General features: G+C 64.3%; 50 protein-coding genes and 1 riboswitch (2 of these 51 only partly in view). Of the genes, 20 read left to right on the forward strand and 30 right to left on the reverse strand.

The genetic code is table 11. The features are described from left to right. Together ACFSNN_RS33635 and ACFSNN_RS33640 are read left to right on the forward strand one after the other, a co-directional pair. A protein-coding gene (locus tag ACFSNN_RS33635) for an aminotransferase-like domain-containing protein (protein ID WP_134464435.1) crosses the window boundary here: on the forward strand, positions 1-743 show its 3' portion. It extends 667 nt beyond the left edge of the window; only the last 743 of its 1,410 coding nucleotides appear in the window; the start codon falls outside the window, past its left edge; the stop codon is at positions 741-743. A 121-nt stretch (positions 744-864) separates the two neighbouring features. Next, positions 865-1,950: a TIGR03118 family protein gene (locus ACFSNN_RS33640; protein WP_134464433.1), complete on the forward strand. Its 1,086-nt coding sequence runs from the start codon at positions 865-867 to the stop codon at positions 1,948-1,950. 61 nt (positions 1,951-2,011) lie between these two features. Here the strand turns inward: ACFSNN_RS33640 and ACFSNN_RS33645 are convergent, their stop codons facing one another. The 3 genes from ACFSNN_RS33645 to ACFSNN_RS33655 form a co-directional block, all read right to left on the reverse strand. Continuing rightward, positions 2,012-2,971, reverse strand: a complete 960-nt coding sequence (locus ACFSNN_RS33645; protein WP_134464431.1) for a hypothetical protein — start codon at positions 2,969-2,971, stop codon at positions 2,012-2,014. 438 nt (positions 2,972-3,409) lie between these two features. Continuing rightward, positions 3,410-4,774 (reverse strand): sigma-54 dependent transcriptional regulator, encoded by a 1,365-nt coding sequence (locus ACFSNN_RS33650; RefSeq protein WP_134464429.1) that lies wholly within the window; start codon positions 4,772-4,774, stop codon positions 3,410-3,412. 270 nt (positions 4,775-5,044) lie between these two features. Further along, entirely contained in the window at positions 5,045-6,217 is a 1,173-nt protein-coding gene (locus ACFSNN_RS33655) for an epoxide hydrolase family protein (protein ID WP_134464427.1), read from the reverse strand. Between the two features lie 146 nt (positions 6,218-6,363). Here ACFSNN_RS33655 and ACFSNN_RS33660 point away from each other — a divergent pair, with 146 nt between their 5' ends. The 3 genes from ACFSNN_RS33660 (at position 6,364) to surE (ending at position 8,498) form a co-directional block, all read left to right on the forward strand. Then, positions 6,364-6,735, forward strand: coding sequence for a CidA/LrgA family protein (locus ACFSNN_RS33660; RefSeq protein ID WP_134464425.1), 372 nt, complete (start codon positions 6,364-6,366; stop codon positions 6,733-6,735). Beyond that, on the forward strand, positions 6,732-7,472 hold the full coding sequence (locus ACFSNN_RS33665; protein ID WP_134464423.1) for an LrgB family protein: 741 nt from the start codon (positions 6,732-6,734) through the stop codon (positions 7,470-7,472). Before ACFSNN_RS33660 ends, ACFSNN_RS33665 begins: the two co-directional genes overlap by 4 nt. 246 nt (positions 7,473-7,718) lie before the next feature. After that, complete coding sequence (surE, locus tag ACFSNN_RS33670; protein WP_134464421.1) at positions 7,719-8,498, forward strand: 5'/3'-nucleotidase SurE; 780 nt, start codon at positions 7,719-7,721, stop codon at positions 8,496-8,498. A 46-nt stretch (positions 8,499-8,544) separates the two neighbouring features. Here the strand turns inward: surE and ACFSNN_RS33675 are convergent, their stop codons facing one another. Next, positions 8,545-9,516 (reverse strand): DUF4148 domain-containing protein, encoded by a 972-nt coding sequence (locus tag ACFSNN_RS33675; RefSeq protein ID WP_134464419.1) that lies wholly within the window; start codon positions 9,514-9,516, stop codon positions 8,545-8,547. A 323-nt stretch (positions 9,517-9,839) separates the two neighbouring features. Further along, positions 9,840-10,739 (reverse strand): DMT family transporter, encoded by a 900-nt coding sequence (locus tag ACFSNN_RS33680; protein ID WP_134464417.1) that lies wholly within the window; start codon positions 10,737-10,739, stop codon positions 9,840-9,842. A 501-nt stretch (positions 10,740-11,240) separates the two neighbouring features. On the opposite strand from ACFSNN_RS33680, the gene treA reads away from it, so the two are divergent. Next, positions 11,241-12,914, forward strand: coding sequence for an alpha,alpha-trehalase TreA (gene treA, locus ACFSNN_RS33685; protein ID WP_134464415.1), 1,674 nt, complete (start codon positions 11,241-11,243; stop codon positions 12,912-12,914). Positions 12,915-13,039: 125 nt separating this feature from the next. Further along, positions 13,040-13,621, forward strand: coding sequence for an alpha-ketoglutarate-dependent dioxygenase AlkB family protein (locus tag ACFSNN_RS33690; protein WP_134464413.1), 582 nt, complete (start codon positions 13,040-13,042; stop codon positions 13,619-13,621). 93 nt (positions 13,622-13,714) lie between these two features. On the opposite strand, the gene ACFSNN_RS33695 is transcribed toward ACFSNN_RS33690, so the two are convergent. The 5 genes from ACFSNN_RS33695 to ACFSNN_RS33715 form a co-directional block, all read right to left on the reverse strand. Continuing rightward, complete coding sequence (locus ACFSNN_RS33695) at positions 13,715-14,443, reverse strand: carbonic anhydrase (protein WP_134464411.1); 729 nt, start codon at positions 14,441-14,443, stop codon at positions 13,715-13,717. A 118-nt stretch (positions 14,444-14,561) separates the two neighbouring features. Next, positions 14,562-15,197 carry a carbonic anhydrase gene (locus ACFSNN_RS33700; protein ID WP_134464409.1) on the reverse strand — a complete coding sequence of 212 codons (636 nt, stop codon included), beginning with the start codon at positions 15,195-15,197 and terminating at the stop codon, positions 14,562-14,564. 316 nt (positions 15,198-15,513) lie between these two features. Then, a complete protein-coding gene (locus ACFSNN_RS33705; protein ID WP_134464407.1) occupies positions 15,514-15,822 on the reverse strand; it encodes a DUF4148 domain-containing protein in 309 nt (102 codons plus the stop codon). 145 nt (positions 15,823-15,967) lie between these two features. After that, positions 15,968-17,119: a porin gene (locus ACFSNN_RS33710; RefSeq protein WP_134464405.1), complete on the reverse strand. Its 1,152-nt coding sequence runs from the start codon at positions 17,117-17,119 to the stop codon at positions 15,968-15,970. Positions 17,120-17,421: 302 nt separating this feature from the next. After that, a complete protein-coding gene (locus ACFSNN_RS33715; protein WP_134464403.1) occupies positions 17,422-17,688 on the reverse strand; it encodes a DUF1488 family protein in 267 nt (88 codons plus the stop codon). 215 nt (positions 17,689-17,903) lie between these two features. On the opposite strand from ACFSNN_RS33715, the gene ACFSNN_RS33720 reads away from it, so the two are divergent. Beyond that, positions 17,904-19,397: an MDR family MFS transporter gene (locus ACFSNN_RS33720; protein WP_134464401.1), complete on the forward strand. Its 1,494-nt coding sequence runs from the start codon at positions 17,904-17,906 to the stop codon at positions 19,395-19,397. Positions 19,398-19,463: 66 nt separating this feature from the next. Here ACFSNN_RS33720 and ACFSNN_RS33725 read toward each other — a convergent pair whose 3' ends face one another. From ACFSNN_RS33725 to ACFSNN_RS33735, 3 genes are all read right to left on the reverse strand, one after another. Next, on the reverse strand, positions 19,464-20,588 hold the full coding sequence (locus ACFSNN_RS33725) for an alpha/beta hydrolase family protein (protein WP_134464399.1): 1,125 nt from the start codon (positions 20,586-20,588) through the stop codon (positions 19,464-19,466). Positions 20,589-20,590: 2 nt separating this feature from the next. Then, positions 20,591-21,484 carry an AraC family transcriptional regulator gene (locus tag ACFSNN_RS33730; protein ID WP_134465613.1) on the reverse strand — a complete coding sequence of 298 codons (894 nt, stop codon included), beginning with the start codon at positions 21,482-21,484 and terminating at the stop codon, positions 20,591-20,593. Between the two features lie 218 nt (positions 21,485-21,702). Then, the gene (locus ACFSNN_RS33735) at positions 21,703-22,596 is read right to left on the reverse strand and encodes a LysR substrate-binding domain-containing protein (RefSeq protein WP_134464397.1); all 894 of its coding nucleotides are present in this window, start codon (positions 22,594-22,596) and stop codon (positions 21,703-21,705) included. Between the two features lie 193 nt (positions 22,597-22,789). Here ACFSNN_RS33735 and speB point away from each other — a divergent pair, with 193 nt between their 5' ends. After that, positions 22,790-23,767 carry an agmatinase gene (gene speB / locus ACFSNN_RS33740; protein ID WP_134464395.1) on the forward strand — a complete coding sequence of 326 codons (978 nt, stop codon included), beginning with the start codon at positions 22,790-22,792 and terminating at the stop codon, positions 23,765-23,767. A 57-nt stretch (positions 23,768-23,824) separates the two neighbouring features. Beyond that, a complete protein-coding gene (locus ACFSNN_RS33745; RefSeq protein WP_377688722.1) occupies positions 23,825-24,910 on the forward strand; it encodes a polyamine ABC transporter substrate-binding protein in 1,086 nt (361 codons plus the stop codon). Positions 24,911-24,937: 27 nt separating this feature from the next. On the opposite strand, the gene ACFSNN_RS33750 is transcribed toward ACFSNN_RS33745, so the two are convergent. Next, a complete protein-coding gene (locus tag ACFSNN_RS33750; RefSeq protein WP_134464391.1) occupies positions 24,938-25,870 on the reverse strand; it encodes a LysR family transcriptional regulator in 933 nt (310 codons plus the stop codon). A gap of 135 nt (positions 25,871-26,005) precedes the next feature. Here ACFSNN_RS33750 and metE point away from each other — a divergent pair, with 135 nt between their 5' ends. Further along, the gene (gene metE, locus ACFSNN_RS33755; protein WP_134464389.1) at positions 26,006-28,300 is read left to right on the forward strand and encodes a 5-methyltetrahydropteroyltriglutamate--homocysteine S-methyltransferase; all 2,295 of its coding nucleotides are present in this window, start codon (positions 26,006-26,008) and stop codon (positions 28,298-28,300) included. A gap of 94 nt (positions 28,301-28,394) precedes the next feature. Here metE and cobM read toward each other — a convergent pair whose 3' ends face one another. The 4 genes from cobM to cbiE form a co-directional block, all read right to left on the reverse strand. After that, complete coding sequence (gene cobM / locus ACFSNN_RS33760; protein ID WP_134464387.1) at positions 28,395-29,120, reverse strand: precorrin-4 C(11)-methyltransferase; 726 nt, start codon at positions 29,118-29,120, stop codon at positions 28,395-28,397. Positions 29,121-29,182: 62 nt separating this feature from the next. Beyond that, positions 29,183-29,905, reverse strand: a complete 723-nt coding sequence (locus ACFSNN_RS33765) for a cobalt-precorrin-6A reductase (protein WP_208949622.1) — start codon at positions 29,903-29,905, stop codon at positions 29,183-29,185. Positions 29,906-29,907: 2 nt separating this feature from the next. Further along, positions 29,908-31,005, reverse strand: a complete 1,098-nt coding sequence (locus ACFSNN_RS33770) for a cobalt-precorrin-5B (C(1))-methyltransferase (RefSeq protein WP_134464383.1) — start codon at positions 31,003-31,005, stop codon at positions 29,908-29,910. A gap of 58 nt (positions 31,006-31,063) precedes the next feature. Further along, positions 31,064-32,281: a precorrin-6y C5,15-methyltransferase (decarboxylating) subunit CbiE gene (gene cbiE, locus ACFSNN_RS33775; RefSeq protein ID WP_134464381.1), complete on the reverse strand. Its 1,218-nt coding sequence runs from the start codon at positions 32,279-32,281 to the stop codon at positions 31,064-31,066. A gap of 84 nt (positions 32,282-32,365) precedes the next feature. Next, positions 32,366-32,544: riboswitch (cobalamin riboswitch) on the forward strand. Positions 32,545-32,628: 84 nt separating this feature from the next. Here cbiE and cobG point away from each other — a divergent pair. The 4 genes from cobG to cobJ are packed head-to-tail and all read left to right on the forward strand — an operon-like array spanning position 32,629 to position 37,413. Then, positions 32,629-34,362, forward strand: coding sequence for a precorrin-3B synthase (gene cobG, locus ACFSNN_RS33780; RefSeq protein ID WP_408901753.1), 1,734 nt, complete (start codon positions 32,629-32,631; stop codon positions 34,360-34,362). Then, positions 34,355-34,981 carry a precorrin-8X methylmutase gene (locus ACFSNN_RS33785; RefSeq protein WP_134464377.1) on the forward strand — a complete coding sequence of 209 codons (627 nt, stop codon included), beginning with the start codon at positions 34,355-34,357 and terminating at the stop codon, positions 34,979-34,981. Before cobG ends, ACFSNN_RS33785 begins: the two co-directional genes overlap by 8 nt. Continuing rightward, the gene (locus tag ACFSNN_RS33790) at positions 34,982-35,713 is read left to right on the forward strand and encodes a precorrin-2 C(20)-methyltransferase (RefSeq protein WP_134464375.1); all 732 of its coding nucleotides are present in this window, start codon (positions 34,982-34,984) and stop codon (positions 35,711-35,713) included. It abuts the gene before it with no gap. Continuing rightward, a complete protein-coding gene (cobJ, locus tag ACFSNN_RS33795) occupies positions 35,710-37,413 on the forward strand; it encodes a precorrin-3B C(17)-methyltransferase (RefSeq protein WP_134464373.1) in 1,704 nt (567 codons plus the stop codon). The genes ACFSNN_RS33790 and cobJ overlap by 4 nt, the downstream gene beginning before the upstream one ends. Positions 37,414-37,428: 15 nt before the next feature. Here the strand turns inward: cobJ and ACFSNN_RS33800 are convergent, their stop codons facing one another. The 6 genes from ACFSNN_RS33800 to ACFSNN_RS33825 all read right to left on the reverse strand — a co-directional run bounded on the left by ACFSNN_RS33800 (position 37,429) and on the right by ACFSNN_RS33825 (position 43,750). Continuing rightward, positions 37,429-38,040, reverse strand: a complete 612-nt coding sequence (locus ACFSNN_RS33800) for a hypothetical protein (protein WP_134464371.1) — start codon at positions 38,038-38,040, stop codon at positions 37,429-37,431. A gap of 72 nt (positions 38,041-38,112) precedes the next feature. Then, the gene (locus ACFSNN_RS33805) at positions 38,113-38,748 is read right to left on the reverse strand and encodes a hypothetical protein (RefSeq protein WP_134464369.1); all 636 of its coding nucleotides are present in this window, start codon (positions 38,746-38,748) and stop codon (positions 38,113-38,115) included. After that, on the reverse strand, positions 38,745-39,224 hold the full coding sequence (locus ACFSNN_RS33810) for a DUF2778 domain-containing protein (protein WP_134464367.1): 480 nt from the start codon (positions 39,222-39,224) through the stop codon (positions 38,745-38,747). Before ACFSNN_RS33810 ends, ACFSNN_RS33805 begins: the two co-directional genes overlap by 4 nt. Positions 39,225-39,243: 19 nt before the next feature. Next, complete coding sequence (locus ACFSNN_RS33815) at positions 39,244-39,720, reverse strand: Hcp family type VI secretion system effector (RefSeq protein ID WP_134464365.1); 477 nt, start codon at positions 39,718-39,720, stop codon at positions 39,244-39,246. Between the two features lie 266 nt (positions 39,721-39,986). Beyond that, positions 39,987-42,611, reverse strand: coding sequence for an AAA family ATPase (locus ACFSNN_RS33820; protein WP_134464363.1), 2,625 nt, complete (start codon positions 42,609-42,611; stop codon positions 39,987-39,989). Further along, a complete protein-coding gene (locus tag ACFSNN_RS33825) occupies positions 42,608-43,750 on the reverse strand; it encodes a metallophosphoesterase family protein (protein WP_134464361.1) in 1,143 nt (380 codons plus the stop codon). The genes ACFSNN_RS33820 and ACFSNN_RS33825 overlap by 4 nt, the downstream gene beginning before the upstream one ends. Before the next feature lie 225 nt (positions 43,751-43,975). On the opposite strand from ACFSNN_RS33825, the gene ACFSNN_RS33830 reads away from it, so the two are divergent. The 4 genes from ACFSNN_RS33830 (at position 43,976) to ACFSNN_RS33845 (ending at position 49,488) form a co-directional block, all read left to right on the forward strand. Further along, positions 43,976-45,265, forward strand: coding sequence for a DUF445 domain-containing protein (locus tag ACFSNN_RS33830; RefSeq protein WP_134464359.1), 1,290 nt, complete (start codon positions 43,976-43,978; stop codon positions 45,263-45,265). A gap of 136 nt (positions 45,266-45,401) precedes the next feature. After that, on the forward strand, positions 45,402-47,354 hold the full coding sequence (locus tag ACFSNN_RS33835) for an AI-2E family transporter (RefSeq protein ID WP_134464357.1): 1,953 nt from the start codon (positions 45,402-45,404) through the stop codon (positions 47,352-47,354). Positions 47,355-47,516: 162 nt separating this feature from the next. Then, positions 47,517-49,268 (forward strand): FAD-dependent oxidoreductase, encoded by a 1,752-nt coding sequence (locus tag ACFSNN_RS33840; protein ID WP_134464355.1) that lies wholly within the window; start codon positions 47,517-47,519, stop codon positions 49,266-49,268. Between the two features lie 28 nt (positions 49,269-49,296). After that, entirely contained in the window at positions 49,297-49,488 is a 192-nt protein-coding gene (locus ACFSNN_RS33845) for a hypothetical protein (protein WP_134464353.1), read from the forward strand. A gap of 57 nt (positions 49,489-49,545) precedes the next feature. On the opposite strand, the gene ACFSNN_RS33850 is transcribed toward ACFSNN_RS33845, so the two are convergent. From ACFSNN_RS33850 to ACFSNN_RS33860, 3 genes are read right to left on the reverse strand one after another with little or no spacing between them, the layout of a single operon-like run. Next, a complete protein-coding gene (locus ACFSNN_RS33850; RefSeq protein ID WP_134464351.1) occupies positions 49,546-50,529 on the reverse strand; it encodes a 2-dehydropantoate 2-reductase in 984 nt (327 codons plus the stop codon). Between the two features lie 4 nt (positions 50,530-50,533). Beyond that, positions 50,534-51,325 (reverse strand): class II aldolase/adducin family protein, encoded by a 792-nt coding sequence (locus ACFSNN_RS33855; RefSeq protein ID WP_012427250.1) that lies wholly within the window; start codon positions 51,323-51,325, stop codon positions 50,534-50,536. 53 nt (positions 51,326-51,378) lie between these two features. Continuing rightward, complete coding sequence (locus ACFSNN_RS33860) at positions 51,379-52,578, reverse strand: amino acid aminotransferase (protein WP_134464349.1); 1,200 nt, start codon at positions 52,576-52,578, stop codon at positions 51,379-51,381. A gap of 247 nt (positions 52,579-52,825) precedes the next feature. Between ACFSNN_RS33860 and ACFSNN_RS33865 the strand changes: the two genes are divergently transcribed. Continuing rightward, positions 52,826-53,767: a LysR family transcriptional regulator gene (locus ACFSNN_RS33865; protein WP_134464347.1), complete on the forward strand. Its 942-nt coding sequence runs from the start codon at positions 52,826-52,828 to the stop codon at positions 53,765-53,767. A gap of 104 nt (positions 53,768-53,871) precedes the next feature. Here ACFSNN_RS33865 and ACFSNN_RS33870 read toward each other — a convergent pair whose 3' ends face one another. From ACFSNN_RS33870 to ACFSNN_RS33880, 3 genes are all read right to left on the reverse strand, one after another. Next, positions 53,872-54,690 (reverse strand): helix-turn-helix transcriptional regulator, encoded by an 819-nt coding sequence (locus ACFSNN_RS33870; protein WP_134464345.1) that lies wholly within the window; start codon positions 54,688-54,690, stop codon positions 53,872-53,874. 193 nt (positions 54,691-54,883) lie between these two features. Then, the gene (locus ACFSNN_RS33875) at positions 54,884-56,011 is read right to left on the reverse strand and encodes a hybrid sensor histidine kinase/response regulator (RefSeq protein WP_134464343.1); all 1,128 of its coding nucleotides are present in this window, start codon (positions 56,009-56,011) and stop codon (positions 54,884-54,886) included. Positions 56,012-56,020: 9 nt separating this feature from the next. Then, on the reverse strand, positions 56,021-56,626 hold the 3' portion of the coding sequence (locus ACFSNN_RS33880; RefSeq protein WP_134464341.1) for a chemotaxis protein CheB. Its footprint extends 9 nt past the window's final position; 606 of the gene's 615 nt are visible here — the last part of the coding sequence; its start codon lies off the right edge, out of view; its stop codon occupies positions 56,021-56,023.

Below are 56,626 nucleotides of genomic sequence, written 5' to 3' on the forward strand. Positions count from 1 at the left end.
AAGGGCTGCTGACTGACGAAGTGGAGCGCGCCTGCCGGCGCATGCCGGTGAAAGCGATTTTCACCGTGCCGAATCTGCAGAACCCGACCGTCACGACCATGAGTCTCGAACGGCGCATGGCGCTCGTCGATATTGCGCGCCGGCACGGCGTGGCGATCATCGAGGACGATGTATATGGCCCGCTCGTCTCGCAACGCCTGCCGACGATCGCGAGCCTGTGCCCGGAACTCACCTTCCACCTCGCGGCTACGTCGAAGATCCTTGCCCCTGGTCTGCGGCTCGGCTATCTGCTGAGCCCGCCGGACAGCGCCGCGCTATGCGCGGAGGCCGTGCGCACGACGGCATGGATGCCCGCGCCGATGTCGATGCTGATCGCCTCGATCTGGATCGAGGACGGCACAGCGCGCCACATCATGGACGCGCAGCTCGCCGAGATTCGCGCACGCCAGGATCTCGCGCGCGAACTGCTGCCGCAGGAGTTGCTGCAGACCGATCCGGCATGCATGTTCGTGTGGCTGAAGCTGCCGCCGCCGTGGCGCGCCGACGACTTCGCGGCCAATGCGAAAGCGCGCGGCGTCGTGGTGATGCCGTCGTCGGCGTTCGCCGTCGACCGGTCCGAGATCGAGCATGGCGTGCGCATCAACCTCGCCTGCGCGACCAGCCGCGATCAGCTCGTGAGCGCGCTGCGGCTCCTGACCGGCACGCTCAAGGATCGTCCGCGCGCACTGTTCGGCACAATATGACGCACCGCCCGACTGGCCGCTTCACATCGATCAAAAAAACTTCTCTGCCCAAGGAATAAAGCCGCGACGCCGTGCGTTCAATAGGCGCAATGACCATCGGTCATGACAGAGAGGTGCGGCCATGAAATCTGTGCTTAAGGCATTGGGCGTCGTCGTGGGCGGCGCGGCATTGGTGAGTCTTGTCGCGTCGTGCGGCGGTTCCAATTCGGTCAACAACCAATCGTTTACGGCGACGGCACTCGTGTCGGACGGCGCCGTCGCGGCGGCGCACACGGACCCGAATCTGAAAAACGCATGGGGCGTTGCGTTCAATCCAAAAGGTTTCGTTTGGGTGGCCGACAACGCCACCTCGCTGGCAACGCTTTATGACGGCAACGGCACGCCACAATCGCTTGTCGTCAGCATTCCGAATGGAATCAACGGACCGGCGAATCCGACCGGCATCGTGTTCAACGGCACAACGGATTTTGTCGTGACTCAGGGCGGCAAATCCGGCGTGGGCGCCTTTATCTTTGCCGGCGAAGGCGGCACGATCACCGCGTGGGCGCCGGCGGTCGGGCCCACCAACGCCTTCGTCGTATTCGACAGCGGCAGCGCCGCCGCGGTCTACAAAGGCCTCGCGCTGGCCAGCAACGGCGGCGCCAACTTCCTTTACGCCGCCGACTTTCACAACAACAGAATCGACGTCTTCGACAAGAGCTTCGCGAAGGTCTCGACGCCCGGCAAGTTCCAGGACGCGTCGCTCCCGGCGGGCTTCGCGCCGTTTGGCATTCAGGCGCTCGGCGCAAAGCTCTTCGTGACCTATGCGAAGCAGGACGCGGCGGCGCACGACAACGTCGACGGCGCCGGCCTCGGCTTCGTGGATGTCTACGACACGGCGGGCAACCTGTTGCAGCGTTTCGCCTCGGGGGGCGTGCTGAATGCGCCCTGGGGCATCACGCAGGCGCCGGCCAATTTTGGACGCTTCAGTGGCGACGTGCTGATCGGCAATTTCGGTGACGGCACGATCAACGCCTTCGATCCGGCGAGCGGCCGGTCTCTCGGCGCCATCAACTTGCCCGACAACACGTCGTTCGTGCAGCACGGCCTGTGGGGAATCGCGTTCGGCAATGGGCTCAGCAATCAGCCGGTCAACACGCTGTTTTTCGCGGCCGGGCCGAATGACGAAGCGAACGGGGTCTATGGACGCATCGACGTAAGAATGTGACAGGCGAACGGGCGCTGCGGGCGCTTGCCGCCATCCGTAGGTGACTGGCGCGGCGGCCTCTTCACGCCGCGCAGCGCATTCGCGCCGCGAGCCGCGCCACGTTCAGCATCCTCACGATCCGCTTGAGCGCGTGACGCACGCGGCCGCGCAAATGCGCCGCGCGCATGGTGCGCCAGAAGCGGTCCGGCGCGAAGTCGTCGAAACGCGCTTCTTTTTCGAGCAGTGCCTTGCCGCCGGGCAAATGCACGAACGAACAGCAACGGAACCAGCGCAAATCCCGATAGTTGTTGCCAGCCCAATGGCGTCCCACAGCCTGATATGCCCCGACTTCGATCAGCACTTGTCCTTCGTCGCTGAGCGCATTGAGCGCGGCCGAGATGAACGCTTCGTCGCCGTGATGCCTCAGACGCCCGCTTTCGCTGAGATAACGCGCGTAACTGGCTCGCGCGCGCGGCACCAGCCGGCGCAACGCCGCGGGTGTCGCGATCAGAAATTCGCCGCCGTACCAACGCGGATTCATCAGGCGCCGCTCCGCGACGATTTCCAGATCCGCGACCACGTGTTCGCTGCCGTACGCCGGAAACACCTGATCCGAAATATCGAAGACACCGAGACCGGCTTGCGCGCATCGTTCGATCAGATCGGGATCGAGCGGCAGCAGCGCCACCATGTCGGCGTCGAGCAGCAACATCATCGTGTCGGCGGGCAAGCTCGCCGACACCTGGTCCATCAGGTCGAGTTTGAAATGCGCGGCGTAGAACGGCGTGTTCTTAGGCAACTCGATCGTCGCGGTAAGCAGCGTCACGGCCGGGCGATGCTCCGCCGGCATATTCGCGAGCCGGCGCGCGACCCGCTCCGGCGCGTTGGTCATGATCGTCAAGGTCGGCAAGCCTACGCGCCGCAAGCTGTTATTCAGGCAGATCGCCTGACTCACATACGAGAGTGGATCGCGATTCGTCGAGTTGGGACCCGGCTTCGCATCGACATCGACATAAACGAGAGTGCACGGAAAAAGATTCACGTTGCTCCCCAGCACGCGTGAGCGACGGATCGCCTTTTGAGCGATGCCGTGACTGTCGGAGGTTGATCCACATGTTCTTGCCTGGGGCGCGGTGGCACCCGCAAGGTGCGCGACATTGAAATCGCGAATCGTGCCGTCGCGGCATCACATTCGAGCCGGGCACGCTGATCTGCGGCGATGGAGTCGGATGAACCGGGGCGCAGGCATCAGGGTTGGCCTATCGTTTCACGTCCTTGCATTGCCTTTCCGCCAAAACGCAGAGAGATTGACGCGGCGCTGTCGCAGGCTCGTGCGAACCATCGGCATCGCGCAATAATTGCGGATTCGTTTAGGAGCGTCGCGAACAACTTACCCGTTGCAAGCTGTCGATGCGCTTGCGATTGGCAGCCACGTCATGTGCATGCCCGCGCGTTCGCTACTTTGGGACAGACGAAAGCGCTATTCCGCCGCGTCCGGTTCGTCTCCGTATCGCATGCCATGTGAAGTGAGCAGGCGATAAAGCGTGGTGCGCGAGATGCTGAGTTCGCGCGCGGCGTCGCCGGGGCGGCCGCGATGGCGTAGAAGTGCGAGTTCGATTGCCTGGCGTTCGGCGGTTTCGCGCGCCCGCGCGAGTGTGATGGGCACGGCCGTGACATAGCTCGACAGTTCGAGGTCGCCCGCGGTGATGGTGCGCGTCTCCGACATCACGATCGCGCGCCGAACCCGGTTGATCAGCTCCCGCACATTGCCCGGCCAGTCGTATCGGTGCATTGCCGTGATCGCGTCCGGCGCGAAGCCGTAGAGGCGGCGGCTCGCGTCCGTGCGGTAGCGCTCCAACGTGTAGAGCGCGAGCAGTTCGATGTCCTTGCCGCGCGCGCGCAGCGGCGGCTCGTCGATCCTCAGCACGCACAGGCGGTGGTACAGGTCTGCGCGAAAGCGGCCGTCTTCGATCGCGGCTTCCATATCGACGTGAGTCGCGGAGATGATGCGCACGTCCACATCGATCGAGCCGTCGCCACCTAGCCGACTGATCGTGCTTTCCTGCAAAAAGCGCAGCAGGCTCGATTGACTCTCGAACGGCAGATCGCCGATTTCGTCGAGAAACAGCGTGCCGCCGTTCGCCGCTTCGACGCGACCGACCCGGCGCTGATTCGCGCCGGTGAACGCACCGCGCTCGTAGCCGAACAATTCGGATTGCAGCAGTTGCGCGGGAATCGCGCCGCAATTGATGGCCACGAACGGCGCGTCGCGGCGAGGCGAACGCGCGTGAATCGCTGCCGCGGTCAGTTCCTTGCCGGTGCCGGATTCGCCGGAGATGAAAACGGGCGCATTGGTCGTCGCGACTTTGCGGACCGCGCGGAACAGCGCGTACATGGCATCGCACGTGCCGATCATCTGGCCTTCGGCGATGGACGTGTCGATACAGGCGGGCTCGCCGAGTGAAATCATGCCGCAGGCGTGGCCCACGGTGTCGACGATCCGCTCATTCGCAGCGGGCAGCGTCACGTAGTCGAAGCAGTAGTCGCGCACCAGCCGGCGCGGGATCGCGTCGTCGAGGTGCGTGGCGGCCGCCATCGCCACCCAGCCGATGTTCGGCATGGCGAGACAGGCTTCCAGCGCGGCGGCCTCGCCTGGCTCGAACACGCTGGACAGATCGACGAGACCGCCCGCCAGCGAGCCGCCGTGCGCGAATTGCCGGACCTCACGCACCGAGCCGACGACCTCGACGTCCCACTCGCGCTCCCGAAAGCTCGCCAGCAATCCTGGCGCGGGATCGCGTGTGAAGTAGATGACGCATCGCGTAATGGCCTTGGTTTTCTGCATCGTCGTTTCTTGTTTATCTCTCGGCACCTGCCGTGAACCATATTGCGAAGAGACGCCTCGCCACTGCGGTGTTCCGGTGAATCCGTGCGACCGTCAAATCATACGTGCTGGCGTGAAGAGGGCGGCGCAGTCTGACCAAATTTAATGGTTCAGGAGTAGCCGCTGTTTATACGATTTGTTGTCTAGACAAATCGGGGTATTCATACAGATGTCCGTATGGGGCGTCGGTTCTAACGCGGTCTGCCGCAGCAGCGCGGCCGCGTTTTTTGACTAACGCCGTTGCTGCCGCTGCTGCCGCAGCGGCCGGAAGAACTGGCGAATTTCCTCGGCGAGCAGATCGGGTTTTTCCATTGCAGCGAAATGTCCGCCGCCCGGCATGTCGGCCCATTGCACGACGTTGAACGTTCTTTCGAGCCAACTGCGCGGCGGATGATTGATCTCCTTCGGAAAGTGCGCGAAGCCGACCGGCGGCGCCACGCGTTGACCTTCGGCGAAACGCATCGGCTGCAAGCTGTTTTCCCAATACATTTGCATCGCCGGGCCGATGCACTGCGTGAACCAGTAGAGCGAGATGTTGGTCAGCAGACCGTCTTTCGAAAACACACGTTCCACGTCGCCTTCGCAATCGCTCCATGCGCGAAACTTCTCGCCGATCCATGCAGCCAGTCCCACCGGCGAATCGTTGAGCGACGCAGCCAGCGTTTGCGGCTTGGTGCTGTGCATGTGCGCATAGCCGCCCTCCTTCGCGGCCCACTCGTTCTTCTCCCGCAAGAAATTTTCTTCGGCCGGCGTAAGCGGTTTTTGCGCCGCGCCGATGGCCGGCTCATACGAGCTCGGCAGGAAGTTGAGATGAATGCCGTCGACGGCTTGCGGATGCCGCGCGGCGAGCGCTATCGACACGCCCGCGCCGAGATCGCCGCCTTGCGCGCCGAAGCGCTCATAGCCGAGGCCTCGCATCAGCGCGGCCCACAAATCGGCCACTTGCCACGCGGATGTGCCGGCTTGCGCGGGCGCCTGCGAAAACGCGAAGCCGGGCAGCGACGGCACGACGACATCGAAGGCATCGGCAGCATCGCCGCCGGACGCGGCCGGGTCGCATAAGCGGTCGAGCAGCGCATGAAACTCGAAGAACGAGCCGGGCCAGCCATGAGTGATCACGAGCGGATACGGCGCCGGCCCTGCACCGCGCCGATGGACGAAATGCACGCGCTGCCCTTGTACATCGGCGAGAAATTGCGGCTGCCGATTCAAGCCGCGCTCGGCCGCGCGCCAGTCGAAACGCTCGGCCCAGTACTCAGCCAGTTCGCGCAGCCATGTGGCATCGGCGCCCTGTTGCCAGGCCGGTGATGGCGTAGCCGGCGCCCAGCGGGTCGCGCGAATACGCCGGCGAAGATCGTCGATCTCGTGATCGTCGATTGCAATCTGAAATGCTTGTATCTGCATGGCAACTCGCCCGGGACGGTGTGTTGGTTGACGTGCGTATCTACCCAAACAGTAAAGGCCGCGCCTCGCTCAGGCAGCGAGCCTGCACGAGGCAATCCTCATGGTACACAATGGCGCATTTTCCGTTTCGCGTCCTGGAGACTGCCATGCTGCAAGCGCTCGCCGCCCTGCTCACTTTTCAGTGCCTGGGCGAAGGTGTGTCGTACGTGTTCCATTTGCCCGTGCCGGGTCCGGTGATCGGCATGCTGCTGTTGTTCGGCTTCCTCATGCTGCGCCCACAAACCGCCGATGCTATCGAGCCGACCGCGCTCGAATTGCTCCGCCATCTGTCCTTGCTATTCGTTCCAGCGGGCGTCGGCATTATGGTGTCGGCGAGCCGGATTCGCGGCGACGCCGTCGCGGTGATCATCTCCATTGCGCTCAGCACGACGCTCGCGATTGCGGTGGCCGCGCTCGTCACGCGCGCGTTGATGCGCCGCCAGCGCCGTGAGCCCTCCGCGACGGAGTCCGCATCATGACCGCCATTCCGAAGCTCGGCGCGATCTGGGTGTATCTCGCCGCGAGTCCCCTGCTCGGGTTGACGATCACGCTGATCGCCTACCTCATCGCGCAGACGATCTACGCCAAGGCGCACTTCAATCCGCTTGCCAATCCGGTGCTGATCGCGGTGGCGCTGCTGGTCGTGCTGCTCGAGATCACCGGCACGCCGTACGCGACGTACTTTGAAGGCGCTCAATTCGTCCACTTTCTGCTGGGCCCCGCGACCGTGGCGCTCGCGCTGCCGCTCTACCGGCAGTGGCCGAAGCTGCGCCGCTCCGCGTTGCCGCTGATCGGCGGGCTGGTGGCGGGATCGTTGACGGCCATCGTGTCGGCGGTCGGCGTGGCGGCGCTGTTCGGCGCATCGCATCAAACGCTCGCGTCGCTCGCCCCCAAATCCGCGACCACGCCGATCGCGATGGCGGTCGCTTCCGAGATTGGCGGCATTCCGTCCTTGACCGCCGTGCTCGTCATTTCGACCGGCGTATTCGGCGCCGTGTTCGCGCGTACGATTCTCAACGCGCTGCGCATCGCCGAACCCGAGGTGCGCGGTTTTGCGCTGGGCATTGCGTCACATGGCATCGGCACGGCGCGCGCTTTTCAGGTGAGCGAGGAAATGGGCGCGTTCGCCGGGCTCGGCATGGGCCTGAACGGCGTGTTCACCGCGTTCGTCGTACCGGTGTTGATGCCGCTCGCGGCGCGCTGGCTGACGGGCTGAGCGACGTCATCGCAGCAGTAGAAAGGCCCGCAATTTGCGGGCCTTTCTACTGCGTCCTGCTCGAACCGTCCGCCTGGAATTGCTCCAATCGCAATTAATTTTCTCATTCTAAAAGGCTTAAAAAATCGCGTCAGGCAAATTGTCCCGTTCGAAACTGCGCTGCGCGGATTGCATCGAGGCACGAGTTGACCGATGGCTTGATAATGACGCATCCCTTCCCCTACCCACCCAGAGGAGTTAGCCGCGATGCCCGCCTATGAATCCAAAGTGCCGCGAGTACTGTTGACGAACGACGACGGTATCGACGCGCCCGGCCTTGCCGTACTCGAAGCCGTGGCCGCCGAGCTCGCGCACGAAGTCTGGGTGGTCGCGCCCGAGCACGATCAGAGCGGCACGTCGCATTCGATCAGCCTGCATTCGCCGCTGCGCGTGAGCCGCCAGGGCGAGCGGCGTTTCGGCGTGGCCGGCACGCCTGGCGATTGCGTCGTGATGGGCGTGCGCCATCTGATGCGCGACACGCCGCCCACGCTGATTCTTTCCGGCATCAATCGCGGCGGCAATCTCGGTGTCGAAACGATGTTTTCGGGCACCGTCGGCGCTGCCATGACAGGCCTGCTGCTCGGCTTGCCGTCGTTCGCGCTGAGCCAGACCTTCAGCAATCGCGACAACGTGCGCTGGGACACCGCGCGCGCACTCGCGCCCGGCGTGATCCGTCAGCTGCTCGCAATCGAGCAGGCGGCGCGCACCTGCCTGAACATCAACTTTCCCGACGTCGACGCGGCGCTCGCCGGTCCGCTCACGCCGACTCGCCAGGGCGTTGGACTCGTCGAAGATATCGACGTGTTGCCGCAAGTCGATCCGCGCGGCATGGCGTATCACTGGTTGCGCTTTCAACGCGGCGCGCGCGCGAACGATCCCGATAGCGAAACGGCCGTGGTGGCGTCGGGGCGCGTGTCGGTCACGCCGCTCGCTTTCGATCGCACCGACGAGCCCACCTTCGCGCGGCTCGCGGCTTCGTTGAGTTAAACCCGTGGCCTGACCTTCCGCCAGGCGTCGTTCGGTTTGCGCGGCGTTACGGACGCGGCGCGCCGGTGAGGCTCGGCGCCCCGCCCGGCCCCGCGGGGTCGGGATTGCCGAACGCGGGAAGGCTGCCGTTTTCGCGGGCGCGGACGATTTCCGCGCGCACCTGCGAGCGCGTTTTCGGGCCGTCGTCCGATCTCGCCGCCGTGCCGCCGGAGGGCATGGACTGCACCAACGGCGGTGACGGTAACGTGGCTTGCGCGGTCAGGTCGGCTTGCGGCTCCGTCTGCACGGTTGGAACCGCCGGCGGTTTCTGCTGCACTTGCTCGACCAGCGGCGGCGTTACGACGCCCGGCGCGCTGCTCGTGCTCTGCATCGCTTTCAGCGCGGCCTGAATAGATAAGGGTTGCCTCGCCATAGCCGATCCACCGCTAACTGGCGTTCTCGCGCTCGGCGCACTATTGCTGTCGACGCGCGCTACCAGGTTGTCCAACGCCGCCTGACTCCGCGCGTAACTCGTCTCGCGGTTCGCCTGCTCGCGGCCCACAGCGCGGCTTTCACGCGACCGGCCATGCTTCGCCGACGAAGGCATCCGCACCGGCTTCGCAGCCGGTTGCCGCGTCCTGTCGACTCGCGCCGTGTCCACTGCGCGCTGCTCGTTATCCGCGCGCGCCTGCAATTCCTTTTGCAACGCGCGCACCTGATCGTCGTCCTGATAAGCGGAACGGACCGCGTCCAGTTGCGCCTTCGCGGCGGCAAGATCGTTGCGTTGCAGACTATTGCGCGCCGCCTGCAGGCTGCTGGCCGAAGCACCGCTCGAATCGTTGCGAGCAGTGACCGGACCGGAGATGACCGCGCCGCTGATCGTGTCGCCGCGCGTGCGGTAAGCCGGCGTATCGCCTCGCGCGGAACCGAATTCGTCCGTCGACTGCCAGGGCTTGCCGGCCTGCGACACATACGCAGCGATTGCAACAGCGCCGGCGACAAGACTTGCGAGAACGATCTTCCTGGGTTCGCTATACATGACGTCTCCCCCTTCCAGTCGTGTTACGTGCGCGTCCGCGGCCTCATAGACGTGCGCGGATTCATCAGAAGGTTAGCGGCGAATCAGGCTGTTCGACGCCGCTCCGATGACCGCGAGCTCGTGCCGATCAAGTCACGTACGGAGGCGCACGCGATCTGGATGCGCTTATTTTCTATTTATATTCTTCAGGCGTCGAATCGTCGGATTGTGCATAGCATGTTGGCCGAAAAAGCCAGTTCAACGCGCGTTTATTCCCGACGATGGTTGGAACTACCAGGCAATCCGGCAAGACCAGAGCGTGCTCGCCAATTCACCACACGTATCTATACGAGCGGCCCTTCTTCCTGCTTCCCACGCATCGCAACTGCAACCGAACTACTCACAATCAGTGCCATGCCGAGCAGCGACATGGCGCCGATCGTCTCGCCCCACGCCACATAACCGAACAGCGCCGCCCACACGATGCTCGTGTAGTTATACGGTGCGAGCGCGCCGGCGTCGGCCTGGCGAAACGCCATAGTCATCAGCAATTGCCCGGCCGTGGCGAAGCCGCCGAGCAAGGCCATCACCCCGAGCGCCTGGAGCGTGGGCGCGCGCCATGCGAAAAACAGCGAAACGCTAGTGACGATCGTGCCGATCACCGTGAAATACAGCACCGTCGTGCCCGAATCGTCCGAGGCGCGAATGCGCTTGATCTGAATGATCGAGAGCGCGCCGAAGAAGGCGCTCGACATCAGCAGGACAGGACCGAGCCAACTCGAATGCGAGCCGTCCGGCCGCACCACGAACAGCACGCCGACAAAGCCGACCGCTGCAGCCAGCGCATCGCGCGGCTTCAACGCCTCCTTCAGCAGCAGCGGCGCGAGCACGATCACCAGCAAGGTCTCCGAGTAGACGATCGCCACCGCCTCGCTAAGCGGCATGTACGGCAAACCGGCGAAGAAAAGCCCCGACGCGCCGAGCAACGTCAGCGCGCGAAGGGTCTGCCCGCGCACGTCCATGTGCCTGATCCGCTCGACGATCGGCTTGCCGCGCAGGCATACGGCGACGGCCGGCACCAGGCCGAACAGCATGCGAAAGAACGTTACTTCGTTGGCCGGATAAGCGAGCGCCACGGATTTGGCGAGCGCATCGACCAGTGCGAAACAGAACATCGACACGAGGATCAGCGCAACGCTGCGCAGGGGCACGGCGCTCGTGCGGACGGCGGCGATGGGCGGCATGGACTTTCCTGGGAGCGCGCGAGACGACGCGTCGCCCCGGTTTCGCGGGCCGGCTGCGCGGCTCGCATGGGTGGAAATCGGATTATGCCTGCGCCGCCACGAAGGGATCGACGAGGCGCGTGACAATTGATTCGAGCCGCGCCGTCCTTGCGACCGGTTGCGGCTTCGCCCGGCGCGATCTCGCGAGCTACATCACCGACTTCGCCGGCCCGGACCGTGGTCGAACCCGGCGGCGAGCAATCCGGAAGCACTGCGATCGTGCCGTAGGATTCGCTCGTGACGTCGAACCGAAGGTAGTCAACCGCAGCGCGCCGCCGGCAAGTGCAGATCTACCAACCCGGCTTGTGCAGCGCAGCGGCATGCGCACCTTGCGTATGCCGTCCGCATCGGCGTTTGTAACGCCCCGTTATTTGTGCGATGCTAGCCACGCCCTGGTTATCCCTAGAAGAAACATTGGGCGCGAGGCAGACCAATCCTGTTGTCCATTCCTCTGGAGGAGACATGATTGAGTCATCGCAACTGCGCAACTTCGGCCGCGCCGGCACCGCATCTCGCACCGCTTTCCGTAGCGTCGAATCCACCAGGCTGCACCGCATAGCGGCCGCTTCAAGCTTCGTCTTCCTGATCAATCTCGCCGGCGTCTGCCATGCCGACACCCAGGTCGGCGGCCCACTTCCGCCCGCGCCCGACAAACTCTACGGCGATCTCTTCGTCGCCGTGCAAACCGCGCAGATCTATCCGGACCAGAAGACCTTCGTCGACGCAACGCCGAATGCCGATCCCGCCGCGATCGTGCAGTTGTACGAGCAGCAGAAGAACAAGCCCGGCTTTTCGCTGGCGAAGTTCGTCAACAAATACTTCACGCCGCCGAGCGAGCCGGTCATCACGCCGCCCGCCAATCAGAGCTTGCGTGACCACATCAACTGGCTATGGCCCGCGCTGACCCGCACCACCACCAGCGCGCCGCCGAACAGCTCGCTGATTCCATTGCCGAAACCCTATGTGGTGCCGGGTGGCCGTTTCCGCGAAGGCTACTACTGGGACACCTATTTCACGATGCTTGGGCTGCAGGAATCGGGCAACGAAAATCTCGTCGACGACATGCTCGACAACTTCGCCTACGAGATCGATACCTTCGGCCACATTCCGAACGGCAATCGCACCTACTATCTGGACCGTTCGCAGCCGCCGTTCTTCTCGCACATGGTGGAACTCGCCGCGAAGGTGGAAGGCCACGGCGTCTATCAGAAGTACCTGCCGGCGTTACGCAAGGAATACGCGTACTGGATGCAGGGCGAGACCACCACGCGACCCGGCTCGGCCACGCGCAATGTTGTCGTAATGCCGGATCGCACGGTGCTCAACCGCTACTGGGATGAGCTCGACACGCCGCGCGACGAATCGTATCTGGAGGACATTCAGACCGCGCAACAGGCAAGCGGCCGCAATCCGAACGACGTCTACCGCGAGTTGCGCGCCACCGCCGAAAGCGGCTGGGATTTCAGCTCGCGCTGGTTCGGCGACAACATGACGCTCGCGACGGTGCGCACCACGTCGATTATTCCGGTCGACCTGAACAGCCTGATGTTCCATCTCGAGATCACCATCGCCAAAGGTTGCGGCGAGGCGCGCGATTTCCGCTGCGTCGGCGAATTCGCGCAACGTGCCGCGAAGCGCGCGCTCGGCATCAACCGCTATTTGTGGAATCCCAACGGCTATTACGGCGACTATGACTGGCAGCTCGCCAGGCCGCGCGACAACAAGACGGCGGCGATGGTGTTTCCGCTGTTCGTCGGCGCGGCGTGGCCGGATCGCGCGCTCAAGACGGCGAAACAGGTGCAGTCCACCTTGCTGCAACCGGGCGGCCTCGTGACGACGACCTACAACACGACGCAGCAGTGGGACGCGCCCAACGGCTGGGCGCCGCTGCACTGGGCGGCGATTCAGGGCCTGAAACGTTATGGTCAGGACGCGCTCGCGCAACAGATCGGCACGCGTTTTCTCAGCGACGTCAAAGGCGTCTATGCGTCCGATCAGAAGCTGGTCGAGAAATACGTGGTGGAAGGCTCGGGAACGGGCGGCGGCGGCGGTGGCGAATATCCGCTGCAGGACGGCTTCGGCTGGACCAATGGCGTGACGCTCAAACTGCTCGACCTGTATAGCCCGGGCGATTGAGTCTGCACGAAGGGCGGTCCGGCGGTCGCGGCAAGTCACAAACACTGTATAAAAACACAGTATAATGATTTGCCCCAGCCGCCCTTCGTTGCGTGACCGCGCGGCGCCCAGCCCACGTCGGAATCATGGTGTCACAGCAAGCCCTATTCGCGCCCGAGCCCGTAGCCCTTCTCCACGACGAGGAAGGCGGAATCCGCTATCTGCCTGAGTCGATTCCGGCTGCCACGGCGCAGGCGTGGTTCGAGACAGCGCTGCGCAATGTTGGCTGGCTCAGTCAGCAGCGCATGATGTACGACCGCGAAGTCGCCGTGCCGCGTCTGCTCGCTACCTTCGCCCGTGATGCCGGCGATCTGCCAGAGCCTTTGGGCGAGGCATTCGAAGCCGTGCGCGCGCTCGTGGGTGCGCCGTTCAATCGCGTCGGTCTCAATCTCTATCGCGACGGCAGCGACAGCGTCGCGCTGCACAGCGACAAAACAGAGAAGCTGGTGCCCGCTCAGCCGATAGCGATCGTTTCGCTCGGCGCGAGCCGCCGCATGACGATCCGGCCGAAAGTCGGCGCCGGACGCATCGTGCATATCGAACTGGAGCCTGGCAGTTGTCTCGTCATGAGCTATGCGTCGCAATTCACGCATGAGCACGGTATTCCCAAGCTTGCGGGTGTGACGCAGCCGCGCATCAGCCTCGCGTTTCGCTGCTTCAGCGGTTGACGAGCGCGAGCAGCGGTTCCGGCTTCACGGCTCGAACCGCTGATTTCAGACATGCACGGAGTCAGTTGGCGCGACATCCGGGCAAGAGGCGTGTCAGAGCAACGTGACCTTCCCCGTCGCCAGATCGTAGACACCGCCGACAATCTTCACCTTGCCGCTCTTCACATATGGCCCGATGAGCGGTCTGGATACGATCAGCCGGTTGGCATTCAACCTGACGTTTTCGATGGTGGTTTGCGTGACGAGATCCTCGTCTGGATCCCCTTTCGCCACTTTCGCCATCTGCATGGCCGGCTTGATCGCGCGGACCAGCTCGGGCAGATGGCCGGGCAAATGAGCGCCATCCTTGAGCGCCTTGACCGTGGCGGTCACCGCTCCGCACTGCGTATGCCCGAGCACCATGATGAGCGGCACGCCGAGGAATTCGACGCCGTACTCGAGGCTCGCGAGAATATCGTCGTTGACGAAATTGCCGGCCACCCGCACCACGAACAGATCGCCCGGTCCCTGATCGAAGGCAAGCTCCGGCGCGACCCGCGAATCCGCACAGCCGACGATCGCGGCAATCGGATACTGCGCCGAAACACGCGCCGCGCGGCCCGCGGAATAGTCCCTGTTTGAAGGGGTATTCGCGGCGTAACGGGCGTTGCCCTGCATCAGGCGCTCGAGCGCTTCCGAAGGTGGAATCGAATTCGGCCCATTGGCGGACGCGGGTTCGGCCGCCACCGCAACGCGCTGCGACAAACCCGCCAGCGTGATCGACGACGCACCGGCCAGCAGCAGATTGCGCCGCATGGGGGAAGACAGATGACGGCCGCACATGGCTCGCCTCCTATGTCATGAGCAACGCCCCAGCGGTGCCGTTCGAGCCGGCATGAGCCGTGAAAGTTGGTCGCGCACGCGACGTCTCATCGTGCGCCTCTCACGTTCAAACATCAAGTTAGACGGCGTAGATGTCCGGGTTGTCCACCAGCGGCAGGAATTTTCCGCTAGATCCGTCGAGCGCGAGCATCGTGCCGCTTTCGATATCGAAGATCCAGCCGTGCAGCCGCAGCGTCTTGTTCGCGAGCCCGACTGCCACCGAAGGATGCGTGCGGATGTTCGCAAGTTGCGCAATCACGTTGTCCTTGACGAGCGCGGAGAGGCACTCGGCGTCCGAATGGTAAGTGCGCGATGCGTTGATGGCCTTGGCCGCATCCGCGTGACGCAGCCAGCCCGCCACCGCCGGCAGATGATCGAGATTCTTGCAGGTCGAGATCGCCGTCATTGCGCCGCAATTCGAGTGGCCGCAAATCACGATATCGCGCACGCCCAACACGGCCACCGCGTACTCGACCGTCGCCGATACGCCGCCCGGTTCCGGACCATACGACGGCACGATATTGCCCGCGTTGCGGATCACGAACAGCGAACCGGGCTCGGTCTGCGTCAGCAACTCCGGTACGACACGGCTATCCGAGCACGTTACGAAAAGCGTACTGGGACTTTGCGCCATCGACAGGCGCTTGAACAATGCGCTCTGCTGGGGAAAGACTTCCTGTTGAAAGCGGATGAGACCTTCGATGATTTCCTGCACGGTTGTTCTCCAGATAAATCGAAGCCTGAGCCTGCAGTGCTCACGATAATATGAAAGCCGGGAGCATACATGCGATCTATTGGCGCGACTATACCGCAGCCTCAACCGCAGCCGCGAACCGGACAAATATGCGGGCGCGCGCACAGCGAATAAAAAAAGCCCCGGCTGTTACCAGCCGGGCCCAACTCTCTCGCTCGCACACCGGAAACCGTGCGTGCCTGACTACTTTACCGATACCGCCGAGGCGGATATATACGCCATGCTGGAAGAGTGCCTTCCAACGTGGCCCGCCTCACACCACGCGGGGCAGGTCGCATCAACGGCTATACATCGCATTCCAGTCGGCGGTCGACACAGCCGGGCGGCCGCTTTGCGACGAGCCCGCCACGCTGCCGCCATAACCGCTGGTCTCGCCGTTGCGCGCGGCGACGCGCGCTTGCGCAGCTTGAATCGCTTCCGGGTAACGAGCCTGATCGCCGTCGCCGACGTGATAGCCGGCCGCTTGCAGTTGAACCAGTTCCGCGCGCACCTGCTCGCGCGTGATGTGGGAATTCGATTGGGCGAACACGGTGGCCGAAGCAGCCAGCGAAGCGAGGATAACAACGGCCTTGATCAGGGATTTCATGATAAAAACAACCTCCGGTAATTGACGGTCGGCGGCGCTTCGAATCACGCTGCGCGCCACCGCTGAAGCCAATATAGGCGCCGATTCCTCGGAGAATAATGGCCGCCCGTCGAAGGGATTGTTCCTGAAACTGGAGAAATCACGCTCAGAAGCGCGTGCGGATTCCCACCGTTCCGACCACCTGATTACCCGTCGACGACGCGCCTCCCGCCGTGTTGATAAACGCGGTGTAACCCTTCCCGCTCACGTGCTGATACATCGCTTCGGCATACACGTCGGTGCGCAACGACAGCGAATAGACGGCCTGCAGGTTGATCTGATTCCATTTCGGATCGGAGCCGAAGCTCGAGGTGCCGCCCATATGCGCGTCCGTATAGGTGTAGGCCGCGCCGAGGCTCAGCGCGGGCGTCATGGTGTACTTGCCGTTCACTTCATAGTTATCGAAGCGCATCGAGCCATGCGTGGCGCCGAACGACGCGGTGTTCTGGAACTGGCTATGCGTATAAACGAAGCCCGCCGTCACGGGACCGAAACCATAGCTCAACGCGGCGCCGGCCGTGCGCTGCACCTCGGCGCCGAGCTGAAAGCCGTCCGTGCCGTTGGCCGCGGATTCGCCGAGATCGACCGCGCCGGCCGTGTTGGCGCTCGAGTTCGAACCGTTGATCTGCAAATAGCCGGCAGCGGCCTTGAACGGACCGCTGGTATAGCTTACGCCCGCGCTATAGGCACGATTGACCGCGAACTGCGTGTTGTTCGAGAACGCATACATTCCGCCGAACTTCAGACCGGCATAATTCGCGCTCGTGTACTTCACGGCATTGCTCATGCGCACCGAGTGATTCAGATTGTCGTTGTCGAACGGATGCGCGAAGCCGGTATCGCCGAACGTGCCCGCGGTGCCCGAGAGCGGCGCGACGAAGTCGACCAGTGAATCGTACTGGCGGCCCAGCGTGAACGTGCCGTCCTGCTTGCTGCTCAAGCCGACAAACGCCTGACGGCCAAACAGCCGGCCGTCCTGGCCGAGCTTGCCGTTCTGCACGTTGTAGCCGTTCTCCAGCACGAAAATCGCCTGCAATCCGCCGCCGAGATCTTCCGCGCCGCGCAAGCCGAAGCGGCTGCCGTTGATGTTGCCGCTCGTGGCCTGAACCAGCGCGCCCTGCGAGCCGCCCTTCTTCACGTTGTTGGTGTACATCACGCCGGCGTCGATGAGGCCGTACAGCGTGACTGAACTTTGCGCATGCGCCGTGGCGGCGGCAAGTCCCGCGAACGCCGCGACCGCGGCGGAAATCTTTTTCACGTCAATGCTCCTGCGTAGCTGGAATGTCGGGTTAAACAGCGACGCGAGTATAGAAACGCGGGCATCGAAAACGAATGCCCGCGCCCTGGAGCAGTCCTTTATGGAATCTGGAAGAATCCGTCATCTAAACGCAGCAATCGCGATGCGCCGCGCTTTAACGAGGTGTTTTGAAAGCTGAAGACGCGCGACCCGAGGTCTGCGCGCAATGACGGGGTTGTACGTGAACAACAGACGTCAGGCGTTGAGGCGCTTGCGAGCCCGGCGTGTGCGCCGGACTCATCCTCAATCGTCAACCGGGCCGCTTAGCTTCTGTTGAAGTCGCCGGTCTCCAGTTCCACGGACTGCCCGCCGTTTTTTTCGAGGACCTTGCGTGTAGCGTTTTCAATCTGCGCGCGGTTTGCCTCGAACGTGTTGACAAGGTTATGGGCCGATGGGCCGTCGTTGCCGAAATGCTCGTTCAGCGCGTCCAGCGATACGCTGCACCAGACGTCGGCCCCGTCGACATTGGCTTCGAAGGCGACGCGTGCCGCTGCGACCACTTCACGGCGTCCGGTGAATTCGATCCTCATGATGACCCTCCATTTGTCGAAAGAAAGCTTCAGGCGCGCAAACGCTGTGCCACGGCGGCTTGGTCCGCAAGGCCGACCGTTGTCAGCGCGCATTCTCAGCAGGGTGCATACTCGACATCGGCCGTCCTCGTACGGTCGTGCTGATGCGTCACGGCATGGCCACCCATGGCCACGCTGCCCGACGTGCCTTATATCCTAATACTAACTCCTGGCCCATGTCCCGCAACCCGCAATCGTCGCGTCCTCTCGTCATTGCCGCCGTGATGGCGTCCATGGCGATGGTCGCCATCGAAGCCACCATCGTTTCCACCGCCATGCCTCAGATCGTCGCGCAACTCGGCGATCTGCATTTGTATAGCTGGGTCTTCTCGTCGTTCCTGCTCACGCAGACCGCGATGACCGTCGTGTTCGGCAAACTCGCCGACCTCTACGGCCGCAAGCCGGTCATGCTGGCCGGCATCGCGATCTTTCTGCTTGGCTCGGTGCTGGCCGGCTTCGCGTGGTCGATGCCGGCCATGATCGCGTTCCGCCTGATTCAGGGCGTCGGCGCGGGCGCGATCCAGCCGGTCACGCTCACCATCGTCGCCGATCTTTATCCCGCGCGCGAACGCGGCAAGGTGCAAGGCTACCTCGCGAGCGTCTGGGCGATTTCCGCGGTGGTGGGTCCGATGGTCGGCGGCTTCATCATTCACAACATGTCGTGGGCGTGGATCTTCTGGATGAACGTGCCGATCGGCCTCGCCTCCGCGGCGGGCTTCATCGCGTTCCTGCGCGAATCGGAACGGCATGCGCGTCCTTCGATCGATTTCGGCGGCGCGGCGCTGTTCATGGCGGCGATCGCCGCGCTCATGATGGCGCTCACCTACGCCGGCGACGACCAGGTCGCGCAAGCGTCGATGGCGGGCGGCGTCTTCGCGCTGTGCGTGCTGCTGTTCGTGTGGCAGGAGCGCCGCGCGGCCGAACCGATGATCTCCTTCGCTCTCTGGAGCCGCCGGCCGATTGCCGCCTCGAACGGCGCGACGTTGCTGTCCGGCATGATCCTGATGGGCGCGACCACGTTTTTGCCGATGTACGTGCAGGGCGTGCTGCATCGCTCGCCGGTAATCGCCGGCCTCGCCCTGACGATGATGATGGTGGGCTGGCCGACCGGCGCGACGCTCGCGGCGAAGTCGTTTCATCGCCTCGGCTTGCGGCGCATTCTCATTGGCGGCAGCGCGGCCATTCCGCTCGGCGCGGTGCTGCTGCTGTTCCTGTCGCCCGGCGGCTCGCCGCTCGTCGCGGCGTTCGGTTCGCTGATCATGGGCTTCGGCATGGGCACGTCGAGCGTCAGCTGCCTGATCCTGATTCAGGAGATCGTTCGCATGGACGAACGCGGCAGCGCCACCGCGTCGAATCTGTTTTCGCGCAATCTCGGCAGCACGTTGGGCGCAACGCTGTTCGGCGCGGTGCTCAACTTCGGACTCAGTCATTCGAAAGGCGCTGCGGTGGTCACGTCGGATCAGTTGAAGGCGCTGCTGCAGAATCAGACCGCCAGCCTCGGTGACAGCGACATGATCCGCACTGTGCTGCATCAGTCGCTGCACCTCACGTTCATGTCGCTCTTCGTCATCGCGATCTTCGTGGTCGTGCTGCTGATGTTCGTGCCGGCCGTCAAGATCGGCGGCGACAGGAAGATGCCGATCGAAGCGTTGGCGCCGCTGGAGGATTGAGACGCGTGGCGGCGTACCGCGCGCTGCCACGCTCGGTTCGATAACGCCGACGCATTGCTGTTGGCGTCAGCGCGCCGGCAAGGTCGCCGCGAAAAAGCGGATCGCCCGGTCAGTTGCCAACGCATGCACCGCATCACGATCGACGCCCGGTCCATCCTGGCAAATGCCCGCGAGATGCGCGACCACCTCGGGGAGACAGGTGTCCAGAAAGGTGTAATGCGACGCGCCGGGCACCATCTCCACATGCGCGTTGGGCAGCAAGCCCGCGATGCGGTGAATGTTGGTGGCTACGGGCGCGGTGACATCGGCCTCGCCCGCGAGCAGCGAGACGGGAATCGTCACGTCTGCAAACGAGTTGCTATCGAAAGCTTCGCCGAGTGCGGGCGCAATCGCGAACACGGCTTTGACACGCTGATCGCGATACGACGCGCCTGACCGTGCGCGCGACGCCCTGGCCTCCGGCGAAAGATCGTCGAGCGTCAAAAGCGCTGCGCCCGATGCATCGCGGATCCGCGCCGCTTCCGGTGGATGACAGATCGCGTCGGCCTCGGGCGATGTGCAGAAACGCTCGAACGCCTGCAGATTGGTCCGCGCGCCCGCCAGTTCGAGCACCGTATAGCCGCCCAGCGAAAAACCCACCGCACCGATCCGCTCGCGGTCCACATGCGGCCCGAGCATTGGATCGGCGAGCACGCCGTCGAGCACTTCGCTTGCGTCGGTGGCGCGCTCCCACCAGAGCATGAAGCCGTCGCGCGTCATCGGCTCCGCCGCGCTGTTGCCCGGATGATTGGCGCCGGCCACGATATAGCCCTGCTCGGCGAGCGCGGCGGCCAGCCAGTCGAGACTGTCCGCCGTGCCGCCCGTGCCGTGCGAGAGCACCAGCAGTGGATAGCTTGCGCGCGCGGCAGATAGCGGCGCATCGTCGTCGGCGGCGTAGCCGTGAAAGATCGGCTGACCGGGCGCGCCGATCTCGTGCGGCGTCTGCGGCACGGATGTATCGACCGGATACCAGATGCGCGTCACCAGCGCCTCGGTTTTCGCGCCACGCCAATTGCGGGCCACGGCGGGATGGAATACGCGCATCGTCTCGCCCACATGCAGGTCGGCCTGATCCGCCGACGCGGCGCCTGCGCAACACAACGCCGCCGCACACGCCAATCCGGCGATGACGGCACAGCTCACACGAAACATGGTCAGTCCTTGCGGATAGGAATCATCAGGTCGGTCACGCACGTCTGCTGCAGACCGGCGACCAGTGGCACACGATACAGCTCCAGCGCGGGACGCCTGTCGCGCAAATAACCGCTTTGCGGCAGCCAGCCGCCGTAAAGCGCGCGAAAGGTTGGCGCGATCAGCGCATACGGCCCGATCAGCCGATGCACCGCATACAAGCCGCCTTCGAGCCGCAACGGTTCAACCACCTCGCTCGCTTCGACCGGCACGTCATGCGGCCCCGCGACAATTGCCGCGCGATAGCTGAAGCCTTCCTTCACCGCGGGATCGCGCACGCAGATACCCACGCGCTGATTCTTCGCTGCGTTTTCGTCGCAGCGCAGCATCGTCATGAGCGAGCGAAAGGTCTGGCCGATGGTTGCGACCGGGCCGTCGTGCCGAAGACTGAGCACGTGAAACGGCGCGATCTCCGTGAGTTCGACGGCAGGCAACGCCGGAGCTGGGGCATTGTTCCTCGACGCGGCGAGTTGTGCGTCCGCCGCCCGGCCTATGCATGGCGCGGCCAGACGTTTCTGCCGTGCCTTGAACTCGCTCGGCGAGACGCCGGTGAAGCCGCGAAACGCACGCGCGAAGGCTTGTGGGCTGTTGTAGCCGGCATCGTGCGCGACCGTGCTGACCGACGCGGCCGCATCGGTCAGCCGTTGCGCCGCTTGCGCAAGCCGCAGGCGCTGCACCGTCTCGACGACGCTTTCACCCGTCAGCGCCCGATAGACCCGATGAAAATGAAACGGCGACAGATGCGCGACCGCGGCGAGGCTCTCCAGCGTATGGTGCGCGCCGGGTTCGAGCAGAATCGCCTCGACCACGCGGGCGATCCGTCGGCGGTAATCACGTTCGGTGCTGGGCTTCATCATGGCGCTAGGATAGCGGCGTCGCGGCCGCAAGACGGTGCAGAGCTTGCCGAATTTCAGACGGGGTGGCGGGTGATGCGGCATGGTCTTTGTCGCGCGTGCCGGCGAGGCAGCATGCCGCTCGTGCCGGCGAGGCCTCATGATCTTTCCCGGTCGCGCAGGCGATGCAGCATGCTCTTTCCCACTCGCGCCGGCGATCGCGAGCATGCTCATTGCGCTCATTACGCCCCATGCTCCTCGCGGCACAGCGCGATCATCCACGCGTGCACCGCATCCACCGCCGCCGAACGCGCCGGTTGCGCCGAACGCATCAACCAGAGCGGCGCGAGCGCGAAGCCCGGCACTTGCGGCAGGACTTCGACGCGGCCGTTCGTCAACGCGTCGCCCGCGTCGAGTCGCGACACCATCGCGATGCCCGCTTCCTGCTCCGCCGCGGCTACGAGAAAACGTGGATCGCTGACCGTGAGCGCCCGGCGCGTGCGCAAGCCGCCGCGCTTCAAATCGGGCAGCCAGGGCGCCCATTCGGGATGCGCCTCGTGCACCAGCAACGGCGCTTGCGTCAAGACATCGGGGAACGGCGCATCGCGCAGACGGCGCGCCGTCAGCGGTCCGCAGATCGCCACGGCCGCTTCTTCCAGCAACGGCTCGCACACCACTTCCGGCGTTCGGATGGCCTTCGACGACACGACCAAATCGACATCCACGCGGTCGATCTCGTTGACTTCCTCGCCGGTCACGAGCCAAAGCTCCAGCGCGGGCAACGCCTCGGCGAACGCGCGCATGCGCGGCATCAGCCAGCCCGACGCGAACTGCGGCGCGCACACGAGAATCACCGAATCCGGATTGCCGTACGGCTCGATGCGATCGCGCCCATCGGCGAGCGTGGCGAGCGCCGTCGTCACGGTTTGCGCGTACAGCGTGCCTGCCGCCGTCAGCGCGACGCCGCGGCCGATGCGTCGAAACAGCGGCTGCCCGGTCCATTCCTCGAGTTGCTGGATCTGATGGCTGATCGCCGACTGCGTCAGCGCCAGTTCCTGCGCGGCGCGCGTGAAGCTGCCCAGACGCGCGGCGGCGTCGAAGGCGAGCAAGGCTTGCAAAGGTGGAAGTCTGCGCATCGTCTGGTTTGGGGCGAGATATTAGAAATATCGATACTTCCAGCAAGATTCTTCGCTTTTCGCGAGAATTTTTCCCCGCAATCATAGCGCCAGTTGCCCGTCACGCATAACTCACCGCTACGCGGTCGTTCCGGTAGACATGAGAAATATTTGTGCGACGAGCGCCTCATTCAATCCGACTGGATCGCTCCGTATGACCTCGAATCTGAACCCGCCGCACCCGTATTTAAAAAGCCCCGCCCAGGACGGCGGCCAACCGGCCGCGCCGACCTATGCGGGCGTGCTGTCTTTCATGCGCCGCCCCTACTCGCGCGATCTCACCGGCGTGGACGTCGCCGTCTCCGGCATTCCGCTCGACCTCGCCACGACCTTCCGCCCCGGCACGCGCTTCGGCCCGGCGGGCGTGCGCGCCGCCTCGGTACAACTGGCGGAACTCGGCGCGTTTCCGTGGGGCGTCGATCCTTTCGATCATCTGAACGTGGTCGACTATGGCGACTGCTGGTTCGACGCGCACAACCCGTCGGGCATTCGTGACGCGATCATCGCGCACGCCCGCGGCATTCTCGCCACCGGCGCGCGCATGCTGACGTTCGGCGGCGACCACTACATCACGTATCCGCTGCTGGTGGCGCACGTCGAGAAATACGGCAAGCCGCTGAGCTTGATCCATTTCGACGCGCATTGCGACACCTGGCCGGACGACAACCCCGACTCGCTGAACCACGGCACGATGTTCTACAAGGCGATCCGTGAAGGGCTGATCGATCCCGCGCGCTCGGTGCAGATCGGCATTCGCACATGGAACGACGACTTCATGGGCGTGCGCATTCTCGATGCGCCGTGGGTCCATCGCAACGGCACGCAAGCCACGATCGACGAGGTGCTGTCCATTGTCGGCAGCGCGCCCGCTTACCTGACCTTCGACATCGACTGTCTCGACCCGGCGTTCGCACCCGGCACGGGCACGCCGGTGGCGGGCGGCCTGAGTTCGGCGCAAGCGTTGGAGATCGTGCGCGCGCTGGGCGCCGTCAACCTGGTGGGCGCGGACGTGGTGGAAGTGTCGCCGCCCTACGACCACAGCGACGTAACCGCGCTCGCCGCCGCGCATCTCGCGTCGGACATGCTGTGCCTGATGCGCAATCAGAAACTGCAACGCTTGACGAATCGATAAGCCCGCGACCCGCACAACCCTTTCCCGACGAGATGCCCCACCATGCCCCGCACCACGATGAAACCGCTTCTGGCCGCCTTGCTGCTCGGCGCATTCAGTGCCGCCTCGCACGCGGACGAAAAACAGCTCAACCTGTACAACTGGGCTGACTACATCGCGAAAGACACCGTGCCGAACTTCGAAAAAGAGTCCGGCATTCACGTGCGCTACGACGTGTACGACGGCGACGAAACCTTGCAGGCCAAACTGCTGACCGGCTCGACCGGTTACGACGTGGTGGTGCCGACCTCGAACTTTCTCGCCAAACAGATCGAAGCCGGCATCTATCAGAAGCTCGACAAATCGAAGCTGCCGAATCTGGCGAACCTCGACCGCAATCTGCTGAAGCTGGTTGCCGACGCGGACCCCGGCAATCAGTACGCGGTGCCGTGGGCGTGGGGCACGACGGGGCTCGGCTACAACGTCACCCGGGTGAAGAAGATTCTCGGCAACGAAGCGCCACTCGATAACTGGGACATCCTGTTCAAGCCCGAGTATGTGAGCAAGCTGAAAAGTTGCGGCGTCTCCGTGCTCGATGCGCCGTCCGATGTGTTCGCGGTCACGTTGCACTATCTCGGCCGCGACCCGAACAGCGAGAATCCCGCCGACTATCAGGCCGCGTACGACGCGCTGAAAAAGATCCGCCCGTATATCACGCAATTCAACGCGACGAGTTACATCAACGATCTGGCGGGCGACGATATCTGCTTCGCGCTGAGCTGGTCAGGCGATGTCTCGATGGCGAGCCATCGCGCGCGTGAAGCCGGCAAGAGCTACGAGGTCAAGTACTTCATTCCGCAAGGCGGCGCGCCGGTCTGGTTCGACATGATGGCGATCCCGAAAGATGCGCCGCATCCCGAAGCAGCGCTTAACTGGATCAACTATATCGAGCGCCCCGAAGTGCACGCGGACATCACCAACACCGTGTTCTATCCAAACGCGGATGCCGCCGCGCGCAAATTCGTGCGACCTGACATTCTCAACGACCCGACCGTGTATCCGCCTGAGCCCGTGCTGAAAACGCTGTTTCTGCTCAAGCCCTTGCCCGCGCAGATCAAGCGACTGGAAGGCCGCTTGTGGGCGCAGTTGAAATCGGGTTCGTGAAGCGTCGTTGCATGAGCCGCGCATTCGTCACGATGTCTGGCCTTCTTCCGTCAGCAACTCGATGCCGTCGAGTTGCGCCGCGCAGGTATCGCGAACGATCCTGACAAAATCGTCGAAATAAGGCCGGCTTGCCAGGCCTTTCCCCGCCACCGCGTACAGTTCGCTCCACAGTCCCTGGGTGCCGACGCGCTTGGCCAGCACGTAATCGTGATCGACGTAGTTTTTCACGCCCCAGTTCGGCAGCGCCGCGATTCCGCGGCGGCTCGCCACCAGCTGCATGATGGCGATGGTCAGTTCCGCCGTGCGCCGTTCGAGTTTGATGCCGGCCGGCTCCAGCACCTGCCGGATCAGATCGATGCGCGCCTCGGGCACCGGATAGGTAATCAGTGTCTCGTCGCGCAGATCTTCCGACGTCACTCGACGCTTGTTGCGCAAGCGGTGTTCATTAGCCATCACCACCAGAATCTCGAAGCGGAACAGCGGCGCGATACGCAGGCCGCGCCGCGTGGCCGGTTTCGAGCCGATCACCACATCGGCCTTGCCGTCACTCAGCAAACGCAACGGATCCGCATGGAAGCCCGCGACGAGGTCCACTTCGACTTCCGGCCAGCGCCGGCGGAATTCGTCCATGACCGGCATCAGCCAGTCGAAGCAGGTATGGCATTCGAGCACAATGCGCAACTCGCCGCGCGTGTCGCCTTTCAGCCGAACAAGATCGCGCTCCGCCGCGCTCACCGCCGCGATCGTTTCGCGCGCGAGCGCAAGCAGCCGCTCGCCGGCGGCCGTGAAGCGCAACCCCTGCTTGGTGCGCTCGAACAACGACACCTCATAGTGCGCCTCGATATCGCGAATCTGATGCGAAAGCGCGGACTGGCTCAGATGCACGCGCTCGGCAGCCGCCACCAGCTTGCCCGACTCGGCAATGGCAATCAGCGAACGCAGGTGGCGAAGCTCAAGCATGGAATGGCTCCGCCTTGAACGAAAAAAGCTTGATATGAATCTGGCTCATACATTGGTGAAAACATGTCGCTTGATGAATCATAGCGTGACTTTCACACTGGGCGCCAATTCACACAACGAACAACAGGACTTCACATGGCCCGCACGCATATTCCCGGCTTTCCTCGCATTGGCGCGCAGCGCGAACTGAAATTCGCGCAGGAATCGTTCTGGCGCGGCGAATCCGACGAACGGTATCTGCGTGGCGTCGCGCGCGAACTGCGCGCCCGTCATTGGCAATTGCAGCAGGATGCCAAACTGGATTTCGTCACCGTCGGCGATTTTGCCTACTACGACCAGATGCTCAATCTGAGCGCGCTGCTCGGCGCTTTGCCGCAGCGTTTCGGCTTCGACGCGAAGACTTTATCGCTTGCTCAATACTACGAGCTCGCGCGCGGCAACGCTGCGCAACCGGCCATGGAAATGACCAAGTGGTTCGACACGAACTACCACTACCTCGTCCCGGAACTGGGGCCGCAGACGAGTTTCGACGGCGGCGTGGAGTGGCTGCTCGACGAAATCGACGAAGCGCTCGCATTGAATCTGCCGGTCAAGCCGGTGCTGATCGGGCCGATCACTTACCTGTGGCTGTCGAAGAGCCATGTCGCCGGCTTCGACCGTTTGTCGTTGCTGCCGAAGCTCGTGATCCGCTACAAGCGTTTGCTGGAGAAGCTCAAGCGGCGCGGCATCGAATGGGTGCAGCTGGACGAGCCGGCCTTGTGCGTCGATCTGCCCGCTGAATGGCTCGACGCGTTTTCCGCCGCGTATGACGTGCTCGGCACGTCGGGTGTGAAAGTGCTGCTGGCCACGTACTTCGAAAGCGCCGCGGAACACGCGCCGCGCGTAGCTGTGCTGCCCGTCGCCGGTGTGCATCTCGACCTGGTGCGCGCGCCGCAGCAACTCGACGCTTGGCGCGCGGCCTTGCCTAAGCACGCGGTGCTGTCTGCCGGCGTGATCGATGGCCGCAATATCTGGCGCGCGGATCTCGGCGAGATCGTCGAATCGCTGCAGGCCCTGCATGCGGAGTTCGGCGAACGCTTGTGGGTTTCGTCGTCATGCTCGCTGCTGCATGTGCCGGTCTCGCTCGATGCGGAGCAAAAACTCGACGCTGAACTGAAATCCTGGCTCGCCTTCGCCACCGAAAAACTCGACGAAGTCGCCACGCTCGCCCTCGCCTTGCGTGACCCTGCGGCGGCCGAGGCAACCCTCGCCGCAGCCGACCGCGCGCTCACAGCGCGCCGCCATTCCAGCACGGTGGTCAACGCGCTCGTGCAAAAACGCGTGGCCGCGGTGAGCAGCGCAATGGCCGACCGGCAAAGCCCGTTCGCCGATCGCAATCGACTGCAACGCGAAGCGCTCGCCCTGCCGCTCCTGCCGACCACCACGATCGGCTCGTTCCCGCAAACGCCGGCGATTCGCCAGGCGCGTGCCGCTTACAAACGCGGCGAACTGCGCGCGCTCGACTATCTGCAGCGCATGCGCGCCGAGATCGAGATCGCTGTGCGCAAACAGGAAGAGCTAGGCCTCGATGTGCTGGTGCACGGCGAAGCCGAACGCAACGACATGGTCGAATATTTCGGCGAACAGTTGTGGGGCTATGCGTTCACGGAAAACGGCTGGGTGCAAAGCTACGGCTCGCGCTGCGTTAAACCGCCGATCATTTACGGCGACGTGTACCGTCCCGAACCGATGACGGTCGAAACCACACGCTACGCGCAATCGCTCACGCCGCGTCTGATGAAAGGCATGCTGACCGGTCCGGTGACGATGCTGCAATGGTCGTTCGTGCGTGACGACCAGCCGCGCTCCACCACCGCGCTACAACTCGCGCTCGCGATCCGTGACGAGGTGACGGATCTGGAAAAGGCCGGCATTCGCATCATCCAGATCGACGAACCGGCGTTCCGCGAAGGTTTGCCGTTGCGTCGCGACGATTGGGCTACGTATCTGGAATGGGCCACGCGCGTGTTCCGCATTTCAGCCGCAGGCGTCGCCGATCAAACGCAGATTCATACGCATATGTGCTATTCGGAGTTCAACGACATTCTGCCGTCGATCGCCGCGATGGATGCCGACGTGATCACCATCGAGACCTCGCGCTCGGCGATGGAACTGCTCGACGGCTTTGGCGCTTTCGCGTATCCGAACGAAATCGGCCCGGGCGTCTACGATATCCACTCGCCGCGCGTGCCGGATGCGCAAGCCATGCAACGTCTGCTGGAGCGCGCGTGCGAAGTGATTCCCGCTGAACGCCTGTGGGTCAATCCGGATTGCGGGCTGAAGACGCGCGGCTGGCCGGAAACCGAAGCGGCGCTGACCAACATGGTTCGGGCCGCCAAGGCATTGCGTGCGAAGCTGATGGCGAAGCAGCCGGATGAAGTGACGGCGTGAGAGGACCGGCCGTTGGTCTGATGTTGATCTGGGGTTGATCGCTCATCCGCGCACTGTGTCTGGGTGCGCGGATGAGCTTTTTCATACGCGCCGTTCAGTCTTTCGCATACAGCGTCGAGTCCGCGAAGCCTTCCGCGGCCAGCACCTGGCCGACCAGAATCAACGCGGTCCGCTCGATGGATGTCGATTGCACCTTGCCGACAATATCGTCGAGCGTGCCGGTGATCTTCTCCTCGTCCGGCCAGCTAGCGCGATAGATCACCGCGATAGGACATGCTCCGCCGTAATGCGGCCGCAATTCATCGACGATGCGCGCAAGGTGCCGCACGCCAAGGTGAATCGCCATCGTCGCGCGATGCCGGGCGAGGTCGGCGAGCTGTTCGCCTTCGGGCATGCTGGTTTTGGTGGCGAAGCGCGTGAGAATCAGCGTCTGCGAAATATCCGGCAACGTCAGTTCGCAACCCAGCGCCGCCGCGCATGCCGCCGTGGCGGTGACGCCCGGCACGATCTCATAGGGAATCTTCAGCTCGCGCAGTCTGCGGATCTGTTCACCGATCGCGCCGTACAACGACGGATCGCCGGAATGCACGCGCGCCACGTCCAGGCCTTTGTCGTGCGCGGCCGCCAGCAACGCGACGATCTGATCGAGGTCGAGTTCGGCGGTATTGACGACCTGCTGCGCCGCGTGACCTTCGAGCACGGCAGCCGGCACGAGCGAACCCGCGTACAGGATCACCGGAGAACTGCGCACGAGGCGCTGCCCTTTCACCGTGATCAGTTCGGGATCGCCCGGACCCGCGCCGATAAAAAACACCGTCATTCACTACTCCATGATTCGTTGAGGCGGCTCAGCATGCATGAGCGATTCGTTCGGGCGCAGGCTCAATCGGCGACTTGCAGCGCGTCGAGCAGGTCGGCCACGTTCTCGAATTCCCTCCCGGCCGCCGGCAACTCGGGACGGCGCAGCATCACGACCGGCACACCGCGTTCACGCGCGACTTCGAGCTTCGCTTCAGTCGCGTGGCCACCGCTATTTTTGCTGACCACTACGTCGAAGGCTTGCAAAGCGAAGAGCGCACGTTCGCCTTCAAGCGTGAATGGACCGCGCGCCGCGAGTATCCGCGCGCGTGCCGAGTCTGCGTGCGCCTCAAGACAACGTACGACCCAGAACTGATGCGGCGGGATCTCGTCGAGATGCGCGAGCGGTTCGCGGCCTAGCGTGAAGAGCGGCTTTCTGAACGGCGCCAGCGCATCGGTGAGTTCGTTCCAGCCGCCGACCATGCGCCAATCGTCGCCGGCTTGCGGCTGCCACGCCGGGCGATGCAGTGCCCAATACGGCACGCGTGCGGCGCGGCTCGCCTGCGCCGCGTTCGCGCTGATTTGCGCGGCATAAGGATGCGTCGCGTCGATCACGAGATCGATACCTTCATCGACGATGTAGCGCGCCATACCTTCACTGCCGCCAAAGCCGCCGACGCGCACCGTGCACACCAGACCCTCCGGCACCTTGCCGAGGCCGGCGAGACTATACACGTGCTTAGGGCCGAGTTGCCTCGCGATCCGTAGCGCGTCGCCGGTGCCGCCGAGCAGCAGAATCCGCTTCATTTTCATTGCGCGGCTCCGATCAGCAAGCCCCGCCGGTCGATCGCGAACATTTCGACCTTGACCCGCGGCGGCACGATCTCGCGCGCCACCGCCAATGCATGCCGGCAGACGATATCGCCGAGCGGCACCCGCTGCGCGTGGGCCAACGCGACCGCCTGTTGACTCGTGTTGGCCGCGCGGATCGCCTCCTGAAGCGCGTCGTCGGCGCCCTGTTCGGCGGCCCATTGCGCGAGCCGCTCGAGGTCGATGCTCGAATTGCGGCTATGCAGGTCGAGATGACCCGCCGCCAGCTTGCTGAGCTTGCCGAAACCGCCGCATACGCTCAGGCGCTCGACCGGCGCGCGCTTCATATGCTTGAGCACCGCGCCGACGAAGTCGCCCATTTCGATCAGCGCGATATCCGGCAGGCCGTAGTGCGCGCGCATGGCGTCCTCGCTCGCGTTGCCGGTGCAGGCGGCGAGATGCGTGTAGCCGTTCGCGCGCGCGACGTCGATGCCCTGATGAATCGACGCGATATACGCCGAGCACGAAAACGGCCGCACGATGCCGGTGGTGCCGAGGATCGACAGGCCGCCGAGAATGCCGAGCCGCGGGTTCATCGTTTTCAGCGCGAGCGCTTCGCCGCCTTCCACGCCGATCGTCACTTCGAAGCCGCCGCCGTACGCGTGCTCCGCCGCGAGTTCGGCCAGATGCTCGGTCATCATCCGGCGCGGCACCGGATTGATCGCAGGCTCGCCGACCGGCAGCGTCAGCCCCGCGCGCGTCACCGTGCCGACACCCGGCCCCGCGCGAAACATCACGCCCGGTTCGGCGACGAGGCGCACGCGGGCGAAGACGATCGCCCCGTGCGTAACGTCGGGGTCGTCGCCGGCGTCCTTGACCGTGCCGGCTTCCGCGCCTTCGTCGCCATTCCCGAGCAGGCGGCAGAACACCAGCGGCATCGGCACATGCTGGCCTTTCGGCAACACGATCTCCGCCACTTCGCTGACGACACCCGCGAGCAACAGACGCGCCGCCGCCAGCGACGTCGCGGTGGCGCAACTGCCGGTCGTGTAGCCGCTACGCAGCGGCGCGGGCTGTTCGGGGGTTTCTTCGCGCATCAGGAACTCGCAGCGCTCGCAACGTTCGCGTTAATCATGGCATGGGTTCCGTGCATGCTTACGCTCCGCCGCCGGCCTGCTTCGTCATCTCCAGCAGCGTGATCGGCAACGCCTGCCGCCATGTATCGAAACCGCCAAGCGGTTGCGCGTCCGCCAAAGCGATCCGTGTCAATGTCCCGCCATGCCGCTCGCGCCATGCCGCCAAGACCGCCTCGCCTTGCAACGTAACCGCGTTAGCGACCAGCCGCCCGCCCTCGTGCAGACTCGCCCAGCAGGCCTCCAGCACGCCCGGCACCGTCACCCCGCCGCCGATGAACACTGCATCCGGCACCGGCAGCCCCTGCAGCGCTTCAGGCGCGCGCCCCGCCACGAGTTGCAGCGCAGGCACGCCCAACGCGTCGCGATTGTGTTCGATAAAGCGTTGCCGCTCCGCGTGCCCTTCAATCGCGATTGCGCGACAGCTGGCATGCGCGCGCATCCATTCGATGCCGATCGAGCCGCTGCCCGCGCCTACATCCCACAGCAATTCGCCTGGCGTCGGCGCGAGGCGCGCGAGTGTGATCGCGCGCACGTCGCGCTTGGTCAACTGGCCGTCGTGACGAAACGCATCGTCGGGCAAACCGCAGGTCAGCGGCAGACGCGGCGCGCCTTCGGTGGCGCGGCAATCGAGCGCGATCAGGTTCAGCGCGGCCACTTCGCCCGCGGACCACTGATCCGCGCGGCCGTCGATGCGCCGCTCCAGTTCGCCGCCCAGGTGCTCCAGCACGCTCATGCGGGTCGCCCCGAAACCGCGCGCGTTCAGCAGCCCGGCAAGCGCCGCGGGGGTGCGCCCGTCCGCGCTCAGCACGAACACGCGCGCGCCGTCGTGCAAATGCGCGTTCAGCGTGGGCAACGGCCGCCCCACCAGCGACACCGTCGCGACATCCTGCAACGGCCAGCCGAGCCGCGCGGCCGCCAGCGACAGCGACGACGGCGCCGGCAGCACCCGCAGTTCGCCCGCCGGCAATTGCCGCGCGAGCGTCGCGCCGACGCCGAACAGCATCGGGTCGCCGCTCGCCAGCACGCACACGGCGGCGCCGCGCTCGGCCAGCAAGGGCGCGAGATCGAACGGACGCGGCCAGGCGGCACGGCGCGCGGCGAGCCGCGCGGGCAGCATCGCCAGATGACGTTCGCCGCCGTACACCACCGACGCTTCCAGCAAAGCGCGCCGCGCGGGCCTCCCCAGACCGGCAAAGCCGTCGTCGCCTATGCCCACCACCGTCAGCCACGCGGGCATGCATCCATCCTCATTCTGTGTCTTCAAATAATGCGCTGTGCCACGCCGGTCAAAGCGTCCAGCCTCGTTGTGCTGTTCGAAAAAAGGCATAATACAGCCGCCGGTGCCCTTCGGGGCCGAAGAGGGAACACAGTGTCGCTGTGGCTGCCCCCGCAACTGTATGCAGCGAGTCCGCCTGCGCTCCACGCCACTGGTTCGACCGGGAAGGCCGCGGCGGACCATGACCTGCCAGCCAGGAGACCTGCCGGCAAGACTGTTCGTGCCAGCCAACATCGGGCGGGGTGTACCGATGCCGCAGCCATGCCCGCCTCACGGCATGCTCGGGCCGTCGCGCGACGCTCAACCCGGTGTCCGTCTTGAAGCAAGCTTCGCCTTCCTCCGTTTTATCCTACGCGGCCGCCACGCCGCGGCCTTCGGCGTGTCCGGGGCTGCTGCGCATCGTCGCCGCGCGCGACGGCGGGATTTGCCGGATCAAACTGCCCGGCGGCGAATTGAGCGCGGCGCAGGCGCTGGCGATCGCTGACGCTAGCGCGCGGCACGCGAGCGGGGTAATCGAGTTGACTAATCGCGCGAATTTGCAGGTGCGCGGGGTGAAGCGCGGTGAAGAGGCGGCGTTGATTGCTGAGTTGATCGATGCGGGTCTTGGGCCGATGCCGGTGAATGGCGTGGCGAGCCATGTGAACGCGACGGGTGCGGAGAACGCTGCGGATGCGGGGGCTGCCAGCGTTGTAGATGCAATAGCTGCCAGCGCCGCGAACGCGGAGGCGGACACGCGGAGCGGTACAGGTGCCGGAGCCGGAGCGGCGAACATAAAGGCAGAGAGCACCACACACGCCGAAACCGCGAACGCAAAGGCGGAGCGCGCCAAAGGTGCCGGAGCCGCGAAGGCAATGAATGAGTGGGCCTCAAACGCCCCGGACGCAACAGCGCAGCAGGCGGATACGGCCCACACACCCTCCGCCGCAGCCGACGACGTCCGCAACGTCATGATCAGCCCCGCAGCCGGGCGCGATCCCTCCGCGCTATTCGACACACGCCCGCTGTGCGCCGAACTACTCACGATGCTGCAAAGCGAAACGCGATTCGCGGCGCTGTCACCAAAATTCGCGCTGCTGCTGGACGGCGGCGAGGAACTCGCGCGAGTGGATCATCCGCACGATGTGTGGCTGGCGGCATCGCAAGAGGCGGACGGCGTGCGGTTCGTGTTCGGGTTCGCGGGTTTTCCGCCTGTGAGCGCCTATGCCGGCGCGCTTACGCAAAGCCAAAGCACGGCGTCTGAAAAACCGGGCGTGAACAACACAGGCGCACTAGCCGCGATCCTGCCGTCACAAGTGCCGGCACTAGTACACGCGCTGCTCCTCACATTCCTCGACCTCGCCGCCGCCGACGCCACACGCATGCGCCAGCTGCTAACCGCGCATTCCGCCGAAGCAATCCTGCACCACGCCCAGCGATACCTCGACTTCCCGCTGACGCAAAACGCGAAGCTCGCCAACTGGCATCGCGCTACACCAGCCGACGCCAACCTCCGCCTCGGCGCCCACGCCCAACGCGTGCCCGGAACCTGGCATGTCGGCGGCCAACCGCCGCTGGGCCGCCTCGACGCCGACACGCTGCATGAGCTCGCCACGCTGTCTCAACAGCACGGCAACGCCACGCTTCACCTGACGCCCTGGCAAAGCGTGCTACTGCCCGACATCGCCACACCCGCCGTCGCCACCGTGTTGTCCGGCCTGAACGCCCTCGGTCTCGCCAGCGATCCCGCACGAGCGATCACGCACCTGATCGCATGCGCCGGATCGAGCGGCTGCGCGAAGGGCCTCGCCGACACCAAGACCGACGCGTTGCGCCTCGCGGCTCGCCTGCCTGCCGGTGTCGACGTGCATCTGAGCGGCTGCTCGCGCTCGTGCGCCGCCGCGCATTGCGCGCCGTACACGCTGCTGGCCGCGGCGCCCGGCCTCTATGACTTTTATCGACGCGACGGCCGGCCCGGCTTCGGCCAGTGCGTCGCGCACCAACTGACGATCGACCAGGCCGCCGACATGCTCGAACGCCAGGTCCGGAGTGACACCGATGCTTGATTACATTCGCGACGGTCAGGAGATCTATCGCCAATCCTTCGCGACGATCCGTGCGGAGGCCGACTTGTCGCGCATTCCCGCCGACCTTGAAAAACTCGCGGTGCGGGTGATCCACGCGTGCGGCATGGTCGATGTGATCGACGATCTGCAATTTTCCGCGGGCGCGGGCGCGGCGGGCCGCGCGGCGCTCGCGCAAGGCGCGCCGATCCTGTGCGATGCCGGCATGGTCGCGCAAGGCATCACGCGCGCGCGGCTGCCGGCGCACAACGAGGTCATCTGCACGCTTACGCATCCGGACGTGCCGTCGCTTGCCCGCGAACTCGGCAATACCCGCTCCGCGGCGGCGCTCGAATTGTGGCGGCCGCATCTGGCGGGCAGCGTCGTGGTGATCGGCAATGCGCCGACCGCGCTCTTTCATCTGCTCGATATGCTCGACGCCGGCGCGCCCAAACCCGCTTTGATTCTCGGCTTTCCCGTGGGTTTTGTCGGCGCGGCCGAATCGAAAGCCATGCTCGCGGACGACAGCCGCGGCGTGCCTTACGTAGTGGTGCACGGCCGGCGCGGCGGCAGCGCGATGGCGGCGGCCGCCGTGAACGCGCTCGCCACGGAGGTCGAATAAATGGCGGCGCAAGGACGTTTGTTTGGACTCGGCGTCGGCCCCGGCGACCCGGAACTCATCACGCTGAAGGCGCTGCGCTTGTTGAAGGCGTCGCCGGTGGTTGCGTACTTCGTCGCCAAGGGCAAGAAAGGCAACGCGTTCAGCATCATAGAAGCGCATTTGCACGATGCCCAGCAGCATCTGCCGCTCGTGTATCCCGTCACCACCGAAGCGCTCGAACCGCCGCTTTCGTATGAAGCGATCATCGCCGACTTCTACGACACCGCCGCGCAAGTCGTCGCCGCGCACCTCGACGCGGGCAGCGACGTCGCCGTGATCTGCGAGGGCGATCCGTTCTTCTACGGTTCGTACATGTATCTGCACGACCGGCTCGCGGCGCGCTACGAAAGCGAAGTGGTGCCGGGTGTGTGCTCGATGCTCGGCGGCGCCGCCGTGCTCGGCGCGCCGCTGGTGTATCGCAATCAAAGCTTGTCGGTGCTCTCCGGCGTGTTGCCCGAAGACGAATTGCGCCGCCGTCTCGCCGATGCCGACGCCGCCGTCGTGATGAAACTCGGCCGCAACTTCGACAAGGTGCGGCGCGTGCTCGGCGAACTCGGTCTCGCGGACCGCGCGCTCTACGTCGAACGCGCGACGATGGGCAACCAGCGCATCGTGCCGCTCGCCGAAGTCGATCCGATGGCGTCGCCGTATTTTTCGCTGCTGGTGGTGCCGGGGGAAAAATGGCAAGGATGAGCGCACCCGCGATCGTGATTCTCGGCGCGGGCGCATTGGCGACGGCGCGGCGCATTCAGGCGCTGTACGCGGACAGCCAGGTGCATGCGTTGCGGGGACGCGTCGAGGCGGACGTGTCGTACGGCGAACTCGGCGCGCATCTGCGGGAACTGTATGCGCGTGGCACGCCGATCGTCGCGTTGTGCGCGGCGGGCATCCTGATTCGCTGTCTGGCTCCGTCGTTGTCGAACAAGGGCGTCGAGCCGCCGGTGCTGGCTGTCGCCGAGGACGGCAGCGCGGTCGTGCCGCTGCTCGGCGGTCTTGCCGGCGTCAACCTGATGGCGCGCGAGATTGCCGCACTGCTGGCCGTGCCGCCGGCCATCACGACGAGCGGCGAATTGCGTTTCGGCACCTGCGTGCTGAATCCGCCCGAAGGCTACATGCTCGCCGATATCGGTCAAGGCAAGCGCTTCGTGTCGGATCTGCTGGCCGGCGAGAGTACGCGCATCGAAGGCGAAGCGCCCTGGCTCGATGACGCGCAACTGCCTCGCTCCGACTCGGCGCGTCTCGCGATCCGCGTCACGCCGCGGGCATGGGACGGGCGCGACGATGAGCTGGTGATTCACCCACGCAGTGTGGTTGCCGCGGTGACGGCAGTAGAAGGCGAGATCGTGACGCGTGTGCGCGAAGCGCTGGATTCGCACGGGCTCGCGCCGCTGTCGCTCGCGGCATTGCTGGCCCCGTCTGAACGCATGGCCGACCCGGCGCTTGCCGAGGCCGCGGCGGACCTGAAGGTGCCGCTGCGTTTCGCATTAGCAGGTCCCCAAGTTGGCGTGCCACCGGGCAATCTGCTGCATGCGGCGCTGCGCATCCCGTACGAGACGCTGCACAACGACGCGTCCGCAGGCGTCGCGCTCGCGCTGGCGTCGCTCGCCATCGATCCCGATACGATCGGCCGCGCGCGCGGCCGCCTGACCGTGATCGGCCTCGGCCCTGGCAGCGCCGATCTGATGGTGCCGGCCGCTCGCACGGCGCTCGACGGCGCCACCGATATTCTCGGCTACGACACTTACGTGAAAATGGCCGGCCCGTTGCGCGCCGACCAGCGCGTGCACGGCACCGACAACCGCGAGGAAATGCAACGCGCGCGGCATGCGTTCGAACTGGCGAGCGAGGGACGCTCCGTGGCGATGGTGTCGTCGGGCGATCCGGGAGTGTTCGCGATGGCGGCGGCGGTGCTCGAGGCGCTGGAGTCGTCGGATAACGCGGACTGGGCTGCGGTCGAACTGACGATCTTGCCGGGTGTGTCTGCGGCGATGGCGACGGCGGCGCAGGCGGGCGCGCCGTTAGGTCACGACTTCTGCATGCTGTCGCTGTCCGATAATCTGAAGCCCTGGGCGATCATCGAAAAGCGTTTGCGGCATGCCGCCGAAGCGGATCTGGTGATGGCGTTCTATAACCCGATCTCGCGCGCTCGGCCGTGGCAACTGGATAAGGCGCTGAATATCGTGCGGGAGTATCGCGCGGCGCAGACTCAGGTGGTGCTGGGCCGCGATATTGGCCGACCCGGCGGCACGCTGCGCACGTTCACGCTAGGTGAACTGCGGTCGTCCGATGTGGATATGCGCACGATGGTGATCGTGGGGTCGTCCATGACGCGGCGATTTGGTGATGCGGCCGGAGGTGGGGAGTGGGTTTATACGCCGCGGTGGTATGAGTGAGTGGGCAGTCGGTGGTTATGATGTTTTCCAGTGGATGAACCGGCGCATCGCGAGACAGCAAGAAATAAGAAGCACACCGACGCATAGCGTTGCCATCGCCCAATACAGGTTGACGGCGAAATACGCCAGATAGTCGTCGGCATCTGCACCACCGCCCTGCCCCGTGACTGACTGATAGGCTTTGATAAGCGCCTTCACAGGAAGGGGAATGTCGACGGTGTACCTGCCGAACAAGAGCGAAAGATACCAGCCAAGATCGCAACTGACGACGAACGCAAGTAAAGACATGACAAGCATGACAAATAAAGGCAGTCTGGGAATCGCTTCGCCGTTTTTCCTTGCGATGAAATAGCGAGACCCCCACCTTTTAAGTCCCGCCAGTCCCCACGCAAACAGCAACGTAGCGATCAGCCAGTAGAGCAGCAACGCGAGCACTTCGATATCGACAGGATCTGCGAGATATTCAGCGCCGGTGTGGCGCAACCAGAACAGGATAAAAGCTTCCACACTGTCCGGCGTCTCGATGAGAACGAAGTCAACAAGATAGGTTGATCGCCACCCTTCCACCGCCGAGATCAAAATTAAGGCGATGTAAATCGAAAGATTGATTGCGAATCGCTTGTTCATTTCACGTCGACGGTTCCGTAGGCTCGCATGCCTGACCAATAATTAAAAAGATTGGATCTATGCGCGATGTGACTATGAATCCGCCGACGCACGCCGACCATTATTTTCTTTCCGCACAAACCGGCGTATCGCAAGACAGCAAAGAATCACGGGCACGCCGATAGCCACCGTAGCTACCGCCCAATAAAGATCCATCGCGTACAACAGCATGTCGAGATCTTGTTCCGACCTGGCGCTTTGGCCTGTGACTGACAGGCAGAATCTGATAATCGTTTTGACAGGCAACGGTATATGAAATGGGTAGCGCGTGAGTGGGCTCGTTAGGCTCCATCCAAGATAGCTAATAACGAGAAACGCTATCAACGACGTAGCGAGTGTTACGGGCAAAGGAAGCTTGGGAATCGCGCCAGCGCTCTTCCGCGCAATTAGGCTGCGAGACACCCATCGTTTGAATCCGATCAGCACTACCGCGGTCAAAAACGTGGCGATCGTCCAGTAGAGAAGCAGCGCAAGCATTTCCATGTCGTCGGCATTGGCCAGATTATCATTGCCGGTGACCGAGAGTACAAACCGAATCAATGCATCGACAAAAACCGGCATTTCGAGAGGCAGTAGTGTGAAGATGCACATCAGATACCACCCGCCGATAACAGAGCCGACAAGACAGGCAACGCTGAGCAGTATTTTCAGCCCATATTTTTTTATCATTTCACTTCGACCGTTCCATAGGCCTTCATTGTCGTGCCAGGAACGGGTAGCGTGCGTCCGCGCGAGCGAATATACTTATGTAGCCGCTCAAAGTCATTCGGCTCAGTCACAGTAATGCATCCTTCGCTCAATCGAAGCACACCCATTGGGTGCAACCTGAAATTGCCTCGTTTGATGCCGTTAATGTTGGTCGTGTCGCCAGAGACGGGATTCCATAGCATGAACCAGCTACGCCTGTCGGTGGAACCGGCGTACTCACCCAATAAGTCGCGAACCAGCCCGACAAAACCGCCTGATTTCCGATCAACCAGATAGTAGACGCCCTTGGGCAGAGGTCCGACATTCGGCACGGCCGTTTCATTGGGATTATCCCGGCCGCGACCGTTTCCTGAAAAAGCAGTGACCGGTACGGTTCCCTCACACGTGAAGGTCGACACGGTCAGCCCATTCAAAACAAACGTACACCTAACCGGCATATCCTCCTCCCCCGCTCGGTCAATTCGTCGTGTTGTTCTTGATATACAGAGTGGCAGTCACCGCACCGCCACTGCCTCCCAGCGCGTTTTGCACGAAGTACTCATGCTTCATCGTCGAGAAAGACAGGTGAACATCTTCATGGCACTCGTCGCCGCCGCCGATCGGTTCCACCTGGGTAATGATCACGTCGTACATCGTGATCTTCAGGTATTCGAACGGCACGCCTCCGGCCTTTCGCACAGTCAGCTTTACCTGGTCCACATGCTTGCCGGTGAAGCAGTATTTGGCCAGGTTCGGACTGGCGCGATCCAGCTTGTGCGTGAATTCCAGATCTGAAACGCTAGCCTTGCCCGCGCCGCCGCCGGAGCCCGCCATCATGGTCGAGTCCTGTGAAATCTTCCAACGCCAACCGATTACGTCGATTTCGTTCAGATGCGCGGCGTCCTGCGATTCGCCGTCAATGCCGTTAATCTTGATGAACGTATCCTGTGCCATTAAGCATCCCCGTGACATGTGCGCCTGTTCAAATGGTCGTCACGCGGACATGCAGAAACATTCGGCACACGCAGAGTGAAATACTGTTGGCGAAAGGATCAGACCGCAGCGAAGACTCGAATCAGCAGTGTCGGGGGAATTGCCGACCTGCGGAGTTGCGAACTTTCTGCAAATTCGTGAGGAATTGCATTCTTGCATCGGCCGCATGTGGCGATTCATGCGGCCTGACTCGTTCGCCCCTGGCACCGGGCTAGCTTGCCCTCTGCTTAGGCCGCCACCTTCAAATCCTCAATCGCCCGCTGCCTAACGCCCAGGTCATCCCACAACTCCGGGTGGCACGTGAACACCAGAATCTGATGGCGCGTGGCTGCGTCGATCAGCGCGCGTTTGATCGCGTCGCGTCGCCCAGCGTCCGTATGCACCGCCGCGTCGTCGAGCATGAGCAAGGTCGGCCGGCCTGATGCCTTCAACAGATCCGCGTAAGCGAGCCGCGTCAGAATGCCGAGTTGTTCGCGCGTGCCGAAGCTCAGCGCCTCGAGCGTGTCCGCGCGGCCAAAGCGGTCCAATGTCGCGGGACTCAGATCGTCACCGAGCGCGATCGTGGATTGAGGGAAAATCCGCTTCAAATAATGCCCGAGCCGCTCGGTCAACGGTGCGCGCAGTTGCGCGACTGCGGCGTCGCGTTCGTCGACCAGCACTTCGTCGAGCAGGCTCAACGCGCTCGCGCGCAAGCCGAGTTCGTCCTTGCGCCGCGTCGCCTGTTCGACCTTGGCCTGCACCGCCGCCAGACGCTCGCCGAGACCGGACGCGCCGGCCGTCTCCAGTTGACCGCGCAACGCCGCGATCTTCACCTGCCGCTCGTTCTGCTCGCCGCGCGCGAGTTCCGCCGACGCGCGATAGCGCTTCGCCTCAGCCGCCGGGTCGTCGAGACGCGCCGCTTCCAATTCGCGCTCGCGCCCTTCGCGCAGCTTGCGCAAGGCCTCGACCTGCACGCGTTGTTCGACGATCTTCGCCTGCCACTGCGCGCGGTTGCGACGGAACGCTTCGTCGTCCAGTTGCGCCTGCTTGCGCTGCAATTGATCAGCGAGCGATTCCGCGTTCGCCATGCCGGTCGATTTTTTATCGGCCGCTTGCGTCAGCACTTTTCTGGCGGCCTCCAACGCGTCGCGCGCAATCTCGGCGTTGCGGCGCGCTTCGTCGAGCGGCGGCGCAGCGGAAACGTCGGGCAGACCCGCGAGCCGCTCATTGGCGGCCTGCATGCGCGCCGCAGCCGTCGCCGACGCTGCGCGCAGCGCTTCGATGCCCTGCGGCGCGTGCACGTCGAGAATCTTTGCCTGGCTTCTCTGCTGCGCGAGCGCCGCCTTCCAGCGCTCGTGCCGCGCTTCGCCCTCGCCGAGCGACGCGACGCCGAGCGCCTGCAACAACTGCGCATGCTGGGCTTCGAGCGACGCGAGTTCGGACAAACGCGCCGGCAGGTCCGAGACACCGGGAATCACCCGCAATTCGCCGAGCACGCCGAGGCCGATCCGCTTCTCTTCGTCCACACGCAGCACGCCCTCGCCGCTCACCGGTTTTTCGTCGACGGCAATCGCGCCGTTCAAGCGATATTCGATGCGGGTCATCGCTGCTTCAGTGCGAGCACGCAGCACGCTCAGCTCGCTGCCGAGCGCGGCGAGCCGCTTCAGCTTGGCCTCGTCGATTTCGAGCGTGGCCGCTTCGCGCGCGGCTTCGAGCACGGCGTCGTTCGCCTTGCTGGCGGCGGCAATCGACGCTTCGAGCCGCTCGCTTTCCGCGCGAAAGAGTCCGATCTGGCTGCGCAGATCGGCCGCGGTCACGGCTGCGTTGGCCAGTTCGAGCGCGCGGTTGGCATCGGCGAAAGCCTGCTCGAATTGCGTCACGCTGGCCGCGGCATCCGCGTGTTCGGCCTGGACCGCCGCGACGCTCGCCCGTAGCGCGTCGAGTTGCAGGCGCTCGCGCGCGACGGCCGCTTCCAGGTCGAGCGCGTTCTGCTCCTGCTGCAACGGCAAAGCCAGTTCGGCCTCGCTCGCTTTCAGCGACTGCTCAAGTCCTTTGAGGCTGCCCTCGAGTTGCACGACGGCATCGGCGCGTAATTGCGCCTGCAGCGCCTTCTGCTCGTGAATTTCCCACGGGCGTTTGCGCTGCGTATCGTCGAAAGTCTGCTGCTGCGTGGCGAGACTGGCAATGTTCGCCTCGAACTGTTGACGCTGCTGTTCGAGATCGGCGCGCTCCTCGATCAGGCGCGCGAGGGTCTGTTCGGCCTCGGCGAGCGGCCCAGTCGACTTCTGCGTGCGCGCGGTGAGCAGTTGCCGAAGCTCACGCTGCACGGCGGCGATCAACGCATCCTCGCCCGCCGATTCGCGGCCGCCCGAGAGCTGCGACAGCGCATCGCGCAGATACTGCGCCGCGTGGCCGGTGGAATCGCGCATCTCCTGCGTGCCTCCTTGCTGCACCCACAACAAACCAGGAACGCCTGCGTTCTCCGCCTTCAACGGTCCACGCGCGGGACGTGAAAAACCGAGCAAGGCCGCGAGCTTGTCTTCGGCTTCATCTTCACCGAACGCGCTCTGGCCGATCCTCAGCTCGCAGCGCTGCCGCGTGACGAACTGCTTCGACAGGCGGCAGGCCATGCCGTCCAGTTCGAAGCTCACTTCGACCGACGGCTGTCCGCTCGCCTTGCCCCACGGCAACAGGTCTTTCAGATGCGAGGCCTTGTAGCGCTCCAGAAACACGGCGCGCACGGCTTCGGCAATGGTGCTCTTGCCGGCCTCGTTCGGACCCACGAAAAGATTCAGACCGGGCTGCAGATCGTCGATGACAAGCTTGCCGGTGAACTGCTTGAACTCCTGAATCGCAATGCTTTGCAGCTTCATGCGGACCTCGCTTCGCGCGGCAGTTCACGTTGAAAACGCGCCAGAAGCAGCAATGCCTCGGCCGCGCGCTTGACCTCCTGCGGGTCGGACTGCGGGTCTTCCTGCAAGCCACGCAGACGCGCCACCACTTTCGCGAGGTAGCCGCTTTGCGCGCCGAGTTCGGCGAGATCGTCGTCGGTGGGCAGCACTTGCAGGCCGCTCAGGTCGACGCGCAAGGCTCGCACGCGCGCGCGGGCTTCTTCCACCGCGACGTGAAGCGCTTCGGCGTCGGCGAGCGCTGCCGTGCCACCGACCGTCACGCGCAACACGTCATGGCTGCCCAGCGTGGCGAGGCGCGCCTTGAGCGAATCCACATCGGTCGGCACGGCGATGGTTTCTTCCCACCGATGCCATTGATATTGACCGACCCGCACCGGCTCGACCACCGGCGACGCACCCGGCTCGCTCAACGTGACATCGAGCATGAAGCCCGGATCGTTGGCGCGGAAGCGGTCCTGTTCGTGCGTGCCCGCGTACCAGACGCGCTCATCGACACGCAGATGCCCGTGCCAGTCGCCGAGCGCCAGATAGTCAAGACGCGCGCTCGCGGCGCGCGTCGGCGCGATGGGATTCGACGAGTCGATGCCTTCCTGCAGAATTCCGCTCACGCTGCCGTGCGCGAGTCCGACGCGGTGATAGCCAGCCGGCGTCTCCGCGCTGTCGAAGAAACCCGTGGTGTCGTCATACGTGATGCGCTGCGTGAGCGGCGCGCACAAAAGCGCGCACCGACAGTCGTCCAGCAGCACCACACCTGGTTCGAGCACCACGCGCACATTCGGCGCAATGCAGTTCAGGCGCTGCGCGCGCGTCCACACGCTCTCGACGAGCGCGGCATCGTGATTGCCCGGCAACATGATCCACGGCCCGGCGAACGCTTGCAGCGCGCCGAACAAACGGCGGATCACCGTGTCGGAGACGGTTTGCAGATCGAAGACGTCGCCGGCCACGAGCACCGCATCGACATTGCGGGCGGCGGCTTCTCCGGCGATCCGGCGTACGGTCTCGAAGCGCGCCTCGGCAAGATGCGCCGCCTCGTCCGGCTCGAACTGGCCGAATTGCGTGCCGATCTGCCAGTCCGCGGTGTGCAGAAACCTGATCACTGTGCCTCCTTGCGTTTCATTCCGTTCATTGCAAGCTGCCTCGCCGGGCAAGGCAGCGCAGTCTAACCGCAGATGTTACCGTGCCCGCGCGGCAAAGCTAGTCCCCGGCGGCGAGCGCGGGCCTGGCCCACACGCCGGCGAGCGGCGCTACACTCGCGTTTTCCGGCTGCGCTCGCCGAGCGCGCCGCATGATTTCAATCGACCCGGACCCGTTGCCTGCCGCCGATGAACAAAGCAATCGAACTGAAGAAGGCCAAGCGCATCCCGCTCCTGCTGTTGTTCGCCGCCGCCTGCGTTTTCGTGGTGACCGCGTTCATGCCGCCTGGCATCTGGGTGGACGGCATCAAGGCGGTCGCCGAGGCCGCGATGGTGGGTGCGCTCGCCGACTGGTTCGCGGTGGCCGCCCTGTTTCGCCGCGTGCCGATCCCGGTCGTCTCCGCGCACACCGCGATCATTCCGAGGAACAAGTACAAGATCGCCGACAACCTCGCGGTGTTCGTACAGGACAAATTCCTGGACGTGCCATCGCTCGTCGGTCTGATCCAGAAGCACGACCCGGCGCGCAGCATCACCGCGTGGCTGACGCAGCCGGAGAACGCCGCGCGTTTGGGCGACTACGTCGTCAAGCTCACGAGCGGCATTCTCGAACTGACCGACGACGTACGCATCCAGGTCTTCATCAAGGACGCGCTGCGCGACGTGCTGGCCAAGGTGGATCTGTCGCAATCGATGGGCTCGATTCTCGACACGCTCACCAGGGACGGCCGCCATCAGGAGCTGCTCGACGCCGGCATCGAACAGGTCGTGGCGCTGCTGCGCGAACCGCACGCGCGCGAGTTCATCGCTGAGCGGATCGTCGAATGGGTGAAGACCGAGTACCCGAAGATGGAGAAGATTTTGCCGTCGACATTTTCTGCGTGGCTGGGCGACAAAGGCGCCGAAACCATCGCCAACGCAGTGAATCGCATGCTCGAACAGATCAGCGAAAATCCCACGCATCAGTTGCGTCAGAAGTTCGACGACGCCGCGCACAAGCTGATCGTCAAGCTCAAAACCGATCCCGCCTTCCTGCAAAAAGGCGAGGAACTGAAACGCTATCTGGTGGAAGGCGACGCGCTCAGTTCGTATGTGAAAGACATGTGGGGCGAATTGCGCGCGTGGCTCAAGCGCGATCTGCAAAGCAGCGACTCGGCCCTGCACGCACGCGTGGTGGCGATGGGCCAATGGGTCGGCCGCGAACTCGCGCACGATCCGGCCTTGCGCCAGTCGCTCAACGATCACCTCGAAGAAGCCGCGCGCACGATGGCGCCGGACTTCGCGCGCTTCCTGACGCGTCATATCAGCGATACCGTGAAGAACTGGGACTCGCATGAGATGTCACGGCAGATCGAACTGAACATTGGTAAGGATCTGCAATACATCCGCATCAACGGGACGATTGTGGGCGGCTTTATCGGCCTGCTGCTGTACGCAAGCTCGCAATTGCTGGGCTTGCTGCGTCTGCACATGGGATGAGCAGTAGGCCGTCCCGCGTCAAAACGCCTACAATCCGGGCATATGAATTGCTCATGCGCTGTGCCCGGACACCCTCTTTCTGTCCGCGAGCGGCCCTTATAAAAACGACAGCGCGTCTCAATCGGAAAGTGTGCTCATGAAAATCTCGCTACCGCCGTCTGGGCGGCCGAACCGCGTTTACCCGCCGGGCACGCCGAGTCTGCACGGCCTTGCGTCGGTGGTGACCGGCGTGGTGGTGGTGTGCGGCTTGTACTTCGGCCGCGCGGTGTTGATCCCGATCACGCTGTCGGTATTGCTCAGCTTCCTGCTCGCTCCGCTCGTACAGATGCTGCGGCGTTTCCATATGGGGCAATTGCCGTCCATCTTCATCGCCGTGTTGTTCGCGTTGGCCAGCTTGCTCGCCGTCGGTGCGCTGATCACCGCGCAACTCGTGCAACTCGCTGCCGACCTGCCGCAGTATCAGGAGGCGATCGAGCAGAAGATCGAAACGGTGCAGGAAAAAACCGTCGGCCGCGCCGATTCGCTGATGAGCCGCGCCGCCGTCGCATTGCAACGCGTGTCTCCGCCCAAACCGAACCCGCCGCGTCCCACCGGACGCGCCGCGCGCAATGCGCCCGCCGTGCCGCAGCCGGTTGAAGTGCACGAACCCGCGCCTACGCCGATGCAACTCGCGCAGCGCGCGTTGTCGCCGGCCATCGCGCCGATCGAAACGACCTTTATCGTGCTGGTCGTGACGATCTTTATCCTGCTGCAACGCGAGGATTTGCGCGACCGTTTGATCAGCCTGTTCGGCTCGCGCGATCTGCATCGCACCACCACCGCGATCAACGACGCGGCCGTGCGCCTGTCTCGCTACTTCGTCGCGCAACTCAGTGTGAATCTGAGTGCGGGTGGTGTGATCGCCATCGGGCTCGCGATCATCGGCGTGCCGGGTGCGCTGCTGTTCGGCGTGATTGCCGCGCTGCTGCGCTTCGTGCCGTATATCGGCATCTGGATCGCCGCGATTCTCGCCGTGTTCCTCGCGGCCGCGATCCAGCCGCAATGGACCATGGCGGTCTATACGCTGATCCTGTTCATCGTCGTCGACGTGGTGGCCGGGCAGATCGCCGAGCCGCTGCTGTATGGCCACCGCTCTGGCCTGTCGCCGCTCGCGGTGGTGGTGGCGGCAATTTTCTGGAGCTGGCTGTGGGGGCCGATCGGCCTCGTGCTGTCGACGCCGCTCACGTTGTGCGTGGTCACGCTGGGCCGCTACGCCGACCGGCTGAACTTTCTCACGGTGCTGCTCGGCGATCAGCCCGCGCTCACGCCCGCGCAGAACTTCTATCAGCGGCTGCTCGCGGACGATCCGCACGAGGCCATCGTGCAGGCGGAGCGCCTGCTGCGCGAGATGTCGCTGATCGACTACTACGACAAGGTCGCGCTCGAAGGCCTCAAGCTCGCCCGCAACGATGCCATGCGCGGCGTGCTGATGCCGGACCAGTTGCAGCGCATCAACGACGCGCTGGTGGATATCGTCGAAAACCTCGAAATCGCGGACGGCTTGCCGGACCGCATGGCGCGCAGCGATCCCGCCGATACCGCGAGCGCGCTGCTCGCTTCGGCCTCGGCCGATCTGTCCGAGCGGCACGACAGCCACATTGCGGCGCACCCGCAGATGCGCCGCGAAGCAGAAAAAACCTCCGTGCTGTGCGTGCCCGGACGCGGTTCGTTCGACGAAGTCACTACCGCGATCGCCGTGCAACTGCTCAGCCGCCAGGGCCTCGCGCCGATGATGGCGACGCACTCGGGCTACCGCAGCGCACGCGCCGACGAGCCGAGCTTCAAGGACGCGCCGATCATCTGCATCGTCTCGCTCGATGCGCCGGAATCGCCGCCGTACCTGCGCAACATGCTGCGGCGCACGCGCGAATGGCGGCCGCGGGCGACGCTGGTGGTCGGTGTCGGCGGCGCGCCGGAAAGCGGCCCGGAAATGGGCGCGACCGGCGCTTCGCACGCGGCGCCCACCTTCCGCGCGATGATCGAGGAATGCCTGGCCGCGTCGAGCTTGCCGCACGCGCGCCACGCTTCGCATGTGGGCGGAGCGGACTAGGCGCCGTCGCCGTGGGTACAGCCGCCAGGCGGCACCGCTGTACCCAAAATGAGGACAGCCGCGCGCGTACCCTCCTGCATACTTCGCTATCGATTCGCCCCGCCTCGAAGAGCTGACCAGCCCCGGCGGGCGACCCCGGCATCGAAGCTCCAGGAGACACGCATGAGCCGCCCCTTCAAACCCTATCCGTTTTCACCGCGTCACTATGAAGGCGTGGCGCCACCGCTCGTCGACGGGCGCGATCCTGTCAGGCGGCCGGTGGCGATTGTCGGCGGCGGCCCGGTCGGCATGACGCTGGCGCTCGCGCTGGCTCGCCAAGGCGTGCGCTCAGTGCTGATCGAAGCCGACGACGGCGTGTGCACCGGCAGCCGCGCGATCTGCATCTCGCGGCGCAGCCTGGAAATCTTCAAGCGACTCGGCGTCGAGCAAGGCTTTCTGCAAAAAGGCTTGCCGTGGACGGGCGGCCGCAGTTTCTATCGCGATGCCGAAGTGTTCCGCTTCGCCATGCATCAGGACGACGAGCAATCGCTGCCGCCGATGATCAACATCGCGCAATATCAGATTGAACAGTTGCTGCTCGACGAAGTGGAACGGCATGCCGAACTGATCGAGATCCGCTGGCAGACGCGCGTGACCGGCATCGAACAGCACGCGGCGGAAGGCGGTCGCGGGAACCTCGAAAACACTGGCGGCGCGACGCTCGCCCTGCGCACCGGCGACACCACCTGGCAGATGAACGCCGACTGGGTCGTCGCCTGCGACGGCGGCCGCAGCACGATTCGCGACGCACTCGGTCTCAAGCTCACCGGCACCACTTACGAAGGCCGCTACGTGATCGTGGATATCGAACTGGACAGCGCGCGCGCCACCGAGCGCCTCGCCTATTTCGATCCGCCGTCCAATCCCGGCTCGACGGTGCTGGTGCACAAGCAGCCCGACAACGTCTGGCGCATCGACTACCAGCTTCGCGACGACGAAGACCCGGAAGCCGCGGTGCAGCCGGAGAACGTCATGCCGCGCGTGCAGAGCGTGCTCGATTCGATGGGCGAAACCGGCGCATGGTCGCCGATCTGGATCACCGTCTACAAGGCCAACGCATTGACGCTCGAACGCTACCGGCACGGCCCGGTGCTGTTCGCGGGCGACGCCGCGCATCTCGTGCCGATTTTCGGCGTGCGCGGCGCCAACTCCGGTATCGACGACGCGGACAACCTCGGCTGGAAACTGGCCAGTGTGGTGAACGGGGTGGCGTCGCCGCGTCTGCTCGATAGCTACAGCGACGAGCGGGTGTTCGCGGCACGCGAGAACCTCAGTTACGGCATGAAGAGCACGGAGTTCATGGCGCCGCCCTCGTTCGCCTTCGATCTGATGCGCCAGGCGGTGCTTGGTCTCGCGGAGCATCATGCGGCGGTGCGTCCGTTGATCAATCCGCGACAGACGCATGCGATCGCCTATGTGCAATCGCCGCTCATCCAGGCCGCCGGCGACGCGAGCGATGCTTTCGCGCAAGGCCCGGCGCCCGGTACTGTGCTTCCGGAATGCAGACTCCAGCGCAGGGACGAAGGCGTCTTGCACGATATCCATCTGACGGATCTGCTCGGGACATGCTTCACTGCATTACGCTTCGGTGCGAACGCGAACGACGACTCCGCGCAAGACGCAGCATGGCAGCAGTTGCAAGACACGCTGGCCGAACAACGCATCCCGTTCAAAACGGTCAAGCTGGTCAGGAGCGACGCGCAAAACGTCGCGAACTCAAACGTGGTCGATCACACCGGCCGTTTGCACGACATGCTCGACGCCACGCCCGGCACGGTCTATCTGATTCGTCCCGATGGTCATGTACTCGCCCGCTGGCGCGACGGCAGCGCGGAAGCCACGCAGCGTGCCATCCGCGCGATGCTGACGATCTAATACATCTAAAACAGAGGAGACAAACATCATGACCGATAGCGATCTCGACCTCGTCTACACGACGCTCTGCAAGACCCTCACGAACGAAGGCGAAGCTCAGGCGCCGCTATATCTGGCCCGCCTCGCGATGCTGTGCCTGACCGAACTCGACAACCCGCGACGTGCGTTGTCGCTGATCGAAGCGGCACGGTTGCCGGCCGCGACTGCGGTGACGGCATAAGGCGTAAAAAAGCCGCCGCGCCGTGCGAGGCGCGGCGGCTTTTCGTTAACGTGACTGTTACTGCTTCGGATACAAACCCAGCGTCCGCGCATGCAGGCGCGCGAGACCGAGCAACGCATCCGTATACGGCGTAGCGACGCCTGTCAGTTGCCCGAGTTCACGCACTGCTGCCACCAGCGCGTCGAGTTCGACCGCTTTGCCTGCCTGCACGTCCTGCAGCATCGAGGTTTTCATCGCGCCGAGTTTCAGCGTGACTTCGTGGCGGTCCTCCGGGTCCTGATCGATCGGAATGCCGAAGCGTGCGCCGATTTCCTTCGCTTCCAGCATGATGCTCGTGACGAAGTTGCGCACCAGCTCGTCGCTGAGAATCCGGTCGGTGGTCGCGCCGGTGATGGCGCTGATCGGATTCATCGTCATATTGCCCCACAGCTTGTACCAGACGTCGCGCTGAATCTGCGCCGAAGCCGACACGTTGAAGCCGGCCGCCGCGAGCGTGGCCGTGAGCGCCGCGACCCGCTCGCTCGCCTGCCCCGACGCCTCGCCGATAATCAGCCCATTGCCCTGATGATGCCGGATGACGCCCGGTGCTTCGACGAGGCAACTGGCGTGCACCACGCAGCCCACCGTTTGCCCGCTCGGAATCGCGGCGGCAATCGCGCCTTCCGGATCGATCGACTTCAGGCGCTTGCCGGCGAAGTCCGCGCCGAGTCCGTCGCAGAACCACCAGGGCACGCCGTTCATCGCGGTCAGGACGACGGTTTGCGCGCCAAGCAGCGGCGCGATCCGCGCGGCCACCGACGCCATTGCCGGACCCTTGACGGCGACCACGACGAGATCCTGCACGCCGAGGTCCGCGGGATTCTCGCTCGCGTTTACTTTCACGGCATGCGTCGCGCCGCCTTCGATCAAACGCAAACCGTGCTCGCGCAGCGCGTTCAGCGTCTCGCCGCGCGCCACCACGCTCACGTCATGGCCGGCCTGTGCGAGCTTCACGCCCATCCAGCCGCCGATCGCGCCCGCACCGTAGATTGCTGCTTTCATCGTTTCAATCCTTGTAACTGGCGTCGATGCGGTCCACTCGCCGCACCAGCGCGTCGAACACATCCTGGCCCGCGCCGTGACGCGGATCGAACTGCAGCGCGTCGCGCGAGCAGCGAATCGCGACGTCTTCCGGCACCGGCCGCGCGCGGCCCATCGCAAAGGTCGCCATCTGGATTTCGCAGGCGCGATTGAGCGTCCACAGGACCGCGAAAGTTTGCGGCAAGGTGTGGCCCCACGCAAGCAGCCCATGGTTGCGCAAGATCACCGCCTGCCGGTTGCCAATATGTTCGAGCAGGCGCGGACCTTCTTCCGCGTGCACGGTGATGCCCTCGAAGTCGTGATACGCAATGCGGTCGTGCAACTGCGCGCTGTAGAAGTTGGTCTGCTGCAGACCGTCTTCCAGACAGGCCACGGCGACGCCCGCCGTGGTGTGCGTGTGCATCACGCAGTGCGCGTCGGGCAAGCCTTCATGAATCGCCGCATGCACGACGAAGCCGGCCGGATTCACCGGATACGGCGAGTGATCGAGCACGCGTCCCTGTGCATCGATCTTCACGAGGTTGCTCGCGGTCACCTCGCTGTAGTGCAGCCCGAACGGATTGATCAGGAACTGCCGCTCGCCGCCGCTCACGCTGGCGGGAACGCGCAGCGTGATGTGGTTGTAGATCATCTCGGTCCAGCCGAGCATGTCGAAGATCCGGTAGCACGCTGCTAGCTGCACACGCGCATGCCATTCGTCCGGATGCATCGCGTGGGCCTTCGGCGCGCTCGGCGCCGGTATATCGAGGGTGGTCATTCGGGTCTCCCTTGTGGACCGTCGTTATCGTTCTGCTGCTTGAAAAGCCGCGCTTACGCGCCCGACACTACGGCGGCGATGGACGCAGCCACATACTCCGCGTTGCGTTCGTTCAGACCGGCCACGCACATGCGCCCCGAGCGCAGCACATACACTGCGTATTCGCTGCGCAGACGCTCAACCTGGCTTTCGCTCAAGCCCGTATAGGTGAACATGCCGCGCTGCGCGACGTAACGCGCGCGCATCACTTCATCCACGCGGCCCGCGAGTCCGGCGTGAATCGTGCCGCGCATGGCCAGAATCCGCTCGCGCATGGTGGCGAGTTCGGATTCCCACGAAGCGCGCAACGACGCATCCGCGAGCACGTTGGCGACGAGCCGCGCGCCGTGCGTCGGAGGATTGCTGTAGTTCGCGCGCACCGTCGACATCAGTTGACCGAGTACGCGGCCGGCCTCTTCCGGGCTCTTGCAGACCACGCTCAACGCACCGACGCGCTCGCCATACAGCGAGAAATTCTTCGAGAACGAATTCGCGGCGATCAACGGAATGCCCGCGTCGGCCAGCAGACGCACGCAGGCGGCGTCTTCTTCAAGACCGGCGCCGAAACCCTGATACGCCATATCGACGAACGCGATCAGCTTGCGGCGCTGCAAAACCGGCACCAGTTCGGTCCATTGCGCCGGGCTCAGATCCACACCGGTCGGGTTGTGGCAGCACGCGTGCAGCAGCACGACGCTCTGTTCGGGCAAGCGGCCGATCGTTTCGATCATGTCGGCGAAACGCAAGCCGCCGGTGTGCTCGTCGTAATACGGATAAGTGTTGACCGTCAGCCCCGCGCCTTCGAACACGACGCGATGGTTTTCCCAGCTCGGATCGCTGATCCAGATCTGCGAGCCGGGGAAATAGCGCTTCAGGAAATCGGCGCCAACCTTGAGCGCGCCCGAGCCGCCGATGGTTTGCAGCGTCGCGATGCGCCCCGCCTTGCGCGCCTCGCTGTCCGAGCCGAATACGAGGGCTTGAGCCGCGTCGCGATAGAGCGGCAGGCCGGCCATCGGCAGATACGAACGCGGGCCGATCGAATCGAGCAGCGCGGTTTCGGCGCGGCGCACGGCGTCCATGACGGGCAGCTTGCCGGCGTCGTCGAAATAGATGCCGATGCTCAGATTGACCTTGTTCGAGCGCGGGTCGAGTTGAAAGTCTTCGTTCAGGCTCAGAATCGGGTCGCCTGGATAAGCGGGAATGTGGTCGAACATGGCAATTCCTTGAATGTGGCCGCTACGCGGCCTCGATGTGACGCTCGGTATGGCGCGCGGGTGGCGTGCGGGTGGCGTGCGTGTGGCAAACCACAGCCCGCGTGAACCGGCTTGACTCAGACTGGCGAGACGGAAGTCTAAGCGGGTTTGGCCGGGTGCGTCGATTGGGACAAGTCTGTGCGCATGCGGCGCACTACACAATCAATCGATTTTTCACGATTCGTTAGTTTTTCTTTAGAATCGACGAATGCCACTCACACGCGTCACCATCCGTCAGTTCGAAGCGTTTCTCGCCATCGTCGATCTGCATAGCATCGGCGCGGCGGCGGACCGGCTCGGGCTGACTTCTTCGGCGGTCAGCCAGTTGCTCGCCGATCTTGAAACGGAACTCGGCTTCCGCCTCTTCGACCGGACCACGCGGCGCGTGAGTCTGTCGAGCGCGGGGCAGGATTTTCTGGCGTCGGCGGAATCGGTGTTGCGGCACGTGCGCGCCGCCGCGCAATCCGCCGACGATATCCGCAACCGCGCCGCCGGCATCGTGCGGATCGGCGCGCCGCTGGTGCTGGCGGCGACCGCGCTGCCCGCGGCCATCGCCGAATATGCGCGCGACAAGCCGAAGGTGGTCGTGCGCGTTTGCGATACCGTGGTCGAGCAACTGGTGGAGCGCGTGGAAAGCGGCGACGTGGATCTCGCGATCGGCCCTGACCGGCCAAGCGGCACGCGCGTGCGTTGCGACCCGGCATTCGCGAGCCCGTGGGTGATGTGGTGCGCGCCGACCCATCCGTTGAACGCGCGCCGCCGCGTGCAGTGGCCGCATTTGCGCGACGTGCCGATCGTCGCCACTGGTCGTGACCATGAACGCGCGGTCGGGCAGATGCTGGCCAATCTGCCGGTGGAAGCCCGCATCAGTCCGGTGGACGTGGTGGACAACGTCACCACGGCGTTCGGCCTCGCCTCGCACGGACTGGCCGTCACGCTCGCGCCCGCCTACGTCGCGCCGTTGGCGCGCACCTTCGGGTTGGTGATGAAGCGCATCGTCGATCCCGAAACGATCCGCGAAGTGTGCGTGTATCGGTCGACCGAGCGCGCGCTGTCGCCGCCCGCCGATGGTTTCGCGGATTTCATCATGCCGTGGTTGAAGCGCTGGGATCGCGAGACGCAGGCGGAGGCACGGGGTAAGCGCGCGTGATCGGTGGCTGCGGTGCGGGATGGTTGTGCTCAAGAGACAAGCGCCAGTGATGGCCGCTCCTGCTCAACGTAAAACGTGCACGCCGGCCGCGTTGTGTTTCAGGATCAAGCCAGTTCGGGCGTCATGCACAACGCGAACAATTGGCGCTGGCTCGAAATCCCGAGCCGCGCGTAAGCGCGCTTCTGATAGGTAATCACGCTAGCAGACTTGACGCCCATTTGCACCGCGATTTCAGCGGCGCTGGCGCCTTCGAGCGTGCCGCGCAAGACATCGAGTTCGCGCGACGTGAGTGCCGGGCAAGCGCGCCTGACCCGCGCCAGCATCGCGGCGGCCGAACCCTGCTGATGCTGTCCATTCAGCGCGTAGTGACCCTTCGCCGCGTGCGCGAACAAGTGCGCGAGGCATTCCACGCGCTCCAGTTCGCCCGGCTGAAACACGCCATAGGCACGGTCGCGATACAGATTGATCGACAGCCAGACGCTTTCCATGGGCTGCACGAGCAGCGACAGCCGGTCCGACACGTTCGGCTGTGCATAACAGGCCGCGCGATAGGCTTCGTTCTGGATCTCTTCGCTTTGCTGCTGGTGCAGCACCAGTGCGTCACGCGCCGGTTTGTCGCGCGGCCCGCCGATGATCGCGCGGTTGCCGTCGAGCGCATAGAAATGCGTGGCGTAGCGATCGGCGACGTCGCGCAGAAAGCGGCCGCCGCGATGATCGGCGGCGGAAACCGTGCGCGGCCGCGCGTCGAATTCGTAGGCGAAGATGGTGCACTGCGAGACCGGCAGCGTATCGCCGACAGTCTTCAGGATGCTGGCTGCGAGCGCGTCGGCATCCGCATGCGAAATCGACATGACGAGTTCGGTCGCGCGCGAAGTGCTGATCGGTTCGCTGCGATGCGGTGGAGAAATGCGCCAGGAACGCATGATGGAAGTCGGTCGCCGTGCTGTGGTTCGGTCCGGCAAGCGTAGCACAGCGGAACAGGAGACTGTTTCCGGTGGTCCGCGAAAACGCCTACTGTTGCCGATGACACGTGATCAATCCGATGACGCAGTCTCTCGCGGCAAGTCTCGCGCGCTAAATATGGGCCCGTCCAACGCTGCGCGAGACTCTACCCGCTCACTTCCCCGTAAACGACCCACGCTGCAACGTCACCATTCTGGGCAACTCGATTGTGAAGACCGTGCCTATGGCTTCGTCGGAATTCACGCTGACGTTGCCGCCGTGCATGCGCGCAATTTCCTGCACGATATGCAGGCCCAGCCCCAGCCCTTCGCGCGAGCGACCGCCGCTGTTGTTCGGCCCGAACGCCTTGAACAGATGCGGGAATACCTCGGCCGGAATGGTGCCGCGATTGGCGACCTTCAAACGCACGGACTCGACCGCCTCGCCATCCACCTCGACGCCGATATCGCCGCCCGGCGCGCCATGATGCAGCGCGTTGCTCACCAGATTCGACACGGCTTGCCAGACGAGGTCAGTGTCCCACGCGCCCGACGTATTGCCGCGGCTCGCGAACACGATCTGCTTGCCGTTCTCGCGCGAAGCGAATTCGTCGATCACCGAGCGGCACAGCGTTGCCAGTTCGATCGAGCGCGGCTGCAGCGGCAGGCGCCCGCCCTGCAAACGCGCCAGATTGAGCAGCTGGTCGACCATGCGCGCCATACGCAGCGAACTGTTCTTCACGCGCGCGGCGACAGTGGCCGACTGTTCGTCGGCAGCGGTGCGCATCAGATACTCCGCCGACGCCAGCACCGCGCCGAGCGGCGTGCGCAGGTCGTGACTAAGTACGGCCATCAGCATTTCGTTCGCTTCGAGCATCTGCCGCGTAGTGACGAGCTGCGCCGCAAGCTGACGCTTCTGCTGTTCGAGTTGCACGAACACATCGACCTTGGATTGCAGAATCCGCGGATCGAACGGTTTGTAGAGAAAGTCGACCGCGCCGGCCTCATAGCCGCGAAACGTGCGCGAGGCGTCCTGCGCGGTCGCCGTCAGAAAGATGATCGGCACGTGCGAGGTGCGCGGGCTGCCGCGCATCAGCGCGGCCAGTTCGAAGCCGTTCATGCCGGGCATGTTGACGTCGAGAATCGCCAGCGCGACTTCGTGCTTGAGCAGCAGGTCGAGCGCCGCCGTGCCCGAGTCGGCCACCAGCACGGCGAGATCCGGCCGCGCCAGCAAGGCTTCGAGCGCCGTGATGTTGTGAACGATGTCGTCGACGATCAGAATGTTCACGGGTGAGTTCGTCATGGCATCGCGTCAGAAAGAGGCCGGCAATGCAGCAAGCCGCCGGGCCATGGTTTCGGGAGTGTAGATAAAATCCGCCGCGCCGCGTTCAATCGCGGCGCGCGGCATTTCCGGGGAAGCAGCGGTGTCCGGCGCCTGTACCCACGCCGTGCCGCCCAACGCGCGCACGCGCTTCAGGCCTTGCGCGCCGTCGTCGTTGGCGCCGGACAGCAGGAGCGCGAGCAACCGTTCGCCATACACGGCCGCGGCCGATTCGAACAGCACGTCGATCGAGGGACGCGAAAAGCGCACGGCGGCGTCGGTCGACAGCGCAACCGTGTGGTCCACTTCCACCAGCATGTGATAGCCCGGCGGCGCAATGTGCACGCGGCCCGGCATGATGCGCTCGCCCGCATCGGGTTCGAGCACCGGCAGCGCGCAACGATGCGCGAATGCAGGCACCAGATAGCTCGGCGAATCGGGCGGCAGGTGCGTGACGATCATCACCGCTGGCGCAAAACCCGCGGGCAGCGCGGCGAGCAATACGTTGAGCACTTCGATGCCGCCCGCCGAACCGCCGATCACGACGAGCTCGTAGCCGCGCGCCGCTTCGGCATCGACATTGGGCTGGACAGTTGA

Source organism: Paraburkholderia dipogonis, from assembly GCF_042680985.1.
Classification (GTDB): Bacteria; Pseudomonadota; Gammaproteobacteria; order Burkholderiales; family Burkholderiaceae; genus Paraburkholderia; species Paraburkholderia phytofirmans.

Excerpts from the sequence above, each read along its gene's own strand:
- ACFSNN_RS33680 (WP_134464417.1), bottom strand. The coding sequence starts at position 10,739 with ATGCCGCCCATCGCCGCCGTCCGCACGAGCGCCGTGCCCCTGCGCAGC.
- ACFSNN_RS33830 (WP_134464359.1), top strand. The coding sequence starts at position 43,976 with ATGAACAAAGCAATCGAACTGAAGAAGGCCAAGCGCATCCCGCTCCTG.
- ACFSNN_RS33730 (WP_134465613.1), bottom strand. The coding sequence starts at position 21,484 with ATGATGAAGCCCAGCACCGAACGTGATTACCGCCGACGGATCGCCCGC.
- cobJ (WP_134464373.1), top strand. The coding sequence starts at position 35,710 with ATGAGCGCACCCGCGATCGTGATTCTCGGCGCGGGCGCATTGGCGACG.
- ACFSNN_RS33820 (WP_134464363.1), bottom strand. The coding sequence starts at position 42,611 with ATGAAGCTGCAAAGCATTGCGATTCAGGAGTTCAAGCAGTTCACCGGC.
- ACFSNN_RS33705 (WP_134464407.1), bottom strand. The coding sequence starts at position 15,822 with ATGAAATCCCTGATCAAGGCCGTTGTTATCCTCGCTTCGCTGGCTGCT.
- metE (WP_134464389.1), top strand. The coding sequence starts at position 26,006 with ATGGCCCGCACGCATATTCCCGGCTTTCCTCGCATTGGCGCGCAGCGC.
- ACFSNN_RS33815 (WP_134464365.1), bottom strand. The coding sequence starts at position 39,720 with ATGGCACAGGATACGTTCATCAAGATTAACGGCATTGACGGCGAATCG.
- ACFSNN_RS33720 (WP_134464401.1), top strand. The coding sequence starts at position 17,904 with ATGTCCCGCAACCCGCAATCGTCGCGTCCTCTCGTCATTGCCGCCGTG.
- ACFSNN_RS33725 (WP_134464399.1), bottom strand. The coding sequence starts at position 20,588 with ATGTTTCGTGTGAGCTGTGCCGTCATCGCCGGATTGGCGTGTGCGGCG.
- ACFSNN_RS33765 (WP_208949622.1), bottom strand. The coding sequence starts at position 29,905 with ATGAAGCGGATTCTGCTGCTCGGCGGCACCGGCGACGCGCTACGGATC.
- ACFSNN_RS33850 (WP_134464351.1), bottom strand. The coding sequence starts at position 50,529 with ATGAAAGCAGCAATCTACGGTGCGGGCGCGATCGGCGGCTGGATGGGC.
- ACFSNN_RS33845 (WP_134464353.1), top strand. The coding sequence starts at position 49,297 with ATGACCGATAGCGATCTCGACCTCGTCTACACGACGCTCTGCAAGACC.
- ACFSNN_RS33750 (WP_134464391.1), bottom strand. The coding sequence starts at position 25,870 with ATGCTTGAGCTTCGCCACCTGCGTTCGCTGATTGCCATTGCCGAGTCG.
- ACFSNN_RS33650 (WP_134464429.1), bottom strand. The coding sequence starts at position 4,774 with ATGCAGAAAACCAAGGCCATTACGCGATGCGTCATCTACTTCACACGC.
- ACFSNN_RS33665 (WP_134464423.1), top strand. The coding sequence starts at position 6,732 with ATGACCGCCATTCCGAAGCTCGGCGCGATCTGGGTGTATCTCGCCGCG.
- ACFSNN_RS33855 (WP_012427250.1), bottom strand. The coding sequence starts at position 51,325 with ATGACCACCCTCGATATACCGGCGCCGAGCGCGCCGAAGGCCCACGCG.
- ACFSNN_RS33860 (WP_134464349.1), bottom strand. The coding sequence starts at position 52,578 with ATGTTCGACCACATTCCCGCTTATCCAGGCGACCCGATTCTGAGCCTG.
- ACFSNN_RS33640 (WP_134464433.1), top strand. The coding sequence starts at position 865 with ATGAAATCTGTGCTTAAGGCATTGGGCGTCGTCGTGGGCGGCGCGGCA.
- speB (WP_134464395.1), top strand. The coding sequence starts at position 22,790 with ATGACCTCGAATCTGAACCCGCCGCACCCGTATTTAAAAAGCCCCGCC.
- ACFSNN_RS33690 (WP_134464413.1), top strand. The coding sequence starts at position 13,040 with ATGGTGTCACAGCAAGCCCTATTCGCGCCCGAGCCCGTAGCCCTTCTC.
- ACFSNN_RS33785 (WP_134464377.1), top strand. The coding sequence starts at position 34,355 with ATGCTTGATTACATTCGCGACGGTCAGGAGATCTATCGCCAATCCTTC.
- ACFSNN_RS33695 (WP_134464411.1), bottom strand. The coding sequence starts at position 14,443 with ATGTGCGGCCGTCATCTGTCTTCCCCCATGCGGCGCAATCTGCTGCTG.
- cobM (WP_134464387.1), bottom strand. The coding sequence starts at position 29,120 with ATGACGGTGTTTTTTATCGGCGCGGGTCCGGGCGATCCCGAACTGATC.
- ACFSNN_RS33655 (WP_134464427.1), bottom strand. The coding sequence starts at position 6,217 with ATGCAGATACAAGCATTTCAGATTGCAATCGACGATCACGAGATCGAC.
- ACFSNN_RS33715 (WP_134464403.1), bottom strand. The coding sequence starts at position 17,688 with ATGAGGATCGAATTCACCGGACGCCGTGAAGTGGTCGCAGCGGCACGC.
- ACFSNN_RS33865 (WP_134464347.1), top strand. The coding sequence starts at position 52,826 with ATGCCACTCACACGCGTCACCATCCGTCAGTTCGAAGCGTTTCTCGCC.
- treA (WP_134464415.1), top strand. The coding sequence starts at position 11,241 with ATGATTGAGTCATCGCAACTGCGCAACTTCGGCCGCGCCGGCACCGCA.
- ACFSNN_RS33870 (WP_134464345.1), bottom strand. The coding sequence starts at position 54,690 with ATGCGTTCCTGGCGCATTTCTCCACCGCATCGCAGCGAACCGATCAGC.
- ACFSNN_RS33800 (WP_134464371.1), bottom strand. The coding sequence starts at position 38,040 with ATGAACAAGCGATTCGCAATCAATCTTTCGATTTACATCGCCTTAATT.
- ACFSNN_RS33840 (WP_134464355.1), top strand. The coding sequence starts at position 47,517 with ATGAGCCGCCCCTTCAAACCCTATCCGTTTTCACCGCGTCACTATGAA.
- ACFSNN_RS33810 (WP_134464367.1), bottom strand. The coding sequence starts at position 39,224 with ATGCCGGTTAGGTGTACGTTTGTTTTGAATGGGCTGACCGTGTCGACC.
- ACFSNN_RS33875 (WP_134464343.1), bottom strand. The coding sequence starts at position 56,011 with ATGACGAACTCACCCGTGAACATTCTGATCGTCGACGACATCGTTCAC.
- ACFSNN_RS33835 (WP_134464357.1), top strand. The coding sequence starts at position 45,402 with ATGAAAATCTCGCTACCGCCGTCTGGGCGGCCGAACCGCGTTTACCCG.
- ACFSNN_RS33735 (WP_134464397.1), bottom strand. The coding sequence starts at position 22,596 with ATGCGCAGACTTCCACCTTTGCAAGCCTTGCTCGCCTTCGACGCCGCC.
- ACFSNN_RS33805 (WP_134464369.1), bottom strand. The coding sequence starts at position 38,748 with ATGATAAAAAAATATGGGCTGAAAATACTGCTCAGCGTTGCCTGTCTT.
- ACFSNN_RS33660 (WP_134464425.1), top strand. The coding sequence starts at position 6,364 with ATGCTGCAAGCGCTCGCCGCCCTGCTCACTTTTCAGTGCCTGGGCGAA.
- ACFSNN_RS33790 (WP_134464375.1), top strand. The coding sequence starts at position 34,982 with ATGGCGGCGCAAGGACGTTTGTTTGGACTCGGCGTCGGCCCCGGCGAC.
- ACFSNN_RS33745 (WP_377688722.1), top strand. The coding sequence starts at position 23,825 with ATGAAACCGCTTCTGGCCGCCTTGCTGCTCGGCGCATTCAGTGCCGCC.
- ACFSNN_RS33770 (WP_134464383.1), bottom strand. The coding sequence starts at position 31,005 with ATGCGCGAAGAAACCCCCGAACAGCCCGCGCCGCTGCGTAGCGGCTAC.
- ACFSNN_RS33675 (WP_134464419.1), bottom strand. The coding sequence starts at position 9,516 with ATGTATAGCGAACCCAGGAAGATCGTTCTCGCAAGTCTTGTCGCCGGC.
- surE (WP_134464421.1), top strand. The coding sequence starts at position 7,719 with ATGCCCGCCTATGAATCCAAAGTGCCGCGAGTACTGTTGACGAACGAC.
- cbiE (WP_134464381.1), bottom strand. The coding sequence starts at position 32,281 with ATGCCCGCGTGGCTGACGGTGGTGGGCATAGGCGACGACGGCTTTGCC.